At 71.5% G+C, this 47895-nt stretch carries 48 protein-coding genes and 1 tRNA gene; 34 read left to right on the top strand and 15 right to left on the bottom strand.

Going from position 1 to position 47895, the window contains the following annotated elements; translation table 11 throughout:
* The 9 genes from HCN51_RS51725 to araA all read left to right on the top strand — a co-directional run.
* Positions 1–751 (top strand): ABC transporter permease (locus HCN51_RS51725; protein ID WP_168020528.1); only part of this gene is annotated, 751 nt, incomplete at its 5' end.
* Positions 748–1731, top strand: coding sequence for a galactofuranose ABC transporter, permease protein YjfF (yjfF, locus tag HCN51_RS51720; RefSeq protein WP_168020526.1), 984 nt, complete (start codon positions 748–750; stop codon positions 1729–1731). The genes HCN51_RS51725 and yjfF, both read left to right, overlap by 4 nt.
* Positions 1732–1926: 195 nt before the next feature.
* Positions 1927–3036 carry a multiple monosaccharide ABC transporter substrate-binding protein gene (gene chvE / locus HCN51_RS51715; RefSeq protein ID WP_080047620.1) on the top strand — a complete coding sequence of 370 codons (1110 nt, stop codon included), beginning with the start codon at positions 1927–1929 and terminating at the stop codon, positions 3034–3036.
* Between the two features lie 51 nt (positions 3037–3087).
* Entirely contained in the window at positions 3088–4617 is a 1530-nt protein-coding gene (mmsA, locus tag HCN51_RS51710; RefSeq protein WP_168020524.1) for a multiple monosaccharide ABC transporter ATP-binding protein, read from the top strand.
* 5 nt (positions 4618–4622) lie between these two features.
* Positions 4623–5882, top strand: a complete 1260-nt coding sequence (gene mmsB / locus HCN51_RS51705) for a multiple monosaccharide ABC transporter permease (RefSeq protein WP_206068899.1) — start codon at positions 4623–4625, stop codon at positions 5880–5882.
* A 35-nt stretch (positions 5883–5917) separates the two neighbouring features.
* Positions 5918–6931: a LacI family DNA-binding transcriptional regulator gene (locus HCN51_RS51700; RefSeq protein ID WP_230465890.1), complete on the top strand. Its 1014-nt coding sequence runs from the start codon at positions 5918–5920 to the stop codon at positions 6929–6931.
* Positions 6932–6986: 55 nt separating this feature from the next.
* Entirely contained in the window at positions 6987–8606 is a 1620-nt protein-coding gene (araB, locus tag HCN51_RS51695; protein ID WP_168020538.1) for a ribulokinase, read from the top strand.
* Positions 8606–9262 carry an L-ribulose-5-phosphate 4-epimerase gene (locus HCN51_RS51690; RefSeq protein WP_168020515.1) on the top strand — a complete coding sequence of 219 codons (657 nt, stop codon included), beginning with the start codon at positions 8606–8608 and terminating at the stop codon, positions 9260–9262. Before araB ends, HCN51_RS51690 begins: the two co-directional genes overlap by 1 nt.
* On the top strand, positions 9259–10725 hold the full coding sequence (gene araA, locus HCN51_RS51685; protein ID WP_080046206.1) for an L-arabinose isomerase: 1467 nt from the start codon (positions 9259–9261) through the stop codon (positions 10723–10725). The genes HCN51_RS51690 and araA overlap by 4 nt, the downstream gene beginning before the upstream one ends.
* A 166-nt stretch (positions 10726–10891) precedes the next feature.
* Here the strand turns inward: araA and HCN51_RS51680 are convergent, their stop codons facing one another.
* A complete protein-coding gene (locus HCN51_RS51680) occupies positions 10892–11242 on the bottom strand; it encodes a PLD nuclease N-terminal domain-containing protein (protein WP_168020513.1) in 351 nt (116 codons plus the stop codon).
* An 82-nt stretch (positions 11243–11324) separates the two neighbouring features.
* Here HCN51_RS51680 and HCN51_RS51675 point away from each other — a divergent pair, with 82 nt between their 5' ends.
* The 3 genes from HCN51_RS51675 (at position 11325) to HCN51_RS51665 (ending at position 13838) form a co-directional block, all read left to right on the top strand.
* Positions 11325–12536, top strand: coding sequence for an FAD-binding protein (locus HCN51_RS51675; RefSeq protein WP_168020509.1), 1212 nt, complete (start codon positions 11325–11327; stop codon positions 12534–12536).
* Positions 12537–12627: 91 nt separating this feature from the next.
* A complete protein-coding gene (locus tag HCN51_RS51670; RefSeq protein WP_168020507.1) occupies positions 12628–13410 on the top strand; it encodes an LLM class flavin-dependent oxidoreductase in 783 nt (260 codons plus the stop codon).
* Between the two features lie 35 nt (positions 13411–13445).
* On the top strand, positions 13446–13838 hold the full coding sequence (locus tag HCN51_RS51665) for a DUF3224 domain-containing protein (RefSeq protein WP_168020505.1): 393 nt from the start codon (positions 13446–13448) through the stop codon (positions 13836–13838).
* Between the two features lie 12 nt (positions 13839–13850).
* Here the strand turns inward: HCN51_RS51665 and HCN51_RS51660 are convergent, their stop codons facing one another.
* Together HCN51_RS51660 and HCN51_RS51655 are read right to left on the bottom strand one after the other, a co-directional pair.
* Positions 13851–14270 carry a hemerythrin domain-containing protein gene (locus HCN51_RS51660; RefSeq protein ID WP_168020503.1) on the bottom strand — a complete coding sequence of 140 codons (420 nt, stop codon included), beginning with the start codon at positions 14268–14270 and terminating at the stop codon, positions 13851–13853.
* Positions 14267–15589: an MFS transporter gene (locus HCN51_RS51655; RefSeq protein ID WP_168020501.1), complete on the bottom strand. Its 1323-nt coding sequence runs from the start codon at positions 15587–15589 to the stop codon at positions 14267–14269. The genes HCN51_RS51660 and HCN51_RS51655 overlap by 4 nt, the downstream gene beginning before the upstream one ends.
* Before the next feature lie 22 nt (positions 15590–15611).
* Between HCN51_RS51655 and HCN51_RS51650 the strand changes: the two genes are divergently transcribed.
* Both HCN51_RS51650 and HCN51_RS51645 read left to right on the top strand, forming a co-directional pair.
* Complete coding sequence (locus tag HCN51_RS51650) at positions 15612–16250, top strand: TetR/AcrR family transcriptional regulator (RefSeq protein ID WP_168020499.1); 639 nt, start codon at positions 15612–15614, stop codon at positions 16248–16250.
* 110 nt (positions 16251–16360) lie between these two features.
* On the top strand, positions 16361–17446 hold the full coding sequence (locus HCN51_RS51645) for a 50S ribosomal protein L11 methyltransferase (protein WP_168020497.1): 1086 nt from the start codon (positions 16361–16363) through the stop codon (positions 17444–17446).
* Positions 17447–17583: 137 nt separating this feature from the next.
* Here HCN51_RS51645 and HCN51_RS51640 read toward each other — a convergent pair whose 3' ends face one another.
* Positions 17584–18555 carry a helix-turn-helix domain-containing protein gene (locus tag HCN51_RS51640; RefSeq protein ID WP_168020495.1) on the bottom strand — a complete coding sequence of 324 codons (972 nt, stop codon included), beginning with the start codon at positions 18553–18555 and terminating at the stop codon, positions 17584–17586.
* A 6-nt stretch (positions 18556–18561) separates the two neighbouring features.
* Between HCN51_RS51640 and HCN51_RS51635 the strand changes: the two genes are divergently transcribed.
* From HCN51_RS51635 to HCN51_RS51625, 3 genes are read left to right on the top strand one after another with little or no spacing between them, the layout of a single operon-like run.
* Positions 18562–19617: a type III polyketide synthase gene (locus HCN51_RS51635; RefSeq protein ID WP_168020493.1), complete on the top strand. Its 1056-nt coding sequence runs from the start codon at positions 18562–18564 to the stop codon at positions 19615–19617.
* Positions 19618–19623: 6 nt separating this feature from the next.
* The gene (locus tag HCN51_RS51630; RefSeq protein ID WP_168020491.1) at positions 19624–20127 is read left to right on the top strand and encodes an isoprenylcysteine carboxyl methyltransferase family protein; all 504 of its coding nucleotides are present in this window, start codon (positions 19624–19626) and stop codon (positions 20125–20127) included.
* A gap of 5 nt (positions 20128–20132) precedes the next feature.
* Positions 20133–20681 carry a TIGR03086 family metal-binding protein gene (locus tag HCN51_RS51625; protein ID WP_168020489.1) on the top strand — a complete coding sequence of 183 codons (549 nt, stop codon included), beginning with the start codon at positions 20133–20135 and terminating at the stop codon, positions 20679–20681.
* Here HCN51_RS51625 and HCN51_RS51620 read toward each other — a convergent pair.
* Positions 20650–22377, bottom strand: a complete 1728-nt coding sequence (locus tag HCN51_RS51620; RefSeq protein ID WP_346434113.1) for an asparagine synthase-related protein — start codon at positions 22375–22377, stop codon at positions 20650–20652. The genes HCN51_RS51625 and HCN51_RS51620 overlap by 32 nt on opposite strands.
* A 229-nt stretch (positions 22378–22606) precedes the next feature.
* On the opposite strand from HCN51_RS51620, the gene HCN51_RS51615 reads away from it, so the two are divergent.
* The 4 genes from HCN51_RS51615 to HCN51_RS51600 all read left to right on the top strand — a co-directional run bounded on the left by HCN51_RS51615 (position 22607) and on the right by HCN51_RS51600 (position 25564).
* A complete protein-coding gene (locus HCN51_RS51615; RefSeq protein ID WP_346434112.1) occupies positions 22607–24106 on the top strand; it encodes a vWA domain-containing protein in 1500 nt (499 codons plus the stop codon).
* Between the two features lie 78 nt (positions 24107–24184).
* A tRNA-Ala gene (locus HCN51_RS51610) sits at positions 24185–24257 on the top strand.
* Between the two features lie 104 nt (positions 24258–24361).
* On the top strand, positions 24362–24640 hold the full coding sequence (locus HCN51_RS51605) for a hypothetical protein (RefSeq protein WP_168020483.1): 279 nt from the start codon (positions 24362–24364) through the stop codon (positions 24638–24640).
* A gap of 9 nt (positions 24641–24649) precedes the next feature.
* Positions 24650–25564 (top strand): bifunctional helix-turn-helix transcriptional regulator/GNAT family N-acetyltransferase, encoded by a 915-nt coding sequence (locus tag HCN51_RS51600; protein ID WP_168020480.1) that lies wholly within the window; start codon positions 24650–24652, stop codon positions 25562–25564.
* Positions 25565–25684: 120 nt separating this feature from the next.
* On the opposite strand, the gene HCN51_RS51595 is transcribed toward HCN51_RS51600, so the two are convergent.
* The 3 genes from HCN51_RS51595 to HCN51_RS51585 form a co-directional block, all read right to left on the bottom strand.
* Positions 25685–26545: a pyridoxamine 5'-phosphate oxidase family protein gene (locus HCN51_RS51595; protein ID WP_168020478.1), complete on the bottom strand. Its 861-nt coding sequence runs from the start codon at positions 26543–26545 to the stop codon at positions 25685–25687.
* Complete coding sequence (locus HCN51_RS51590; protein ID WP_080046224.1) at positions 26545–26988, bottom strand: VOC family protein; 444 nt, start codon at positions 26986–26988, stop codon at positions 26545–26547. Before HCN51_RS51590 ends, HCN51_RS51595 begins: the two co-directional genes overlap by 1 nt.
* An 85-nt stretch (positions 26989–27073) precedes the next feature.
* Positions 27074–27640 (bottom strand): CGNR zinc finger domain-containing protein, encoded by a 567-nt coding sequence (locus tag HCN51_RS51585; RefSeq protein WP_168020476.1) that lies wholly within the window; start codon positions 27638–27640, stop codon positions 27074–27076.
* A gap of 99 nt (positions 27641–27739) precedes the next feature.
* On the opposite strand from HCN51_RS51585, the gene HCN51_RS51580 reads away from it, so the two are divergent.
* Positions 27740–28351 (top strand): TetR/AcrR family transcriptional regulator, encoded by a 612-nt coding sequence (locus tag HCN51_RS51580; protein ID WP_346434111.1) that lies wholly within the window; start codon positions 27740–27742, stop codon positions 28349–28351.
* Between the two features lie 11 nt (positions 28352–28362).
* Positions 28363–29793 carry an FAD-dependent monooxygenase gene (locus tag HCN51_RS51575; protein ID WP_277350294.1) on the top strand — a complete coding sequence of 477 codons (1431 nt, stop codon included), beginning with the start codon at positions 28363–28365 and terminating at the stop codon, positions 29791–29793.
* An 86-nt stretch (positions 29794–29879) separates the two neighbouring features.
* On the opposite strand, the gene HCN51_RS51570 is transcribed toward HCN51_RS51575, so the two are convergent.
* Positions 29880–30836, bottom strand: coding sequence for a GlxA family transcriptional regulator (locus HCN51_RS51570; RefSeq protein ID WP_240974126.1), 957 nt, complete (start codon positions 30834–30836; stop codon positions 29880–29882).
* A 71-nt stretch (positions 30837–30907) separates the two neighbouring features.
* On the opposite strand from HCN51_RS51570, the gene HCN51_RS51565 reads away from it, so the two are divergent.
* Both HCN51_RS51565 and HCN51_RS51560 read left to right on the top strand, forming a co-directional pair.
* Positions 30908–32173 carry an MFS transporter gene (locus tag HCN51_RS51565; RefSeq protein WP_080046228.1) on the top strand — a complete coding sequence of 422 codons (1266 nt, stop codon included), beginning with the start codon at positions 30908–30910 and terminating at the stop codon, positions 32171–32173.
* Complete coding sequence (locus HCN51_RS51560) at positions 32170–32829, top strand: peptidyl-tRNA hydrolase (protein WP_168020470.1); 660 nt, start codon at positions 32170–32172, stop codon at positions 32827–32829. Before HCN51_RS51565 ends, HCN51_RS51560 begins: the two co-directional genes overlap by 4 nt.
* A gap of 28 nt (positions 32830–32857) precedes the next feature.
* On the opposite strand, the gene HCN51_RS51555 is transcribed toward HCN51_RS51560, so the two are convergent.
* Positions 32858–33835, bottom strand: coding sequence for a DUF3616 domain-containing protein (locus HCN51_RS51555; RefSeq protein ID WP_168020468.1), 978 nt, complete (start codon positions 33833–33835; stop codon positions 32858–32860).
* Positions 33836–34005: 170 nt separating this feature from the next.
* Here HCN51_RS51555 and HCN51_RS51550 point away from each other — a divergent pair, with 170 nt between their 5' ends.
* From HCN51_RS51550 to HCN51_RS51530, 5 genes are all read left to right on the top strand, one after another.
* Positions 34006–34806 (top strand): DUF2457 domain-containing protein, encoded by an 801-nt coding sequence (locus tag HCN51_RS51550; RefSeq protein WP_168020452.1) that lies wholly within the window; start codon positions 34006–34008, stop codon positions 34804–34806.
* A 36-nt stretch (positions 34807–34842) separates the two neighbouring features.
* Entirely contained in the window at positions 34843–36795 is a 1953-nt protein-coding gene (gene ftsH / locus HCN51_RS51545; RefSeq protein ID WP_168020466.1) for an ATP-dependent zinc metalloprotease FtsH, read from the top strand.
* A 69-nt stretch (positions 36796–36864) separates the two neighbouring features.
* Positions 36865–37488 carry a DUF937 domain-containing protein gene (locus HCN51_RS51540; protein ID WP_346434110.1) on the top strand — a complete coding sequence of 208 codons (624 nt, stop codon included), beginning with the start codon at positions 36865–36867 and terminating at the stop codon, positions 37486–37488.
* A gap of 16 nt (positions 37489–37504) precedes the next feature.
* The gene (locus tag HCN51_RS51535; protein ID WP_080046233.1) at positions 37505–38086 is read left to right on the top strand and encodes a Maf family protein; all 582 of its coding nucleotides are present in this window, start codon (positions 37505–37507) and stop codon (positions 38084–38086) included.
* Positions 38087–38096: 10 nt separating this feature from the next.
* A complete protein-coding gene (locus HCN51_RS51530; RefSeq protein ID WP_168020462.1) occupies positions 38097–38831 on the top strand; it encodes an EI24 domain-containing protein in 735 nt (244 codons plus the stop codon).
* A gap of 83 nt (positions 38832–38914) precedes the next feature.
* On the opposite strand, the gene HCN51_RS51525 is transcribed toward HCN51_RS51530, so the two are convergent.
* The gene (locus HCN51_RS51525) at positions 38915–39673 is read right to left on the bottom strand and encodes an MBL fold metallo-hydrolase (RefSeq protein WP_168020460.1); all 759 of its coding nucleotides are present in this window, start codon (positions 39671–39673) and stop codon (positions 38915–38917) included.
* A 346-nt stretch (positions 39674–40019) separates the two neighbouring features.
* Positions 40020–40973: an RNA polymerase sigma-70 factor gene (locus HCN51_RS51520; RefSeq protein ID WP_346434109.1), complete on the bottom strand. Its 954-nt coding sequence runs from the start codon at positions 40971–40973 to the stop codon at positions 40020–40022.
* Positions 40974–41223: 250 nt separating this feature from the next.
* Here HCN51_RS51520 and HCN51_RS51515 point away from each other — a divergent pair, with 250 nt between their 5' ends.
* Positions 41224–41982: an SDR family NAD(P)-dependent oxidoreductase gene (locus tag HCN51_RS51515; protein ID WP_168020458.1), complete on the top strand. Its 759-nt coding sequence runs from the start codon at positions 41224–41226 to the stop codon at positions 41980–41982.
* Positions 41983–42343: 361 nt separating this feature from the next.
* Positions 42344–43390, top strand: coding sequence for a DUF4192 domain-containing protein (locus tag HCN51_RS51510; protein ID WP_206068900.1), 1047 nt, complete (start codon positions 42344–42346; stop codon positions 43388–43390).
* Between the two features lie 50 nt (positions 43391–43440).
* Here HCN51_RS51510 and HCN51_RS51505 read toward each other — a convergent pair whose 3' ends face one another.
* Positions 43441–43785, bottom strand: coding sequence for a hypothetical protein (locus HCN51_RS51505; protein WP_080046238.1), 345 nt, complete (start codon positions 43783–43785; stop codon positions 43441–43443).
* A 133-nt stretch (positions 43786–43918) separates the two neighbouring features.
* Between HCN51_RS51505 and HCN51_RS51500 the strand changes: the two genes are divergently transcribed.
* Positions 43919–44515, top strand: coding sequence for a DUF1707 and DUF4870 domain-containing protein (locus HCN51_RS51500; RefSeq protein WP_240974125.1), 597 nt, complete (start codon positions 43919–43921; stop codon positions 44513–44515).
* Positions 44516–44744: 229 nt separating this feature from the next.
* On the opposite strand, the gene HCN51_RS51495 is transcribed toward HCN51_RS51500, so the two are convergent.
* Complete coding sequence (locus tag HCN51_RS51495) at positions 44745–45740, bottom strand: winged helix-turn-helix transcriptional regulator (protein WP_168020456.1); 996 nt, start codon at positions 45738–45740, stop codon at positions 44745–44747.
* 91 nt (positions 45741–45831) lie between these two features.
* Between HCN51_RS51495 and HCN51_RS51490 the strand changes: the two genes are divergently transcribed.
* Positions 45832–47049, top strand: coding sequence for a pyridoxal phosphate-dependent aminotransferase (locus tag HCN51_RS51490; protein WP_168020454.1), 1218 nt, complete (start codon positions 45832–45834; stop codon positions 47047–47049).
* Positions 47050–47108: 59 nt separating this feature from the next.
* Here HCN51_RS51490 and HCN51_RS60805 read toward each other — a convergent pair whose 3' ends face one another.
* Positions 47109–47876 (bottom strand): septal ring lytic transglycosylase RlpA family protein, encoded by a 768-nt coding sequence (locus tag HCN51_RS60805; RefSeq protein ID WP_240974124.1) that lies wholly within the window; start codon positions 47874–47876, stop codon positions 47109–47111.
* Positions 47877–47895: the final 19 nt, after the last annotated feature.

Here is a 47895-nt window from a genome sequence, read left to right as displayed (position 1 = left end):
CAGCGTGTTCACCGCCGTGGCGCTGGCGCTCGGGCTGTGCCTGGCGCTGGGTGCCTGGAACGGGTTCCTGGTCGCCGGCATCGGCATCCAGCCGATCATCGCCACGCTCATCCTCATGGTCGCCGGGCGGGGTCTGGCCCAGCTCATCACCGACGGGCAGATCATCACCGTCAACAGCCCGGCGTACAAGGTGATCGGCGGCGGCTACTGGCTGACCGTGCCGTTCGGCATCCTCATCGTGATCGGGGTGCTGGCGATCAGCGCGTTCCTGACCCGGCGGCTGGCGCTGGGCATGCTGATCGAGTCGGTCGGCAGCAACGCCGAGGCCAGCAGGCTCGCGGGGATCAGGGCGCGCGGGATCATCATCATGGTCTACGCGTTCGCCGCCCTGTGCGCGGGCGTGGCCGGGCTCATGATCAGCTCGAACGTCTCCAGCGCCGACGGCAACAACGCCGGCCTGTGGATCGAGCTGGACGCGATCCTGGCCGTGGTGATCGGCGGCACGTCGCTGGCCGGCGGCCGGTTCTCGCTGAGCGGCACCGTGCTGGGCGCGCTCATCATCCAGACGCTGACCACGACGATCTACTCCATCGGGGTGCCCCCGGAGACGACGCTGCTGTTCAAGGCGCTCGTGGTGACCGCGGTGTGCCTCATCCAGTCGCCGTCCTTCCGGGCCAAGGTGTTCCGCGGGCGCGGCCGGGCGAAGCCGTCGAGCGCCGCCCCCGAGCAGAAGGTGAAGGTGACCGCGTGACGACGCTCACGGTCGGCCGGGCCTCGGTGCCGGCCAAGTACCTGCCCGTCCTCGTGACCGGGTGCCTGTTCGTGGCCATGTTCGTGGCCGGGGGGATCCGCTACGAGGGGTTCGCCAGCGGGCAGGTCATCCTGAACGTCTTCATCGACAACGCCTTCCTGCTGGTGGTGGCGGTGGGGATGACGTTCGTGATCCTCACCGGCGGCATCGACCTGTCGGTGGGGTCGGTGGTGGCGCTGTCGACCATGATCGCCGCGAGCCTCATGGAAGGGCCGGGGTGGCCGCCGTACCTGGTGGTGCCGCTGGTGCTGGCCATCGGGTCGGGGCTCGGGCTGGTGATGGGGTACATCGTGCACGCCTTCGACATCCAGCCGTTCATCGTGACGCTGGCGGGCATGTTCCTGGCCCGGGGGCTGTGCTACACGATCGGCACCGACTCGATCCCGATCCAGGATCCGACGTTCACCGCGTTCGCGCAGACCCGGATCGACCTGTTCGCCGATCTGTGGATCTCACCGAGCGTGGTCATCGCGGTGGTGGTCGTGGCGGTGGCGGCGTACGTGCTGCACTACACCCGCTTCGGCCGCGCGGTCTACGCGACGGGCGGCAGCGAGCAGTCGGCGTTGCTCATGGGGCTGCCCGTGGGGCGCACGAAGATCACCGTCTACACGGTGAGCGGGTTCTGCTCGGCGCTGGGCGGGGTGCTGCTGTCGTTCTACATGCTCTCCGGTTACGGCCTGCACGCGGTGGGCATGGAGCTGGACGCGATCGCCGCGGTGGTCATCGGCGGCACTCTGCTGACCGGTGGCAGCGGGTTCCTGCTGGGGACCGTGCTCGGGGTGCTCGTGCTCGGGCTGATTCAGACGATCATCAGTTTCGAAGGGACGCTGTCATCTTGGTGGACCAAGATCTTCATCGGAATGTTGCTCTTCGTCTTCATCCTGCTGCAACGCCTGTTCTCGGCCCGCTCACGCCGCTGACCTGCGTAAAAGTTACCTGAGTGTTTCTGTGAGGTTATGTCCGAGCGTTGACATAAGCTTTGTTAGCGATAACAATCAGCGGAAACGGGTGCGAACTTTGTTCTGATTCGTCACGTTCTGTGATCGAATCCCTCACTTATCACCGGCAGCCGCCGCGTCCTGCGTCTGCCGCGACCCCCATGGAAAGGGATGCTCATGAGGTTGGGACGAATCGGGGGCGTGGTGTCCGCCATCGCGCTCGCCGCGACCATGACGGCATGCGGTTCGAGCACGAAGACCGTCGACACAGAGGCCTCCGCCTCCGCCGCCGCCGGCAACGCGGGCGCCCTCATCGGCGTCACCATGCCCACCAAGTCCTCCGAGCGCTGGATCCACGACGGTGACAACGTCAAGCAGCAGCTCGAGAAGCTCGGCTACAAGGTCGACCTCCAGTACGCCGAGAACGACATCCCGACGCAGGCCAACCAGATCGAGAACCAGATCACCAAGGGAGCCAAGCTCCTGATCATCGCCTCGATCGACGGAACCGCGATCACCTCGCAGCTCCAGCAGGCCGCGGACGCGAAGATCCCGGTCATCGCCTACGACCGGCTCATCCGCAACAGCCCCAACGTCGACTACTACGCCACCTTCGACAACTTCAAGGTCGGCGTCCAGCAGGCGACCTCGCTGCTGAAGGGCCTGGGCGTCGAGGACGGCAAGAAGGGTCCGTTCAACGTCGAGCTGTTCGGCGGCTCCCCCGACGACAACAACGCCACGTTCTTCTGGAACGGCGCCATGTCGGTGCTCAAGCCGAAGATCGACGACGGCACCCTCGTGATCAAGTCGGGCCAGACCGACTTCAAGCAGGCCGCCATCCTCCGGTGGGACCCCGCCACGGCGCAGAAGCGCATGGAGGACATCATCACCAAGACCTACACCGGTAGCACCAAGGTCGACGGTGTGCTGTCCCCGTACGACGGCCTGTCGATCGGCATCCTGTCGGCGCTGAAGAGCTCCGGCTACAGCAAGCCGTACCCGATCGTCACCGGCCAGGACGCCGAGCTCCAGTCGGTCAAGTCGATCGTGGCCGACGAGCAGTACTCCACCATCTTCAAGGACACCCGCAAGCTCGCCGAGCAGACGGTCAAGATGGCCGACTCCGTGCTCAAGGGCCAGCAGCCCGAGGTGAACAACACCAAGGACTACGACAACGGCAACAAGGTCGTGCCCTCGTACCTGCTCGACCCGGTGATCGTCGACAAGTCCAACTACAAGGAAGTCATCATCGGCGGCAACTACTACACCGAGGACCAGCTCAAGTAGGGGTTCAGCCCCGGGGACGCCGTCCCCGGGGCTTTTCCTGAGCGAGGGGATATGACCGAGCACATCTTGCGGATGAGCGGGATCACCAAGACGTTCCCCGGCGTGAAGGCGCTGCAGGACGTCAACCTGTCGGTACGGCGGGGCGAGATCCACGCGATCTGCGGCGAGAACGGCGCCGGCAAGTCGACGCTGATGAAGGTGCTGTCCGGGGTCTACCCGCACGGCGACTACGAGGGCGAGATCTACTTCGAGGGCAAGCGCTGCGAGTTCGGCGGCATCCGCGACAGCGAGCACGCCGGCATCGTCATCATCCACCAGGAGCTGGCGCTGAGCCCTCAGCTGTCGATCGCGGAGAACATCTTCCTCGGCAACGAGCGCGCCAAACGCGGGATCATCGACTGGAACCGCACCAACTACGAGGCCGGCGAGCTGATGAAGCGGGTCGGCCTGCGCGAGAACCCGACGACGCCCATCTCCGACATCGGCGTGGGCAAGCAGCAGCTCGTCGAGATCGCCAAGGCCCTGTCGAAAGAGGTGAAGCTGCTCATCCTCGACGAGCCGACCGCGGCGCTCAACGACGACGACTCCGCGCACCTGCTCGACCTGCTGCGCGGGCTGCGCGACGAGGGCATCACCTGCGTGATCATCTCGCACAAGCTGAACGAGGTGACCGCGATCGCCGACTCCGTCACGATCATCCGTGACGGCCGCACGATCGAGACGCTGGACATGGTGACCGACCACGTCACCGAGGACCGCATCATCGCCGGCATGGTCGGGCGCGCCCTCGACAACCGCTACCCGCCGCACGAGTCGAAGATCGGCGAGGAGGCGCTGCGGATCGAGGACTGGACGGTCTACAGCCCCAGCCAGCCCGACCGGAAGGTCGTGGACGGGGCCGCGCTGACGCTGCGGCGCGGGGAGATCGTCGGGCTCGCGGGGCTGATGGGCGCCGGGCGTACCGAGCTGGCGATGAGCCTGTTCGGGCGCACGTACGGCGTGCACATCTCCGGCAAGGTCTTCAAGGACGGCAAGCCGGTCGAGATCCGCAACGTCCAGGACGCGATCAACCACGGCATCGCCTACGCCTCCGAGGACCGCAAGCGGTACGGCCTCAACCTCATCCAGGACATCAAGACCAACATCAGCGCCGCCGGCCTCAAGGGTCTGGCCAAGCGCGGCTGGGTGAACGACAACGAGGAGTACCGGGTCGCCGAGCAGTTCCACAAGAGCATGAACATCAAGGCCCCGAGCGTCAACAGCGTCGTGGGCCAGCTCAGTGGCGGCAACCAGCAGAAGGTCGTGCTGTCCAAGTGGATCATGACCGAGCCGGACGTGCTCATCCTCGACGAGCCGACGCGCGGCATCGACGTCGGCGCCAAGTACGAGATCTACACGATCATCAACCGCCTGGCCGACGAGGGCAAGGCGATCCTGGTGATCTCCAGTGAGTTGCCTGAGCTGCTCGGCCTGTGCGACCGCATCTACACACTCTCGGAAGGTCGCATCACCGGCGAGGTTTCCCGCCAGGAGGCCACCCAGGAAAGCCTCATGCGCCTCATGACCAAGGGACAGGAGTAGCTCTGATGAGCAGCATCACGCCTGCCGACGTGAAGGTCGGCACGAAGGGCGATGGAGGAGCGCCACGGCAGCCGGGCAAGGTGTCACTCGGCGGCATGTCGCTCAACCTGCGTTCCAGCGGCATCTACATCGCCTTCGCGGCGATCATCGTGCTGTTCTCGGTCCTGACCGACGGCGCGCTGCTCACGCCGCAGAACATCTCGAACATCATCGTCCAGAACTCCTACGTCCTGATCCTCGCGATCGGGATGATCCTGATCATCATCGCCGGGCACATCGACCTGTCGGTCGGCTCGGTGGTGGCGGTCACGGGAGCGCTGGCGGCGGTGCTCATGGTGAACATGGGCTGGCCCTGGCCCCTGGCCCTGCTGGCCACGCTGGTGGCCGGCGCGCTCATCGGGGCCTGGCAGGGCTACTGGATCGCCTACTTCGGCATCCCGGCCTTCATCGTGACCCTGGCCGGCATGCTGCTGTTCCGGGCGCTGACGATGACCGTCCTGGGCAACCAGGGCATCGGCCCGTTCCCCGACCAGGTCCGTACGCTGGCCAACGGCTTCACCGACGGCTACCTCGGCAACATCGGCCTCGGCCCGCTCGGCGGCGCCGACCTGTTCAGCCTGCTGATCGGCATCGTGGCGATCGCCGGGATGGTCACCGCCCAGCTCCGCACCAGGAACGCCCGCAAGGGCTACGGTCAGTCGGTCGAGCCGATGGCGCTGTTCTGGCTGAAGATGGCCGCGGGCGCGGCGATCATCCTGTTCCTGGTCGTCCAGCTCGCCCGGTTCAAGAACCTGCCGTGGGTGCTGGTCCTGCTGGCGATCCTCGTGCTCGGCTACTCGATGATGGCCAACCGCACGGTCTTCGGCCGGCAGATCTACGCGATCGGCGGCAACCTCCAGGCGGCCATCATGTCCGGCGTGAAGGTCAAGTCGGTCGTCTTCTGGATCTTCGTGAACATGGGCGTGCTGTCGGCCGTCGCCGGCATCATCTTCGCCGGCCGGCTCAACCAGGCGGGCCCCACCGCCGGTGACAGCTTCGAGCTCGACGCCATCGCGGCGGCCTTCATCGGCGGCGCGGCGGTGCAGGGCGGCGTCGGCAAGGTCGTGGGCGCCATCACCGGCGGTCTCATCATGGCCGTGATCAACAACGGCATGTCCCTGATCGGCTCGCCCAGCGAGCGGGTCATGCTCGTCAAGGGCATCGTGCTCCTGGCGGCCGTGGCGTTCGACGTCTGGACCAAGCGCAGGGCAGGGGCCTCCCGCTAAGTAAGATCCCTACAGCCCAGCGAAAGGAGAGACCGTTGACGACCCCCAAGCGCCGCCTGCCGGTCATGGCCGACGTGGCCAAGGAGGCGGGCGTGTCGCATCAGACGGTCTCCCGGGTGCTCAACGACCATCCCAACGTGCGGGCCGACACCCGTGCCCGGGTGGAGGCGGCGATCACCCGGCTGGGCTACCGGCGCAACCTCGTGGCCCGCGCCCTGGTCACCAAGCGGTCCAGGACCCTCGGCGTGGTCAGCTTCGACACCACGCTGTACGGTCCCGCCAGCACGATCTACGGCATCGAGCAGGCGGCCAGGACCGCGGGCTACTTCGTCAGCATCGTCAGCCTCAAGTCGATCGACGCCGACAACGTGCGCGACGCCATCGACTACCTGGCCGAGCAGGGCGTGGACGGCGTCGTGGTGGTCGCCCCGCAGCGCTCGGCCGCCCGCGCCCTGGAGAGCCTGCCCGCGGGCCTGCCCGCGGTGGCGGTCGAGGGCACGCACCGGGCCGACGTGTCGGTGGTGTGCATCGACCAGATGGAGGGCGCCAAGCTGGCCACGCGGCACCTGCTCGATCAGGGCCACGACACGGTCTGGCACGTCAGCGGCCCGCACGACTGGATGGAGACCGAGGGCCGGCTCGAAGGCTGGCGGGCCGCGCTGGAGGAGGCGGGCCGGCCGGTGCCGGAGCCGCTGGCCGGCGACTGGAGCCCGCGCGCCGGCTACGAGGCGGGCAAGAGCCTGGCCGCGATGGACGGCGTCACGGCCGTGTTCGCCGCCAACGACCAGATGGCGCTGGGGGTGCTGCGTGCCCTGTCGGAGAAGGGGGTGCGGGTGCCGCAGCAGATCAGCGTGGTCGGCTTCGACGACATCCCCGAGTCGGAGTTCTTCTCGCCGCCGCTCACCACCGTCCGCCAGGACTTCGACGTGGTGGGGCGGCACTGCATCGAGGTGCTGCTGCGGCAGATCGACCTCGGGCACGCCGCGTACGAGCGCCTGGTCGTGCGCCCCAGCTTCGTCGTGAGGTCGAGTACGGCGCCCATCCGGTAGATGATGTGCATGCCCCCGAAAACCCCTGGAGTTCAATGTGAGCGCTAACAAGTATGTGGTCGGAGTGGACTTCGGCACGCTTTCCGGGCGTGCCGTCGTCGTACGGGTGAGCGACGGCGCCGAGCTGGGCAGCGCCGTCCACGAGTACGAGCACCGCGTCATCGAGCACACGCTGCCCGGCACGGACGTCCGCCTCGGCCCCGACTGGGCGCTGCAGTCGCCGCAGGACTGGATCGACGTGATGAAGGTCGCCGTGCCGCAGGCGATCGCCGCCGCCGGCGTGCCCGCCGAGGAGATCATCGGCATCGGCACCGACTTCACCGCCTGCACCGTCCTGCCCACCACGGCCGACGGCACACCTCTGTGCTTCGAGACGCCCGCCGAGCCGCACGCCTGGCCCAAGCTGTGGAAGCACCACGCCGCCCAGCCGCACGCCGACCGCATCAACGAGCTGGCCGCGCGCCGGGGCGAGAGCTGGCTGCCGCGCTACGGCGGCAAGATCTCCTCCGAGTGGGAGTTCGCCAAGGCGCTGCAGGTGCTCGAAGAGGCCCCCGAGGTCTACGCCAGGGCCGAGCGCTGGATCGAGGCGGCCGACTGGATCATCTGGCAGCTCACCGGCGTCGAGAGCCGCAACATCTGCACCGTCGGCTACAAGGGCGTCTTCCAGGACGGCAGCTACCCGTCGGAGGAGTACCTCGCCGAGCTGAACCCCGGCTTCGCCGGCTTCGTCGGCAAGCTCGCCACCGGCACCGTCGGCGACAAGGTGGGCGAGGTGACGCTGGCGCCGCTCGGCGGCCTGGCCGGGCGCCTGACCGCCCGCGCCGCCGAATGGACCGGCATCCCCGAGGGCGCCGCCGTCGCCGTCGGCAACGTCGACGCGCACGTCACCGCCGCCGCCGCGGACGCCGTGCGCCCCGGCCAGATGGTGGCCATCATGGGCACCTCCACCTGCCACATCATGCCCAGCGACCAGCTCGCCGAGGTGCCCGGCATGTGCGGCGTCGTCCAGGACGGCATCGTGCCGGGCCTGTGGGGCTACGAGGCCGGCCAGTCCGCCGTGGGCGACATCTTCGCCTGGTTCGTCGACAACTTCGGCACCGACGGGCACGAGCGCCTGACCGAGCTCGCCGAGAAGCAGGCCGTAGGCCAGCACGGGCTCGTCGCGCTCGACTGGTTCGGCGGCAACCGCTCGGTCCTGGTCGACCACAACCTCTCCGGCGTGATCATCGGCCAGACCCTCGCCACCAAGCCCGAGGACGTCTACCGCGCGCTCATCGAGTCCACCGCGTTCGGCGCCCGCATGATCGTCGAGACGTTCGAGAAGTCCGGCGTGCCCGTCGAGGAGTTCATCGTCGCCGGCGGCCTGCTGAAGAACCGCTTCCTCATGCAGGTCTACGCCGACGTGCTGCGCCGCCCGCTGTCGATCATCGCCTCGGACCAGGGCCCCGCCCTCGGCTCGGCCATCCACGCGGCCGTCGCCGCCGGCGAATACTCCTCCATCGAGGAGGCCGCCGCCGCCATGGGCAAGCGCACCGAGAACGCGTACATGCCGGACGAGGCCCGCGCCGACGCCTACGACCGGCTCTACGCCGAGTACCGCAGGCTCCACGACTTCTTCGGAGACGGACAGATGCTGCACGCGCTGCGCGCGATCAGGAACGAGGCACAAGCGTGATGAACGACCTGCGGAAAATCGTCGCCGACCTGCACGCCGAGCTGGTCCGCTACAACCTGGTGGTCTGGACGGCCGGAAACGTCTCCGGCCGCGTCCCCGGCGAGGACCTGTTCGTCATCAAGCCCTCAGGGGTCTCCTACGACGAGCTGACGCCGGAGAACATGGTCGTGTGCGACCTCGACGGCAACCTGGTGGAAGGCGAGCACTCGCCGTCCAGCGACACCGCCGCGCACGCCTACGTCTACCGCAACATGCCCGAGGTCGGCGGCGTCGTGCACACCCACTCGACCTACGCCTCGGCCTGGGCCGCGCGCGGCGAGGCCATCCCGTGCGTGCTGACCGCGATGGCCGACGAGTTCGGCGGCGAGATCCCGGTCGGCCCGTTCGCGCTGATCGGCGACGACTCGATCGGCCAGGGCATCGTCCAGACGCTCAAGGGGCACCGCTCCAAGGCCGTCCTCATGCAGAACCACGGCGTGTTCAGCATCGGCAAGGACGCCAAGGCCGCCGTGAAGGCCGCCGTGATGTGCGAGGACGTGGCGCGTACCGTGCACGTGGCCCGCCAGCTCGGCGACCCGCTGCCCATCGCGCAGGACGACATCGACCGCCTTTACGACCGCTATCAGAACGTCTACGGACAGAGGAGCCCGCGTTGAACATCTGGTTTCTGACCGGCAGTCAGGGACTCTACGGCGAGGACACGCTGCGTCAGGTGGCCGAGCAGTCCCAGCGGATCGCCGAGCAGCTCCCCATGCCGGTCGAGTGGAAGCCCGTCCTGACCGACGCGGCCGCCATCCGGCGGATCATGCTGGAGGCCAACGCCGACGACTCGTGCGCCGGCGTGATCGCCTGGATGCACACGTTCTCCCCGGCCAAGATGTGGATCGCCGGGCTCGACGCGCTGCGCAAGCCGCTGCTGCACCTGCACACGCAGGCCAACGTCGAGCTGCCGTGGGCCACCATCGACATGGACTTCATGAACCTGAACCAGGCCGCGCACGGCGACCGCGAGTTCGGGCACATCCAGACGCGGCTCGGCGTGCCGCGCAAGACCGTGGCCGGGCACGTCAGCGACCCGGCCGTGGGCGAGCGCATCCTCGCCTGGCTGCGCGCCGCCAAGGGCCTGGCCGAGGTGCGCACCCTCAAGCTGGCCCGCTTCGGCGACAACATGCGCGACGTGGCCGTGACCGAGGGCGACAAGGTCGAGGCGCAGCTGCGCTTCGGCGTCTCCGTCAACACCTATGGCGTCAACGACCTGGTGGAGGCCGTGGACGCGGCCTCCGACGCCGACGTGACGGCGCTGGTCAAGGAGTACGCCGAGCAGTACGAGGTGGCTCCCGAGCTGCTGGGCGAGCGCAACGAGTCGCTGCGGTACGCGGCCAGGATCGAGCTGGGCCTGCGCGGCTTCCTCGAAGCGGGCGGCTTCAAGGCGTTCACCACGAACTTCGAGGACCTCGGCGGCCTGCGCCAGCTCCCCGGCCTGGCCGTGCAGCGGCTCATGGCCGACGGGTACGGCTTCGGCGGCGAGGGCGACTGGAAGACCTCCGTCCTGCTGCGCACGCTCAAGGCCATGTCTGATCATGGGGCCCCCGGCGGCACGTCCTTCATGGAGGACTACACCTACGACCTCACGCCCGGCAACGAGCTGATCCTCGGCGCCCACATGCTGGAGGTCTGCCCGTCCATCGCCGCCGGCACCCCGTCGTGCGAGATCCACCCGCTGGGCATCGGCAACCGGGAGGACCCGGTCCGGCTCGTGTTCGACGCCGAGCCCGGCCCCGGCATCGTCGTCGGCCTGGCCGACATGGGCGACCGGTTCCGGCTCGTCGCCAACGAGATCGACGTCGTCGCCCCGCCGCAGCCGCTGCCCAAGCTGCCGGTGGCGCGCGCCGTGTGGCAGCCGCGCCCCAACCTGCGCACCTCCACCGAATCGTGGCTCACCGCCGGCGCCCCGCACCACACGGTGCTGTCCAAGGCCGTCGGGCGCGAGGAGCTGGTCGACCTGGCCGAGATGCTGGGGGTGGAGCTGGTCGTCATCGACGCCGACACCACGACCGAGCGGTTCGCCAAGGAGCTGCGCTGGAACCAGGCGTACTACCGCCTGGCCCAGGGCTTCTGACCTGACACCCGCGCCGCCGTCGCCCTCCCTCCCGCCGTACTTCGGCTGAGGTCCTTCTGGAAGAGAGGAGGAGTGCTGACGCTCCTCCCGGGAGGAGGGCTGAGGCTCCTCCGGGGGAGGCGGAGCGCTCAGGTCCTTCGACGGGAGGAGGGCGGCGGCGGGTGCGTCAGGTGTCGTCGGACGGCTTGCGGGGGGCGTTCCTGCGTTGCTGCTCGGCGCGTTCGCGGCAGCGGCGCAGGAACTCCTCGTCGTCGTCGGGGTTGGTGGCGGCGAAGCGGCCGGGGCGGTCGTACTCGGGGAAGGCGCTGGGGCGCGCCTGCGCCGGGACGGCCCGCTCCGGGCGGCCGGCCACCAGCCAGGCGACGGACCCGATCAGCGGGAACAGCAGCACGATCAGCACCCAGGCGACCTTCGGCAGGTTGCGGCAGGCCACGTCGGGCGTGGTGATCACGTCGAAGAGGCAGTAGAGCCACAGGACGAGCGTGACGAGGCCGACGGCCTCGGACAGGACGAGCACGGCACACCTCCGGTCGGCGCGGCACCTGAAACTAGCGGCACCCGGGCGGGCTGACAAGGTGGGGCTGTGGGAAGGTAAGGCCGTGACGCTGACCAATTGGGCTGGAAACACCACATTCCACGCAAAAGAAGTCCATCACCCGACCTCGCTCGACGAGCTCCAGCGGCTCGTCGCGGACTCCGCGAGCGTGCGTGCCCTCGGGAGCGGGCACTCCTTCAACCACGTCGCCGACACCGACGGCGACCTCGTGGTGCTCGACCGGATGCCCGCCCAGGTGGAGATCGACAGCGCCGCGGCCAAGGTGCGGGTGGGTGCGCGCACGACGTACGCGACGCTCGCGCCGCTGCTGCACCAGGCCGGGTTCGCGCTGGCGAACCTGGCCTCGCTGCCGCACATCTCCGTCGGCGGCTCCGTCGCGACCGGCACGCACGGCTCCGGCGACGCCGTGCGCAGCCTGGCCGGCGCCGTGTCGGGGATCGAGCTCGTCACCGCCGACGGGTCGCTGCTGACGCTCGCGCGCGGCGACGAGGACTTCCCGGGCGCCGTGGTGTCGATCGGCGCCCTCGGCATCGTCACCTCGCTCACGCTCGACCTCGTACCGGCCTTCGAGCTGCGCCAATACGTCCGCGAGGGCCTGAGCCAGGACGCGATCGAGGAGCACTTCGACGAGATCATGTCCAGCGGCTACAGCGTCAGCCTGTTCACCGACTACCGCGACACCCGCGTCTGGCTGAAGTGCTCCGACGAGCTGACCGACCCCGACTGGTACGGCACCACCGCCGCCGACGGCCCCCGCCACCCGCTGCCCGCCATGCCGGCCGACAGCTGCACCGGCCAGCTCGGCGTGCCCGGCCCCTGGTACGAGCGGCTGCCGCACTTCCGCGCCGACTACCCGCCCAGCGGCGCCGGCGACGAGCTGCAGTCGGAGCTGCTGCTGCCCCGGCGGCACGCGGTCGAGGCGCTGCGCGCGCTGTTCGCGATCGGCGACCGCATCCGGCCCGTGCTGCAGATCTCCGAGGTGCGCTCGATCGCCGCCGACGACCTGTGGCTGAGCCCCTTCAACGGCCGCGAGAGCATCGGCGTGCACTTCACCTGGGTCAAGGACGTCGCCGCCGTCATGCCGGTGCTGGAGCTGGTGGAGGAGACGCTGGCACCGTTCGAGCCGATCCCGCACTGGGGCAAGCTGTTCACGCGGTGGCCGGAGTGCCCCGAGTCCTTCCGTGCGCTGGCCCGCAGGCTCGACCCCGCCGGCAAGTTCGGCAACGACTTCACCCGGCTACTGCTGGGGGAGTAGCACCCCGCCGGGCACCTGCGCCCCCGGACGTAGCGGGTCACCGGTCCGGGGGACGATGCCAGGCGCCCGTTCGTCGGCCATCGTGGGGTGCATGACCGATCACCCGTTCAGATTCGGCGCGGTCGCCGGGCAGGCCCCCGACGCCGCCGCGTGGACCGGCCTGGCCCGGCGGGCGGAGGGCCTGGGCTACTCGACCCTGCTCGTGCCCGACACGCTCGGCACGTTCTCGCCGTTCACGGCCGCCGCGGTGGCGGCCACGGCCACCACGACGCTGCGCGTCGGCACGTACGTGCTGAGCGCGCCCAACCGCACGCCGCAGGCAGTCGCGTGGGAGAGCGCCACCCTGCACCGGCTCACCGGCGGCCGGTTCGAGCTGGGGCTCGGCGCCGGGCGGCCCGGCGCCGAGGCCGACGCGGCGGCGCTCGGCGTGCGCTTCGGCACCCCGGGCGAGCGCATCGAGCGGCTGTCCGAGACGATCGACGCCGTCCAGGACGTCCGGATCCTCGTGGCCGCCTCCGGCACCAGGCTGCTGCGACTGGCCGCGCGCAAGGCCGACACGGTCGCGCTCGGCGTGCCCGCGCACTACACGGAGGAGCAGGTCGCGGCCAAGCTCGACGAGCTGTACGAGCTGGCCGGCGACCGCTTCCACGACCTGGAGCTGGCCATGAACCTGGCCTGCGCCGGCTCCGAGCCGCCCGACTGGGCGCTGAGCCGCTTCGGCCGCACCGGCACCGGCATCCTCACCGGCACGGTGACGGAGATGGCCGACACGCTGCGCCGCCGCCGCGATCATCTCGGGGTCTCGTACGTGTCGGTGAACGCCCAGTTCATGGACGCTTTCGCCCCGGTCGTGGAACGGCTCGCCGGTACCTGACGGAACCTGACAGGTACGGCTGCCAGGATGAGGCCATGACCGCCAAGGGAACCTTCGAGACCGCCGGCTGGACCCCGCAGCCGCCGTACGACGAGCGCGACGGCATCACGCTGGGGGTCGTCACCCTGACCAAGACCTTCTCCGGCGACCTGACCGGCACCAGCCTCGTCACCATGCTGGTCGCCACCACCCCGGTGGAGGAGTCCCGCTCGTACGTGGCGCTGGAGCGCATCGAGGGCACCCTGCACGGGCGGGCGGGCAGCTTCGTCGTCCAGCACGACGCCACCAGCGACAACGGCGCGCAGACGCTGCGCATCAGGGTCGTGGCCGACTCGGGCACGGACGAGCTGCGCGGCCTGCGCGGCGAGATGGCCATCGCCATCGGCCCCGACGGCGGCCACTCCTACACCTTCGACTACACGCTCTGACCGCCCCGCGGGCTAGACGCCCTCGGGAAGGGTGCGCATCCGGTTCAGGATCGGGACGAGCTGCTCCTCCTCGTAGTCCAGGTGGGCCTCCAGCTCGGTGGCGAGCCGGTCGAGCTCCGCGCCGAGCCCATCGCCGCCCGCGGCCAGGCACGTCCTGATCTCGTTCATGAGCCGGGCCACCACCTGGTGCTCCGCGCGGAGCCTGGCCAGTGCGGCGGCCAGCTCGGGGTGCTCGGTGCCGAGGTGGGGGAAGAGCGTGCCGTCCTCGCCCTCGTGGTGCAGGTGGAGGGCGTCGCAGAAGGCCAGGCAGTGCGTACGCAGGTCGGCCGCCTCCAGCCTGGACTCCCGGAGGGCGGCCAGGTCCCTGCGGAAGCCGTCGTGCAGCTTGATCAGCTCGTCACCCCAGGCGATGAGCCGCTGTCCGTCCGTCATGCCAGTTCCTTTCGGGAGAAAGTGCCGTAGAGGGCGGCGAAGAGGGTGGCCAGCAGGCCCGCCAGGGCCGCCACGCCGAAGCTCCAGCCGGCGCCGCCGCCCGCCAGCACGGCCGCTCCCACCGCGCCGGCCACGCTGCTGCCGACGATCCTGACCAGCGCGTTGATGCCGCCGGCCGCGGCCGTCCTGGCCGGCTCCACGTGCTCGACCGCCATCGTGCCGAGCGCCGCGTAGCCGAGGCCGACGCCGAGCCCGAGCACGGTCGCGGCGCCGTACAGGTCGGTGCCCGACGACCGGGACACCGCCAGCCACAGCGCCGCGGCCGTCACCAGCGCCGAGCCGGCCGCCACCAGCGCGGAGGCGGTGAAGCGGCGCATCAGCGGGCCCGCCAGCACCGAGACCACGAGCATCAGCACCGTCGTGGGCAGCAGGTAGAGCCCGACCTGCAGCACCGACGCCCCGAGCGCGCCCTGGGCCACCGCCGAGACCGTCGTGATGGCCGCGAACAGGGCGAACCCCAGCAGGAACGAGGCCACCGTCGCCCCCACCGTCCTGCGGTGCAGGAGCATGGGCAGCTCGATCAGCGGCTCGGCGGTGCGGCGGGCCGTCACCACCCACACCCCGGCCACCACCACGGCGGCGGCGAGGAGCCCGAGCGTCCACGGCGAGGCCCAGCCCCAGACGGCGCCCTTGCTGACGGCCAGCAGCAGGCAGACCAGCCACACCGTGACCAGCCCCGCCCCGGCCAGGTCGGGCCGCCCCGCGCCGCGTACGGGGGTCTCCCGCACCACCGCCGCCACCAGGGCGAAGCTCAGCGCGCCGAGCCCCGTCAGCGCCCAGAACACCGCCCGGTGGTCCCCGTCGAGCAGCCCCGCGAGGATCATCCCGCCGCCGCTGCCGACGCCGATCGTGGCGCTGAGCACGCCGATCGCGCCCGGCAGCCGGTGGGCCGGCACCAGCTCCCTGACCAGGCCCATGGCCAGCGGCAGCAGCGGCGCGGCGGCGCCCTGGAGCACCCGGCCGGCGATCAGCGGGGCCAGCGTGTCCGAGACGGCGCCGAGGGCCGAGCCGGCGACGAGCAAGGCGAGGGCGGCCAGCGAGACGAGGCGGCGGCCGTACATGTCGCCGAGGCGCGACAGCAGCGGGATCGACACCGCGCCCGACAGCAGGCCGGCGGTGAGCGCCCAGGACACGGTGCTCGGCGGGGCGCCGAGCCGCTGCTCCAGGCCGGGCAGCAGGGGCACCACCACCGTCATCTGGAGGGTCCCCACGGCGACCCCGAAGGCGAGCACCGCGACGACCGCGAAGTTTTTATACATGTATAAAAAGTAACATGACAGGATGCCGACGCGTACAGGACGACCGCCGAAGATCTCCCGGGCCGAGATCGTCACCGCCGCCGACCGGGTCATCGAGCAGGACGGCGTGGCCGGGCTGACCATGCGCCGGCTGGCCAAGGAGGTCGGCAGCACCGCCATGGCGATCTACCACCACGTCCGCGACAAGGACGAGCTGCTCCTGCTGCTCCTCGACAGCTACGCCGCCACCCTGCCCAAGCCCGAGCTGCCGCGGGAGCCGCGCGAACGGCTGGTCGCCGCCGCCGTCGCCATGCACGAGGCCCTGTCCGCGCGGCCCTGGGCCGTCGAAGTGCTCAGGGCCGACGACCTGCTGTCGGTCGGCGCCCTGTGGTATCCGGAGCACATCGTGGACGCCGCCATGCGCGCAGGGCTGAGCCCGGAGGAGGCCGTGGACGCGTACCGGATCGTCTGGCACTACACGGCCGGTGAGATCAGCGCCAGGGTGGCGGCGGGCAAGCGGCGCGAGGAAGGCGGGACCACCTACCGGGAGCGGGTGTTCGCCGACCTTGACCCCGCCGCGTTCCCCCGGCTGAGCGAGGTGGGGGAGCGGTGGGCGGAGCTGACCGCCCGCGACACCTACGCCAAGGGGGTGCGGGCGCTGGCGCAGGGGCTCCTGCCCTGAGGCGCGCGTGCACGCGTCAGGGGCTCCTGCCGTGAGACGCGTCCCGAACGGTGTTCTCACCGGAAAATCGGTGGCCGGGCGGGCGGCGACCGTGAAACGGTCGGGTCACGATGATCCGGTGGACCGAGGCGGGGCAGGAGCGCTCGGCGGCCTGGCGCTCCGCGCTGGGGGCGCCGCCGCCCAAGCGCGTCATCGTCGCCGACGACCGCATGAAGGCCGCCACCGCCTACCGCCTGGCCTGCGAGGGCACCGCGCTGCTGTGGCGCGGCGACTTCCAGAACGCCCGCCAGCTCCTGGCCGCCATGGGCCGCCGCTGCAAACCGGCCGCCCCCGGCAGCGGCTTCCACCGCCACCGCCAGGCCCAGTCGCAGCGCGCCCGCACGCTCGGCATGCTGCTCGTCCCCTACGCCGAAGGCCACGTCGTGCCGCTGCGCCGGGCGCCGGACGTGCGGGAGGCGTGCGCCGAGGTGTACGGGCCCGACGCGCCGCCCGCCGTCGGCCAGCTCCGCGAGCTGCTCGGGCTCATCGGCGCGCACGAATGGCGCACGAAAGGGGTGCACGTGCCGGCGCTCGGCGCCCGGGTGCACCCGCACCACGGCGTGTTCTCCCCCATCAGGGGCGAGTACGTCGAGCTGGTCGCCGAGGCGCCGCTGCCGGGCGACCGGCTCGCCTTCGACGTCGGCACCGGCACCGGGGTGCTCGCCGCCGTGCTCGCCCGGCGCGGCGTCCGGCACGTCGTGGCCACCGACCTCGACCCGCGGGCCGTCGAGTGCGCCGGCGACAACCTGGCGCGGCTCGGGCTCGACGAGCGGGTGGAGGTCGTGCGCGCCGACCTGTTCCCGCCGGGACGGGCGCCGCTGATCGTGTGCAACCCGCCGTGGCTGCCCGCCACGCCCGTGTCGCCGCTCGATCATGCCGTCTACGATCCGGGCGGGCGGATGTTGCGGGGGTTTCTGGACGGGCTGGGCGAGCACCTGGAGCCCGGGGGTGAGGGGTGGCTCATCCTGTCCGATCTCGCCGAGCACCTGGAGTTGCGTAGCCGGGGGGAGCTGCTGGCGGCCTTCGACGCGGCCGGGCTGCGGGTGGCGGGGCGGCTCGACGTCACCCCGCGCCATCGGCGTCCGTCCGACGAGGACGACCCGCTGCACGCGGCCCGGGCCGCCGAGGTGACCTCGCTCTGGCGTCTCACGCGCTGAGGCGCCGCCCGGCTGGGCCGTACTTCGGTGCGGGTCCTTGAGGGGGAGGGGAAGGCGGCGCATGGGGCAAGCGGCTCACGCGCGCCCGGCGTGGGCGGCGTTCAAGCGGGCGGACGAGCGGTCGGCGGGCCGGGTGGTCAGGGGCTGAAGGCTTTGCGGTAGGCCGAGGGGGAGGTGCGCATGGCGCGGGTGAAGTGGTGGCGGAAGGTCACCGGGCTCTCGAAGCCGACCGCCGCCCCGATCTCCTCCACCGGCGCCGCCGTCGACTCCAGCAACGGGAGGCTGGCCGCCACCCGCTGGGAGATCACCCAGCGCAGCGGGCTGGTGCCGGTGCGGAGCTTGAAGCGGCGGATGAACGTGCGCTCCGCCATGTGCGCCACCGAGGCCAGCTCGGCCACGGTGATCGGGGTGGCGAGGTGGTCCATGGCCCAGGCCATCGCCCTGGCCACGGCGTCGTCGTCCTCGACGGGGGTGACGGCGGCCTGGATGAACTGGGCCTGGCCGCCTTCCCGGTGCGGGGGCACGACGAGGCGGCGGGCGACGGTGTTGGCGACGCCGGGGCCATGGTCGCGGCGTACGAGGTGGATCAGCAGGTCGAGCCCCGCGGCGCTGCCGGCGCTGGTCAGCACGTCGCCGTCGTCCACGTACAGGACGGAGGGGTTGACGCGGACGGCGGGGAAGCGCTCCTGGAGGAGGGTGGCGTAGCGCCAGTGGGTGGTGGCGGGGCGGCCGTCGAGCAGGCCGGCGGCGGCCAGCGCGAACGCGCCGGAGCAGATCGACACCATGCGCGCGCCCCGCTCGTACGCCTCCCGCAGGGCCCGCACCAGCGCCGCGGAGACGGGCCCGCGGACGTCGGCCACGCCGGGGACGATCACGGTGTCGGCCGCGGCGAGCGCGTCGAGGCCGTGCCCGGCCGTCATGGTGAACCCGCCGACGACGCGCAGCGGCTCCAGGGTCTCCGCGCAGACGGTGAGGTCGTACCAGGGCAGGTCCAGCTCGGGCCGGGGCAGGCCGAACAGCTCGACGACGCATCCCAGCTCGAAAGGCGCCATCCCGTCGAAGGCCAGGACGGCGACACGGTGGGGCCTGGCGGGAGGGGGCAGCAGCATGACCGCATGTTAGCTGCGCCCTCTACGCGGCAGGAGGGATATATGCATATTTCGGGAGTACAGACCGTTTTGCCCGATCACCGCTACGAGCAGGCGGAGATCACCGAGGCGTTCTCCCGGCTGACCGACTGCGACGAGGAGCTGCTGAGGCGATTCCACCAGGCGACCGGGGTGCGGGGCCGCAACCTCGCGCTGCCGCTGGCCGACTACGCCAAGCTCGACTCCTTCGCGCGCGCCAACGACGCCTACGTCGAGCACGCGCTGGAGCTGGGCGAGCAGGCGCTGGCGGGCGCGCTGCACAAGGCGGACGTGCGCCCCGAGAAGGTCGATCACCTGCTGTTCTGCTCCACCACCGGCCTGGCCACGCCCTCGCTCGACGCCAAGCTGGCCCAGCGGATGGGCCTGCGGCCCGACGTGAAACGGGTGCCCGTGTTCGGCCTGGGCTGCGCGGCGGGCGCGGCCGGGCTGTCGCGCCTGCACGACTACCTGCGCGGCTGGCCCGACCACGTGGCGGTGCTGGTGTGCGTGGAGCTGTGCTCGCTGACGATCCAGCGCGACGACACCTCGATCGCGAACCTGGTGGCCAGCGGCCTGTTCGGCGACGGCGCGGCCGCCGTCGTCGCGACCGGCCGGGGCCCCGGGCCCGAGGTGGTCGCCACCCGCAGCCGGCTCTACCCCGGGACCGAGCACCTGATGGGCTGGGAGGTGGGCGAGCACGGCTTCCGCATCGTGCTGGACGCGGACCTGACCGGGTTCGTGGAGGAGGTGCTGGCCGCCGACATCAAGGCGTTCCTGGCCGACTACGGCCTGACGCCCGAGCAGGTCGCCACCTGGGTCTGCCACCCGGGCGGCCCGAAGGTGATCGAGAAGATCGTGGAGACGCTCGGCCTGCCGGCCAAGGCGCTCGACGTGACGTGGAGCTCGCTGCGCGAGCACGGCAACCTGTCGTCGGTCTCGGTGCTGCACGTGCTCCAGGAGACCCGGGGCCGGCCCGGCACCCCGGCCGTGCTCATGGCGCTGGGGCCGGGGTTCTCGGCCGAGCTGCTCCTGCTGCACTGGTGAGCGCCGATGGTCGCGTACGCGCTGCTCATCGGCCTGGTCGTGGCCGAACGGCTGGCGGAGCTGGTCGTGGCCAGGCGCAACCTGGCCTGGGCCAGGGCCCGAGGAGGCGTCGAGTACGGCGCGGGCCACTATCCGTGGATCGTGCTGGCCCACGTAGGGCTGCTGGCGGCGGCGCCGGCCGAGGTGTGGCTGCTCGACCGGCCGTTCGTGCCGGCGCTCGGCTGCCCCATGCTCGCCGTCGTCGTGCTGGCGCAGGGGCTGCGCTGGTGGTGCATCCGCACGCTGGGCCACCAGTGGAACACGCGGGTCGTGGTGGTGCCCGGCCTGCCGCTGGTGGACCGGGGGCCGTACCGGTGGCTGCGGCACCCCAACTACGTCGCCGTGGTCGCCGAAGGGCTCGCGCTGCCCCTCGTGCACACGGCCTGGCTGACGGCCCTGGCATTCACGATCACGAATGCGATACTTCTCGCCGTTCGGATCCGGGTGGAGAACGCGGCCCTGGCACACTAGAACGTATGAACGAGATCCTGCCACTGATGAAGGGCGCCGCCGCGCGCACCACCGAGGTCGTCCGGGCCATCGGCGACGACCAGCTCGGGCTGCCCACCCCGTGCTCCGACTTCGACGTCAAGGCGCTGCTCAACCACCTGGAGTGGGTGGCCTCCCTGTTCGAGTCGGTCGCCGCCGGAGGGCCCTTCGTGCCGCCGAAGCAGGACTACACCGGCGACTTCCCGGAGCGGGTCGAGCGCATGCTGGCCGTCTACGAGCGCCCCGAGGCGTGGGAGGGCGTCAGCGAGGCCATGCGCGGCCTGCCCAGGCCCGTCCTGGCCAACATGGCGCTGACCGACCTCGTCGCGCACGGCTGGGACCTGTCGCGGGCGACGGGCCTCGACTACGAGGTGGACGACGAGACCGCCACCACGCTGGTGGCGTTCTGCGCGCAGATGGCGCCGATGGGGCGCGAGCGCGGCGCGTTCGGCGCCGAGGTCCCGGTGCCGGACGACGCGCCGGCGCTCGACCGCTTCCTCGGGATCATCGGCCGGGATCCGGCCTGGAAACCGTGATCGGCGGCAGGTCCTCGGGCGCCTTGCCGGGATACAGGCCGGTCAGCAGGGTGCTCACCGTGTAGAGGTGCCAGGCCAGGGCCGGTTTCCGCACGACGGGGTCGGCGAAGAGCGCGCGCACCTCGTCCGGCTCGACGATCGGGGCCAGGGCGTCGAGGCTGCCGAGCACCTGCCGGCGCAGCACGTCCGTGAGGGCGGGGCCGGGGCTGGTGCGCCAGCTCCACCCGCCTCCGGTCTTCGTGGTGGGCAGGTGCGGGGGAGGGCCGGGCAGGCGGGTGCGGGCGGGCCAGGGGAAGCGGCGCCGCTTCGCCGGGGTGCTCTCGGTGCTCTGGACGAAACGCCATTGCTTTCCCTCGATCGGCACGTCCCGCAATTCCGGGGCCAGACGCAATATCAGCGTATAAATGACCTCTTCGGAGAGCCGCCAGCTCTGGTCCAGGCTCAGCGCCGCCCGCACCACGCGATTGTCGAGGAACGGCCGCACGGGGTCGCCGCGCCGCAGCGAGCCCGCGCGGGCGCTGGCCTGCCAGCGCCCCACCTTGTACCAGATGTAGAGGTGGTCCAGCGTCTCCAGCCGGTTCTCGCGCGCCAGCCACGGCCTGGCCAGCTCGCGCGCGTGCTCGTTGGCCTCGGCGGTGAACAGCTTGGCGTCCTTGGTGAACGTGGTCTCGATGCGCCGCCGCAGCGCCTGGTCGCCGAGGTCGGTCTGGAGCAGGTTCAGGCTGCCCGCGCGCAGCGTCTCGCCGCTCTGGCCGGACATGGTGGGCTTGCCGGAGTACGGCAGGTAGCTCACGATCGTCTCGTACGCCGAGGTCATGCCCTCGCACGTGCGCAGCGTCTCCCAGGCGCGGCCGAGCGGATGCTCCACCAGCACCGCGTCCTTCGCGGCGGTCTGCGGCGGGGCGATGACCGTGTGCTCGACCCCGAGCCGCTCCGCGATCATCCGGGCGATGATCACGTCGGGGTGCGTGTCCAGCCCGTTCGTCGTCGTCCTGAACGGCACCCGCGCCGCGTGCAGCAGCGCCGCCAGGATGCGGGTGTCGCGGCCGCCGGTCAGCGCCAGGTTCACCGGCTCGCCCAGGTCGCGCAGCGGCGCCACGGTCGCCAGCAGCGCCTCGGCCAGCTCGCCGACCGCCGCCCGCTTGTGCCGCGCCGACGTGGGCGCCGGCGCCGCCTGCGGCAGCGGGGTCTCGGTGACGGTACGCACGCCGTCCCGCACCACGAGGCGCGAGCTGGGCCGCAGCGCCGACACCCCCTTGTACGGCGTCTCGTCCGACAGGAAGAACCCCTGCCTGACCATCGACTGCAGGGCGAGCACGTCGAAGTCGACCCGCTCGTCCGGCCGGCCCATCAGATGCACGAGCAGGGCCCGGCTGCCGACGATGTGCAGCTCCGGCGTCTCGGCGTGGAAGACGGGGCAGACCCGGTTGATCGCGGTGCTCGCGCCCAGCTCGCCGTCGCGCGCGAACCAGGCCGAGAAGCAGCCGCCCACGGAGTCGTCCGGCAGCGCCGTCACCTCGGACGGGTCGGCCAGGTGGCCGTTGAGCCCGATGACGCGGCCGCCGTGCTCGGTGATGAGCGGGGGCTGGCGCGCGTCGTCGGGCTCGTTGGTCCAGGCGAGCAGCGAGACGCCCCGGCCGTGCCATTCCCGGCCCCGGATGACGTCGGGAGGCACGGGAAAGGCCCATTCGATCACGGAACGGGCTCTATTCAGAATCGCCGGGGAAATGTCCTGTCGCTTTGCGGCCAGCCCCAAATAGACGCGCATCGCACCAGGGATACCTCATTTTCCCCATATGTCACAACTGATCACGTATCGATCGCGGTTTGCGCTCGCTTGCGTCACCTGCCCGGCCGTCCTGGAGCGGATTCCGTCGTACGGCATGGAGGTGGTTGAGATGAAATTTCGCCCTTTGGCGGTTGGGGTGGGCCTTATCGCCCTCCTGGGTCTGACCGCGTGCGGCGGTGGCGCCGAGCAGGCCGGCAGCGGCCAGTCGGCCCCCGTGGGAACCGGCGCGCCACTGAAGCCGGTCGTACCCGACGAGGGTGAGGCCGAAGCCGGAACGGAAGCCCGTCCGGAGGCGTCGGCATCGGCCCGGGAGAACGGCGAGGACGGCGAGAAGGACACGACGACCGCGCAGATCTCCACGTTCGCCCTCGACGTGGACACCGCCTCGTACGGCTACGCCCGCCGTACGCTCCAGGAGGGCCGCTGGCCCGCGCCCGGGGAGATCCGCCCCGAGGAGTGGGTGAACGCCTTCCGCCAGGACTACGCCCAGCCGTCCGGCGACGGGTTCACCGTGCACGTGGACGGCGCCCGGCTGCCGCAGCGCGACGAGGCCGTGCTGCGCGTCGGCCTGCAGACCCGCGCCTCCGACTCCGCCGAGCGGCGGCCGGCGAACCTGACGTTCGTCGTGGACGTGTCGGGCTCGATGGCCGAGGCCGGCCGGCTCGACCTGGTCAAGTCCAGCCTGCTGAAGCTGCTCGACCAACTCGCCCCCGGCGACCAGGTCTCGATCGTCTCCTTCAGCGACCAGGCGCAGGTGCTGGCCTCCATGACCCCGCTGACGGCCAGGAACGAGCTGCGGGCGGCGGTCGAGCGGCTGTCCATCGCCGGCGGCACGAACCTGGAGGCCGGGGTGCTCACCGGCTACGGGGAGGCCGTCAAGGCGTTCCGTCCCGCCGCCACCAACCGCGTCATCCTGCTGTCGGACGGCCTGGCCAACCAGGGCTCGACCGAGTGGCAGACCATCTCGGACCAGGTCAAGGAGCAGGCCGCCAAGCAGCTCACGCTGCTCACCGTCGGCGTCGGCCGCGACTACGGCGACGAGCTGATGGAGCGGCTGGCCGACACCGGCGACGGCATGGCCGTGTACGTCAGCGGCGAGGAGGAGGCCACCCGGCTCTTCACCACCCAGCTCCCCGCCACCCTCGACCTGCGCGCCCGCGACGCCAAGGCCCAGGTCGTCTTCAACCCGGCCGTCGTGGACAGCTACCGGCTCATCGGCTACGAGAACCGCGCCCTGAGCACGGATGAGTTCCGCGACGACAGCCGCGACGGCGGCGAGATCGGCCCCGGCCACTCCGTCACCGCCCTGTACGCGCTGAAGCTCAAGCCGGGCGCCGACGGCCAGCTCGCCCAGGCCACGGTGCGCTGGCTCGACCCCGACACCAGGACCGCCTCGGAAAGCGGCAAGTCGCTCGACTCGGGCGAGCTGGCCGGCTCCATATGGGACAAGGCGCCGGTGCGGCTGCAGGTGGACGTCGTGGTGGCGGCGTTCGCGACGTACCTGCGGGACCGGCAGGCGTTCGGCCTGGACCTGCGGACGCTCGGCGAGCACGCCGGCCGGCTGGCGGCCGCCTCCGAGGACCCCATGGTCACGGAGCTGGTCACGCTCATCGATCGGGCCAAGGCGGTCGGCTGACCGTCGCGCTCGGCGCCTGCCCCTCGGTGACGTGTACTCGGGTGGTCCTGAAGTCGGATACACTTTTACACGCAACGAGGGGCTATAGCGCAGTTGGTAGCGCGCCTCCATGGCATGGAGGAGGTCTGGGGTTCGAATCCCCATAGCTCCACCCCGTTGACGAGATCCCGTCCGATCGGCTTGATCGGGCGGGATTTTCGCGTTTTCGAGGGCGCAACCCGCGCGCTATCGAACTGGAGTTCGTATCATGGAGCAATGAGCCCTGTCGAACTGCCTGAGATCTGGCGCCCGCCGCTCGTGGAGACGGTTCCCGACGGCACGGCGCGTTACCTGCTGGCCTGGAGCGACGACGCGCAGGGGTCGCGGTGGGGATACCTGCTGTGGCCGCCCCGCACGCTGGAGGCGCACGGCGGCGTGCGGCACGAGGCGAGCGCCCGCTGGGTGCACTGGGCGGAGATCCGCCCAGTAGACGGCGAGGACTACACGACGGTTCCGATCGCCGACCCCCTGGTGGGCCCGGGAATGTCTGACTAGGGTCAGAGGATGGACGGTACGGCGATCGCGCGGGTGCGCCGCTTCCAGCGCACCGTGACGCAACGCATCGGAGCGCTCGAAGACGCCTTCATGGGCCGCGACCGGCCGCTCGGGCAGGCCCGGGTGCTGTGGGAGATCGGCCGCGACGGCGCCGAGATCCGCGCGCTGCGGGCCCGGCTGGAGCTCGACTCCGGCTACCTCAGCAGGCTGCTGCGCGCCCTGGAGGCCGACGGCCTGGTCGTGGTCGAGGCGGGCGGGGCCGACGGGCGGGTGCGCACGGCCCGCCTCACCCCCGCCGGTGCGGCCGAGCGGGCGGAGCTCGACCGGCGCTCCGACGAGGCGGCCGCCGCGCTGCTCAGACCGCTTTCGGCCGGGCAGCGCGAGCGGCTGGTGGCCGCGATGTCGGAGGTCGAGCGGCTGCTGGCCGCCTCCATGGTGGAGGTCGCCGCCCTCGACCCCCGGCAGCCCGCCGCCCGCCACTGCCTGACGGCCTACGTCGCCGAGCTGGGGCGGCGCTTCGAGGGCGGCTTCGACCCGGCGCGCAGCCTCCCGGCCGCCGACGACGAGCTGCGCCCGCCCGCCGGGCTGCTGCTCGTCGCCACCCTGCACGCCGAGCCCGTGGGCTGCGTGGCGCTGAAGCTCCACCGGGAGACGGCGGAGATCAAGCGCATGTGGGTCGATCCGTCGGCGCGGGGCCTCGGGCTGGGGCGGCGGCTGCTCGCCGAGGCGGAGTCGCGGGCGGCCGGGGAGGGCGTGCGGACGCTGCGCCTGGAGACCAACCGGGCGCTCACCGAGGCCGTCGCCCTCTACCGGTCCTCCGGCTACTCGGAGGTGCCGGCGTTCAACGACGAGCCCTACGCGCACCACTGGTTCGAGAAGCACCTCCCCGGCCCCGCCGATCACCCCACGCGGGCCAGCCGGTAGGCGCCACCCTCCTCCCGCGGCAGCCGCGGCCCGGCCGCCCTCACGAGGTCGGGCTGCTTGAGCGTCACGCCCGTCACGGGGTCGTGCACGATCGAGGCGCCGGAGGGTGGAGCGGGACCCTCACACGGGCGGGTTGAAGCGGTGGTAGCCGGGCGCGGTCCATCCGGCCGGCAGGGTGTCGGCGAGGTGGACGTACGCGTCGATCTCGAACCGCACCACGCGCGGCTCGCTCCACTCCACCCGCGCCCGTCCGGTGAGCTGCAGGGTCTCGCCGCGCTCCCAGTCGGGGAAGAGCAGCCCGGCGGCCGGGTCGAGCTCCAGGTTGCCGAGCGTCATGTACATGCCGTTGCCCTGGTAGTCGGGAAACTCCAGCGTGCGCGGCCCGGTGACGCGGACGAAGCCGGGGTTGCCGCCCCGGTGCGACACGTCCGCGCCGTGACCCTCGGCGCGGGTGGCGATGAAGAACGTGTCGGCCGCGGCGATCCAGTCGCGGTGCCGCTCCTCCAGCGTGGTGCCGTGGCCGAGGCCGGCGGGGGTGCCCGGGGCCGTGGTGGGCTCGCGGGTCTGGATGTACTTGGGGCAGTTGGCGTAGACCTGCTCCGTCCAGACGACGAGGGACTGCCCGGCCTGTACGGCGGTGCCGTTCACGCGCATCCTGCGCCGCGTGTGCGGCTCGATGGCCAGCAGCCCGATGTCGCGCTCCGCCGCGAACAGCCCGTGCAGCGGGTCGTCGGCGGCGGGCAGCGCGCGCAGCACGACGGTGCGGTCATCCTCGGCCTCGGCGAACCCGGCGGGCCCGGTGAGCACGCCCGCCCACAGCCGCCCGTGGTCGTCGGCGGCGCCGGCCACGATCATGCGCTGGTCGCGCAGGAACGCGGCCGCCGCGGCCGGGATCTCGGGCCGGGTGCGCGAGCTGCCGTGCTCGGCCAGCCGCACCCCGGTGCGCCGTTGCACGGCGACTTCGCCCGGGTGGCTCTTCATTAGAAGAACCCGCAGGTGGGGGCGCCGGTGGTGGGCGCGGGCCGGTCACCGGCGCCGTCGGGAGCGAAGATCTCCAGCCGGATGCCGTCGGGGTCCTCGAAGAACACGCCGCCCGACGAGGCGCCCTCGCCGTGCGGCACCACGCCGTCGTGGTAGAGGGGCGCGCCGAGCTCCCTGATCACCTGCTCGGCCCGCCGGACCGCGTCGAGGTCGGCCACCTGGAACGACAGGTGGTGCAGCCCCGGCAGGGCGGTGGCGAAGCGGCCCTCGCTCTGCTGCCAGAGCGTCAGCACCAGCGTGCCGTCCTGGGCCAGGAACGCGTAGCGCCGCCCGTCCTGCTGCGACTCGCCCGCCACCGCGAACCCGAAGACGCGCCGGTAGAACTCCTTGGACGCCTCGAGGTCGGTGACGTTGAGCCCGATGTGCCCGGTCTGAAAGGACATCCCATACTCCTCTAACGGATGCGCGGCTGATTTGCCGTTAGAAGCACTATAACGGCAAATCAGATGCTTTGGCGTTAGAAGGGGGTCATTTCTTGTGCTCCCGGTAGTGCCTGGCCGCTCGGGCGCGGTTCCCGCAGGCCGTCGAGCACCACTCCTGACGTGGGTGTTCCTTGACGTAATAGAGCACGCAACGGGGTGCCTGGCAGGTGCGCAACAAGGCCCGATCGGGGCTCGCCAGGAACTCGACGGCCGCCGTGGCGAGCCGGCCGCGCAACCGGGCGGACTCGCCGGCGGGCGACACGGTGACGAGGGCGGGCTCGCCGTCCCAGGAGAGCTGCGGAGCCGTGGGCGCCGCCAGGGCCGTGGAGTTGACCAGCGCCAGCGCCTCCTCGAACGGGGGCAGCTCGGCCGCGTCCGCCCGGCTCGGCGGGCCGGGCGCCACGGCCCTGGCGAACAGGGCACGGACCGCCTGGCGCAGGCGCACGGTCTCCTGCCGCAGCTCCTCCGAGGCGGTGAAGGACGCGTCGAGCCCCAGCTCCGCCGCGTGCTCGCGAGCCCAGGCCGTCATCCCCTCGACGTCGGACAGGTTGTCGACCAGGCCGGAGCGGGCGGCTCTGACCGTGCTGACGAAATCAAGGCTCAGGAACGACATCTCCCCAATCTAACGCCTGCTTGGAGCGCGGGCCGTTAGACAAAAGGTGCGTGATCCGAAAGTTTGCCGATCACGCAAAAATCTTCTAGATTCGGCGGCGTGACCGGACTGCGAGAGCGCAAGAAGCAGGCCACGCGCGAGGCCCTGATGACGGCCGCGCTGCGGCTGGCCCTGGAGCGCGGCCTGGACAACGTCCGGGTCGAGGACATCGCGGCCGAGGCCGGCGTCTCGCCCCGCACGTACAACAACTACTTCTCCAGCAAGTACGAGGCGATCACCGCCCGCCACACCGACCGCGTCCGCGCGTCCGTCGCGGCGCTGCGCGCCCGGCCCGCCGGCGAGCCCTTCTGGGACGCGCTGACCGAGGCCATGGTGCAGCCGTGGGCGCGGCACGCCGGCACCACCGACCAGGCGCCGCCGCCCGAGCTGCTGGCCGGCATCCGCATGCTCAGCGAGGAGCCCGCGCTGCGGGCCGAGTCGCTGAAGGTGGCCTTCGCCGCCGACGGCGAGCTGGCCGCGGCCATCGCCGAGCGCGTCGGCGCCGACCCCGCCCGCGACCTGTACCCCAGCCTGGTCGCGGTCACCGTGACCGCGGCCGTGCAGGCGGGCGTCGCGCACTGGCTGCGCGCCGACCCGCCCGTCCCGCTCGTGCCGGTGCTGCGCGACTGCCTGCGCGCGCTGGCCACCGGGCTGCCCGCCCCCACCGAATGAGGAGACCCCGCATGGACATCGTGATCGCCGGTGGCGGCCCCAACGGGCTCATGCTGGCCTGCGAGCTGAGCCTGGCGGGAGTCAGGCCCGTCGTGGTCGAGCGCCTGCCGCAGCGCAGCGACCAGCCCAAGGCCAACGGCATCGTCGGCCAGGTCGTACGCCTCCTGCGCCGGCGCGGCCTGGCCGAGCAGGAGGCCCCCATGCCCGCGTTCGTGTTCGGCGCGATGCCGCTGCACCTGGCCGGGCTCGACGACAACCCGCTGCACGGCATGGGCATCAAGCAGCCCGAGCTGGAGGCGCTGCTGGAGCGGCGGGCCCTGGAGCTGGGCGTGGAGATCAGGCGCGGGCACGAGCTGACCGGCCTCGCCCAGGACGCCGACGGGGTGACGCTGGAGGTGGCGGGCCCCGGCGGACCTTATGAGCTGCGCACCCGCTACCTCGTCGGCTGCGACGGCGCGCACAGCAAGGTGCGGAAGCTGAGCGGGATCGGCTTCCCCGGCACGCACGCCGCCGACGTCGTCAGCCGCACCGCCCACGTCACCATCCCCGGCGCGGTGGCCGGGCGGATCGAGCTGGAGGTGCCGGGGGCGGGCACGTTCGTGCTCTACGCCTGGCACAGGACCGAGCGCGGGGCGTACGCGATCCTGCCGGCGGAGCCCGGCGTGTTCACGGTGGCGGCGATGGAGTGGGACTCCGCGCCGCCCGGCGACGACGTGCCCATGACCGTGGCCGAGCTGCGCGCGAGCCTGGCCCGCGTGATCGGCACCGACCTGCCGCTGGCGGAGCCGGCCGGCCCGGGGCCGCACCTGCTGCGGCGGCTCAACGGCCGCAACACCCGCGTGGCCGACCGCTACCGCGAGGGCAGGGTGTTCGTGGCCGGCGACGCCGCGCACGTGCACTCCGCCATGGGCGCGCCCGGCCTCAACCTGGGCCTCCAGGACGCCGCGAACCTGGCCTGGAAGCTGGCCGCCGAGGTGCGCGGCTGGGCGCCGCCCGGGCTGCTCGACACGTACGACGCCGAGCGCCGGCCCGCCGCCGAGCGGGTCGCCCTGCACACCCAGGCCCAGCTCGCGCTGACCGCGCCGGGGCCCGAGGTGACGGCGCTGCGGGAGGTGTTCGGCGAGCTGCTGGGCGACCCGCCCGCCCGGCGGCGCATCGCCTCCCTGCTGGCCGGCTCCGACGTGGTCTATCCGATGCCCGCGCCGCCGCATCCGCTGGTCGGCCGGTTCCTGCCCGACGTGCCTGAGCAGGCCGGGGCGCGGCCCGTGCTGCTCGGCGCGACCGGCGGTCTGCGCGTGCGTCACGGGCGCGTGGACGTCGTGCCCTGCGACCGTCCCGAGGCGGTGCTGGTGCGGCCCGACGGGTACGTGGCCTGGGCGGGCACCCCCGACGAGACGCTGGAGCAGGCGCTGAAGACCTGGTTCGCCGAGTCACTGGCCTGAGCCGGAGCGCCTGGAGCGCGCGAGGGAAGGTGCGGCTAGAGCACGCCACGGAAAGGTGCGGTCAGAGCGCGCGGCGGAAGGTGCGGCTAGAGCGCGCGCCGGAAGGTGCGGCGGTAGGCCAGCGGCGAGACGCCGACGGCGGTGTGCAGGTGCTGGCGCAGCGACACCGCCGTGCCGAACCCGGCCCGCCTGGCCACCTCCTCCACCCCCAGGTCCGTCGTCTCCAGCAGGTGCCTGGCGTGCTGCACGCGCTGGCCGTTGAGCCACTTCGCCGGGCTCTGGCCGGTCTCCTCGCGAAAGCGCCTGGTGAACGTGCGCACGCTCATCCTCGCGTGCTCGGCCAGCGCGGCCAGGTCGAGCGGGGCGTCGAGGTGGGCGAGCATCCAGTCGCGGGTGGCCGCCGTGCCGCCGCGCTCGCCCAGGGGGAGGGGCCGGTCGATGTACTGGGCCTGGCCGCCCTCCCGCCAGGGCGGCATGACGCAGCGCCGGGCCACCCGGTTGGCCACCTCGCTGCCGTGGTCGCGCCTGATCACGTGCAGGCACAGGTCCAGGCCCGCCGCCACGCCGGCCGAGGTCAGCACGTCGCCGTCGTCCACGAACAACACGTCGGGGTCCAGCCTGACCTTCGGGAAGAGCTCGGCGAAGCGGGCCGCCTCGCGCCAGTGCGTGGTGGCCGGGCGGCCGTCGAGCAGGCCCGCCGCCGCCAGCACGAACGCGCCCGTGCAGATCGACATCGTCCTGGGCCGCCCCTGGAGGGCGGCGAGCAGGGTGTCGGTGATCGTGCCGTCCTTCATGGCCCGGCCCGCGTGGATGCCGGGCACGAGGACGGTGTCGGCCGTGTCGAGCACGTCGAGGTCGTGGTCGGGCTGCACGCTGTAGCCCGCGCCGCACCGTACGGGCCGGCGGCCTTCCGAGCAGGTCACCACCTCGTACAGCTTCTCGCCCGACGCCGTCTCCGCCGCCCAGAACACCTGGCCGGGGACGCCGAGGTCGAGGGTGGCGAAGTGGTTGAGCACCACGACGGCGACGCGATGGGGTCTCATGGCCGGATTCTTACACATATTGGCTTTCCGGCCACTCGTGACCCCGTAAGGGGATAAATCAGGATTGGCGCATGACTGTGAGCACCACCCCCTCCACCCGGCGCGGGCTGCACCGCGCCTGGTACGTCGCGGCCGTCGCGTTCGTGGCGATCCTGGGATCGGCCGGCTTCCGCGCCACCCCCGGCGTGCTGATCACGCCGCTGCAGGAGGAGTTCGGCTGGTCGGCCGGCACGATCTCGCTGGCCATCTCCGTCAACCTGGTGCTCTACGGCCTGACCGCCCCCTTCGCCGCCGCCCTCATGGACCGCTTCGGCATGCGCCGGGTGGTCGCCGTCGCGCTGCTGCTGATCGCGGCGGGCAGCGGCCTGACCGTGTTCATGAGCGCGAGCTGGCAGCTCCTGCTCTGCTGGGGCGTGCTGGTCGGGCTCGGCACCGGCTCGATGGCGCTGGTGTTCGCGGCGACGGTGGTGGACCGCTGGTTCGTCCGCCACCGCGGACTCGTCACCGGCGTGCTCACCGCCGCGGGGGCCACCGGGCAGCTCGTGTTCCTGCCGGTGCTCGCCCAGCTCGCGCACGGCCCCGGGTGGCGCTTCGCCTCGCTGACCGTGGCCGCGGCGGCGCTGGCGGTGGTGCCGTTCGTGTGGTGGCTGCTGCGCGACCGTCCCGAGGACGTCGGCACGACGGCGCTCGGCGCGGACCCGGCCGCCCCGCGTCCCGAGCCGGCGAGGACCAACGCGGCGCTGCGGGCCGTCACCGTGCTCGCGTCCGCGGCCCGCACGCGGCCGTTCTGGCTGCTCGCGGGCGGCTTCGCGATCTGCGGCGCCAGCACGAACGGCCTGGTCAGCACCCACTTCATCCCCGCCGCCCACGACCACGGCATGGCCGAGCCGGTCGCCGCCGGCCTGCTGGCGATCATCGGCATCTTCGACATCGCGGGCACGGTCGCCTCGGGCTGGCTCAGCGACAAGGTCGACCCCAAGGTGCTGCTCGGCGTCTACTACGGCCTGCGCGGGCTGTCGCTCATGGTGCTGCCCGGCCTGTTCGCGGCCACGACCGAGCCCAGCATGCTGGTCTTCATCATCTTCTACGGCCTGGACTGGGTCGCCACCGTGCCGCCCACGGTCGCCCTGTGCCGGCGCATCTACGGGGCCGACGGCGCCGTGGTGTTCGGCTGGGTGTTCGGCTCCCACCAGGTCGGCGCCGCGATCGCGGCCGTCGGCGCCGGGCTCACCCGCGACCACCTCGGCGCCTACGACCTCGCCTGGTACGCGGCGGGCGCCCTGTGCCTCCTCGCCGCCGGCATGTCCCTGGCCATCGGGCATGCTGGTAGGCGATGAACACCGAGCTGTATGTCCTGCCCCTGGTCGTGCGGATCGAGCGGGCGGCCCCTCCCGAGCGCACCGACGCCCTGGAGGCGGCCGCCATGGCCGTGCTGAGCCTGCTCGACGACCCGGGCGAGTTCGCCGCCGAGGTGCACGCCTGGGAGTCCACCGGGAAGATCCGCAAGGTCGTGCGCCGGGCCAGGGGCGCCGAGTGGCGCCGGGCCGTCGCGCTGCCCGGCCGTACGATCGAGCACCGCACCGCCGAGGTGCGCGTGCACCCGCCCGTGCCGCTCGACGACTGGCCGCGCGACCTGGCCCGGCTGCAGGTGTCCGGCACCGAGCTGACCGACACCGCCGCGCCCGGGCCCGCCGGGCCGCCCGTCCTGTGGGCCAACCCGGCGCTGGAGATGTCGGCGGGCAAGGCCATGGCGCAGGCCGGGCACGCCGCCCAGCTCGCCTGGTGGGCCAGCGACGCGGGGGAGCGGGCCGCCTGGCGCGAGCGCGGCCTTTCCGCGTCCGTACGGACGGCGGCCACGCCGGCGGAGTTCGGGGCCATGGTGGCGGCCGGGCTGCCCGTGGTGCGGGACGCCGGGTTCACCGAGATCGAGCCGGGCTCGTGCACGTTCGTGGCCGACGCCCCCTGGCTCGCCGGCCGCGTCGCCCGGCCCTAGATCCTGAAGCCGGCCGCGTCGCCCGTTCCTAAGGCTCCTGGATCGTGAACACGTCCGCGAGCACGCCGCCCGCCGGGGTGATCCTGGCGGGCGACGGGCTGTCGTAGACGACCATGAGCCGGTCGTCGGCCAGCCGCACCATGCCCTCGGGGTGGTCGCAGCCCACGCCGTACGGCAGCTCCAGCACGGTCTCCAGCTCGTCGGCCGGGACGACGCCCGCCCGCTTGCCGCGCGGGCGCCAGCGCACGACGCGTACCGGGCCGTCGAGGTCCATGGTGGGCCCGGCCAGGAGCAGCAGCGCGTTCCCGTCGGGGCACATGTCGCGCACGCCGAGGCCGCTCAGGTTCAGGAAGTGCTTGCGGTACGGCTCGCTCAGCCGCAGGCGCCCCTTGCCCGCGTCCTCGACCCGCAGCTCCAGCACCACCGCCCAGCCGCGCAGCACGGGGCCGCGCAGGCCGAGGTAGACGCGGTCGGGGGTGACCGCGATGCCCTCGATGTCGAGCCCGTTGTCCTTGCCGGGCAGGGCCAGGAACGGCGCGAGGTGCGGGTCGTCGCGCAGGTGCTCGGTGAGGTTGCGGGAGCCCGACATGACCGCGCCGCGTTGAGGTAATTCGGTGCGGGGGTCGAGCGGCAGGCGGGCCAGGATGAAGCGGTTCTCCTCCCTGATCACCGAGGCGAGCCGTTCGGGGCCGCGCTCCGGGTCCTTCGCCCTGACCTTCCTGCGCTTCAGGCTGTGCGAGCCGACCAGCCAGAGGTAGCCGTTCGCCCGGGCCAGGCCCTCGATGTCCGCCTCGTCGCGCGGCCCGGCGGGCAGGTCGATGTAGTCGGCGAGCTGGAACGTGCGCTGGTCGCCGTAGTGGTCGCCGGTCCACGTGAGGTGCTCGAAGGAGGCGGTCTCGTCGCCGGCCACCCACAGGCCGGTGGAGCTCTGCCGGATCGCCGAGAGGTTCGTGTGCGTCTGGGACGCTCGAGAGGCGTGGTCGAAACGCAGCTCAACCTGTTCCACCCCGCCATGATTGCACTTCGGTAGCTTCAGGGGCGCAATGGCGGGATTTGTCGTACGCTCCCGTCGTGCTCCAAGGGGAAGATGAGATCAAGGGTTCCCGAGTGAGAACCGCCGCAAGGCGTGGGATCCCGGTTTCTCCGCCCAAACGCTCCCGCATCGGCGATCTGCGCATGCGGGTGGTGTACCGGGGGCTGGCCGTGGCCGCCGCCGTCGCAGCGGTCGTCGCCGTGGCGGTGGTCGTGGTGCTCCCGCCGGAGCCGGACGAGGTCGCCGCGGGGCCGGTAACCGCGCCGCCGGCCGCGCCCTCCTCGTCCGGCTCCGCACCTTCTTCTGCACCGGCCGCCACACCTTCCTCCGCACCGGCCGCCACTCCCGCGGCCGCGTCCACCTCCGCCCCGCGCGAGACGCCGTCGCCCGGTGCCTCGCTGGCGCCCGGTTACACGGCCATGGAGGCCCTGTACGCCGACCCGCGTGTCCCCAGGCTGACGCGCGGCGTGAAGCGCATGCCCCTGCGCTCCCCGGGCAAGCGCTTCGTCAAGGACACCCGTACCGGACTGGCCGTGCCCAAACTCCCGCGCCCGTGGAAGGTGTACCGCGCGGCCCCGTTCACCACCAGGCAGGCGCTGCCGAAGCGGCGCGGCGCGAGCCCGCGCGGCATGTTCGTAACCTGCCCGCTGCCGATCATGGAGCAGAAGTCGCCCCGCGACACAGCCCTGCTGGCCGCCCGCTGGACGCTCAACCACCACCCCAAGGGCTCGCGCATCACGTGGATCGCCTCGCAGCCGGTCAAGCGCGGCTGGCTGCTCGTCTACCGCGTCGCCTACGGCAAGCGCAGCTCCCGTGCCGCCGTGGTGGTGATGGACGGGGGAACAAGCAAACCGGGTCTTGCGTTCGTAACAGTGCCTGACTCGCAGCGCAAGCAGTGGCGCGATATCGGCCGCGTGGCCTCAGGGGTGCGTGTTCTAGGCTAGAAGATCATGAATGCGGCGATAATGGGGAGTGACGCCGTGGAACGCTCTGGACCGCCGCAGGCCCCGAACAAGGGCAAGGGCAAGCCGCCCTGGCGCTCTGAGGGTCTGCCGGGCACGCCCGGAGGCAAGCCCAAGATCAACTGGTGGCGTTTCGTCGTCACCCTGCTCGTCGTCTACGCCGGCTTCTTCGTCGTCTCGTCCTTCGTCGACAGCGGCTCGGTCGAGACGATCTCCTACACCGAGTTCACCAAGCAGGTGAACGCCAAGAACGTCAAGGACATCTACGCCCAAGGCCTGTCGGTCGAGGGTGATCTGCGGGCTTCGGCGAAGAACCCCGAGAGCGGCGAGGCGTACACGAAGTTCGCCACCGAGATCCCGGCCTTCGCCAACACCGACCAGCTCGACCAGCAGCTCGCCACCGGCCAGGTCGAGATCACCTCGCAGCCCATCACCCGGGGCTTCTTCTCCAACCTCCTGCTGTCGCTGCTCCCCGTGCTGCTGCTGGCCGGCCTGTGGATCTGGATCATGCGGCGCGGCGCCAGCATGATGGGCGGCGGCCTGGGCGGGCTCGGCAAATCGAAGGCGGCCAAGCCGGTCGAGGCCGGGAAGGTGCGCGTCACGTTCGACGACGTCGCCGGCATCGACGAGGTCGAGAACGAGCTCGTCGAGATCGTCGACTACCTCAAGGACCCCGGCAAATACCGCAAGCTGGGCGCGAAGCTGCCCAAGGGCGTGCTGCTCGCCGGGCCTCCCGGCACCGGCAAGACGCTGCTGGCCAGGGCGGTCGCGGGCGAGGCCAAGGTGCCGTACTTCTCGGCCAGCGCCTCCGAGTTCATCGAGATGATCGTCGGCGTGGGCGCCTCGCGCGTGCGTGACCTGTTCGAGGAGGCGCGCAAGGTGGCGCCGTCGATCGTGTTCATCGACGAGATCGACGCCATCGGGCGGGCCCGCGGCGGCGCGGGCGGCATCGGCGGCCACGACGAGCGCGAGCAGACGCTCAACCAGATCCTCACCGAGATGGACGGCTTCTCCGGGGCCGAGGGCGTGATCGTCATCGGGGCCACCAACCGGCCCGAGATCCTCGACCCGGCGCTGCTGCGTCCCGGGCGCTTCGACCGTACGGTGCAGGTGGGCCTGCCCGACGCGGCGGGGCGCGCGGCGATCCTGGCCGTGCACACGCGCGGCGTGCCGCTCGACGCCGAGGTCAGCCCCGACCGCATCGCCAAGACCACGCCCGGCATGACCGGCGCCGACCTGGCGAACCTGGTCAACGAGGCCGCCCTGCTCGCCGCCAAGCGCGGCAAGGACAAGGTGACGAGCGGCGACTTCGCCGACGCGCTGGAGAAGCTGCAGCTCGGCGCGGCGCGCAGCATCGTCATGCCGGAGGAGGAGCGCACCCGCACCGCCTTCCACGAGGCCGGTCACGCGCTGCTCGGCATGCTCCAGCCGGGCGCCGACCCGGTCAGGAAGATCTCGATCATCCCGCGCGGCCGGGCGCTCGGCGTCACGCTGTCCACGCCCGACACCGACCGCTACGCCTACGACGAGCAGTACCTGCGCGGGCGCATCACCGGCGCGCTCGGCGGCATGGCGGCCGAGCAGGTCGTGTACGGCGTCATCACCACCGGCGCCGAGAACGACCTGGAGCAGGTCACCATGATCGCCCGTGGCATGGTGGGCCGCTGGGGCATGTCGGAGAAGGTCGGCCCGCTGACCATCCTGCCCAACGACGGCCAGCCCCCGCAGGCCTCGCCCGTCACGCTCGCCATGGTGGACGAGGAGGCGCGGCGGATCGTGGACGAATGCTACGAGCGCGCGGTGCGCATCCTCACCGAAAACCGCGACAAGCTGGACGCGATCGTGGCGGCTCTGCTGGAGCACGAGACGCTCGACGAGGCCGGTGCGTACGCGGCGGCGGGACTGCCCAGGCCGGCCGAGGACCGCCCGGCGGCGGCCGCTCCCGTCCCTGCTCACTTTTCCGATAATTAGGACAAAACGGACGTTGCTTCGAGCCCGGCGAGGGCAGGTCACCCGAGACAGACTGATCGGGGGACCGTCGTGACACTTAATGACGAGCTTCTCGCCGGACTCGGAGACCAAGGAGTGGAGCAGATCGCCGGCATGCTCGGCACGGACACGCTGACCGCCCGCAAGGTCATCGAAGCCGTGACCGGCACCATCGTCGGCGGCATGGCCCGCAACGCCACCCATCCCGACGGCGCCGACGCCCTGCGCGGAGCGCTCGACGACCACATGGACGCCGACCCGTTCAACGGCGACGTGGCCTCGCTGACCCGCGACGGGCACAGCATCCTCAGCCACGTGCTGGGCGGGCAGGGCACCGAGCAGGCCGCGGCCCAGCTCTCACAGCTCGCCGGCGTCAACTCCGCGACCATCATGAAGCTGCTGCCACTGATCGCACCCATGATCATGTCGCTGCTGGCCAACCGGGCGGCCCGCCACGACATGGACGCCGGCGCCGTCGCCGACGACCTCAACCGCGAGGAGTCCGCCATCCCCGGCGCGCTAGGGGAACTCCTCGGGAGCCTGCTGGGCGGCATCTTCGGCGGCGCGGCCGTGCCCCGGCAGGCCGGCCCGTACGACCCGTACCACGACCCGCTACGGGAACCTCTGCGCAGCGAGCACGAGGTGGCCCCGGGCAGGGCGAACCCCGACTGGTGACCGGTAGGCTAGGCCAGTGATCGTCTTGGCCTCTGCTTCCCCCGCCCGCCTCGCCCTCCTGCGCAGCGCAGGTCTCGACCCGAAGGTGATCGTCAGCGGGGTCGACGAAGACGCCTACTCCGCCCACTCACCGGCCGCGCTCAGCAAGGTACTCGCCACGGCCAAGGCGGAGGCGGTCGCGGGCGGGCTCGAAGAGGGGCTGGTCATCGGCTGCGACTCCATCCTCGAGCTCGACGGCCGCCCCTACGGCAAGCCCGCGAGCCGCGAGGAGGTGCTGGAGCGCTGGCGCCTGCTGCGCGGCCGCACCGGCCGCCTCGTCACCGGCCACTGCGTGATCGACGTGGCCGCCGGGCGCCAGGTCGCCGAGGTCGCCACCACCGTCGTGCGCTTCGGCCAGCCCTCCGAGGAGGAGATCGCCGCCTACGCCGCCACCGACGAGCCGCTCGGCCTGGCCGGCGCGTTCAGCATCGAGGGGCGCGGCGGCTGGTTCGTCGAGGGCATCGAGGGCGACCACGGCAACGTCCTCGGCCTGTCGCTGCCGCTCCTGCGCGACCTGTTCGCCGAGCTGGGCTACGCGGTCACCTCGTTCTGGCGCTAGCCTGCCGGGCATGCGATCAGTGCGCGACTTCACGGCCGGTGTGGGCTTCTTCTTCCAGGGGTTCGGGTGGGTCGCCAGGCACCCCCGGTGGTGGCTGTTCGGGCTGATCCCGGCGCTGATCGCCTTCGTGCTGTACGTGGCCGCGCTGGTCTTCCTCGGCACGAACGCCTCCGCCGTGGCCGAGTTCCTGACCCCGTTCGCCGACTCGTGGAGCTGGCGGGAGCTGTTCAGGACGCTCGTGGGCATCGCGTTGTTCATCGGCGGGCTGGTGCTGGCGGTGCTCACCTTCGCCGCCATCACGCTGGCCATCGGGGAGCCGTTCTACGAGAAGCTGTCGGCGGCGGTGGACGTGCTGGACAGCGAGCAGGAGCAGCCGTGGTGGCGGACGTTGCCGCGCTCGATCCGCGACAGCCTGGTGACCCTCTTCTACGTGTTGCTCTTCACCGTTCCGCTGTTCTTCCTGGGGTTCGTGCCGGTGGTCGGGCAGACGGTGGTGCCCGTGCTCGGCGCCCTCGTGTCCGGATTTTTCCTGACAGTGGAGCTCACGACGCTCGCCCTCGAACGGCGCGGCCTGGCCCGCAAGCAGCGCTTCGCCCTGCTGCGGGGCAACAAGGCCAGCGCGCTGGGGTTCGGGGTGGCGGTGTTCCTGCTGTTCCTGGTGCCGTTCGTGGCGGTCATCGCGATGCCGGCGGCGGTGGCGGGCGCCGCCCTCCTCGTACGAACCCGCCTCGCCCCCGTTTCCTGACCCGCGCGCGGCCTCGCGCCGGGCCCCCGTTGCCTGGACCCGCGCGCGGCTTCGCGCCGGGCCCCTTCCGGCCCTTCTTGAACTCAGCCCAGGTCGAGGCGGTCGGCCAGGCCCGCGGCGGTGAAGGCCCGCACCACATCGTCACGGCCCTCGGTGAAATGCGCCCAGCTGTCGCAATGGGCGGGCACCACCCGGCGCGCACCGAGGATCTTCGCGGCCTCGGCCGCCTGGGCACTGTCCAGCACCAGCAACGCACCGCCGAACGCCGGCCTGCGGGGCGCCCCGGCGAACAACACGGCGGTGTCGACCGGGCCGAAACGCTCGGCGACCTGCGCCACGAGCTCCAGTGAGGCGTTGTCGCCGCTGACGTACACGGTGGGCAGGTCGTCGGCGGTCAGCACGAACCCGATCACCTCACCCATCACCGCCTCGACGGCCCGCGCCTCCGAGGGCTCGCCGGGGCCGTGCATCGCGGGCGCACCCGTCACGGTCACCGTCCCGCCGCCCGGCCGGTCCAGCTTCACCTGCTCCCACGGCGCGAGGGCCTGCGCGTTCCCGCCCAGCCTCGCCGCCCCGCCACGGGTGGTCAGCGTGAGCGGCACGTCAGCCAGCAACGCCCGCCCGGAATGGTCGAGGTTGTCGGGGTGCTGGTCGTGGGAGAGCAGGACCGCGTCGATCGGGCCGAGCTCGGCCGGCGTGATCTTCGAGGGGGCGGTCTTGGTCAGGGGCGTGCCCGGGGTGGGGTAGTCGCTCGGGGGGTCGAAGGTGGGGTCGGTCAGGAGGCGCAGGCCGCCGTACTCGATGAGGGCGGTGGGCCCGCCGAAGACCTGAACGGGAATCATTAGGCGGTCACCTCGCGGATAGAGCTTCGAATCGTCGGTGATGAACGGTACTCGGGCTCCCGCGCATACCCTGCCCCAGCCCCAGCGTTTCTCCCATGCCGCGGGGCCGAGAGTCGCCTTCCCCCTTCGCGGACACCTGCCTCCGCGGTCACGTGCGCGCCCGCCCTGGCGCCCACGCGACAGGCCACCCGCCCAGCCGCCCGCCCTGGTCGCGATGGCCCGCACGCCAGCCGCCTCTCCACTGTGGTGGGACGCCACGCGCGGCCCGCACGGCGTGCAGACGCACTCAGCCCGGGGGAGGCGGTCACCTCCGCCCAGACTCGTCATCCTTCAGGTCAGTCGTCCTTCAGGTCAGTCGTCCTTCATCACCGGACCGGGGGAGGTGGCGGGCGCGGTTCGTCTCGCGGACGACCGCCCACGCGTCCGCGACCGGCCCCAGATGCCCGAGCTTGTCGGGATTGATGACGGCGCGGATCGTCTGGACCTGCCCGTCGAGGATGTCGAGCACCAGGATGTTGATCACCTTGCCGTCCCGGTCACGGAAGATCGCGCCCGGCTGGCCGTTCATCTCGTGCGGCTCCACGACGCCGCCGATCCGTACGAACGGGGTGATGAGGGAGGCCAGCACCCGGGCCACGTTCTCGGCGCCGAACACGCCCTCGCCCCACAGCGGCGCCTTGCCCCCGCTGTCCCCGGACATCCGCACGTCGGCGGCGAGCAGCTCCCGCAGCCCGTCCACGTCCCCTTCGCGGAAGGCGTCGAAGAAGCGCCCGGCGAGCTCCTCCCGTTCCCGGCGATCCGTCTCGAAGCGGGCGCGTCCCGAGTCCATGTGGCGCCGCGCCCGCACCGCGAGCTGCCGGCACGCCGCCTCGGAACGTCCCACCGCCGACGCCACCTCCCCGAAGCCGAACCCGAACACCTCCCGCAGCACGAACACCGCGCGTTCGAGCGGGCTGAGCCGCTCCAGCAGCAACAGGGCCGCCATCGAGACGGAGTCGGCCAGCTCCGCGGACCGCTCGGGATCCTCGTACGGGTCGGCCAGCAGCGGCTCGGGGAACCACTGCCCGGCATACTCCTCGCGCCGCACCCGCGCCGACCGCAGCACGTCGATCGCGATCCGCGACACGGTCGCCGCCAGGAACGCCTTGACCGACGCCGGCTCCGCCGAGGAGCCCTCGAAGCGCAACCAGGTCTCCTGAACGGCGTCCTCGGCCTCGCTCACGCTTCCCAGGATCCGGTAGGCGATCGAGAACAGCAGCGGCCGCAACTCCTCGAACTCCTCCGCCCGCCGGTTACTCACGCCCTCCTCCCCATCCCCGCCCGGCCACTCCCCACGAACACCCGCATGACGACCACCCTCACCTTCCGACGCACGACGCCCGTGCCTGCCTGGCTGTCCCCTCCCGAGACGAGACAGCCCACCCATCCGTGACATCCACGCTTCCTGGCCGGGGCGGCGAGCTCCGCGATAGAGGGCCCACCCATGTCACAGAACGACCCCGCTGTCTCGTCCCGAGGCAGACAGACCCTCTCTGACAGGAGCTTTGATCGTGAACAAGCACCACCGAGTGGCCTTGATCAGCGGCGCGAACAAGGGCATCGGCCGCGCCACCGCCGAACAACTCGCCGCACTCGGCATGACGGTCCTGATCGGCGCCAGGGACCCGCACCGCGGCGAGGAGACCGCCGCCGCGATCCGGGCGGAGGGCGGCGACGCCCACCCGGTCACCTTGGACGTGACCGACCCGGCCACCATCGAGGCGGCGGCAAGCTGGATCGGCGAGCGCTTCGGCCACCTCGACGTGCTGGTCAACAACGCCGCCATCACCGGCTCCGGCCAGGTCTCCCCCCAGGACGCCGTGGATCAGATCCCCAGCACGGTGGACCTGGACATGGTGCGGGCGGTGTTCGAGACCAACGTCTTCGGCGCGATCGCCCTGACCAACGCCCTGCTCCCGCTGCTGCGCCGCTCACCCGCGCCCCGCATCGTCAACGTCAGCAGCGGCGGCGGCTCCCTGACCATCATGAGCAACCCGGAAGGCCCGATGACGGCCCTGCCCGCGTCGGCCGCGTACTCGCCTTCCAAGACCGCCCTGAACGCCCTGACCGTCCAGTACGCCAACGAACTGCGCAAGGACGGCATCCTCGTCAACGCCGCCGCCCCCGGCTACGTGGCCACGGACATCAACAACCACAGCGGCGTCCTGACCCCGGCCCAGGGCGCCACGGTGGTGGTCCACCTGGCCACGCTCCCCGCGGACGGCCCAACGGCCGGCTTCTTCGACGCGAACGGCCCCATGCCCTGGTGACGCCCCCAGGCCAAGGGGTTATCCACAACCCCTTGGCCTCAACTCACCCTCATCCACAGAACCACCGCAACGCCATTCCGCCCCTCCAAAGCCCGGCACCCTGTGGGCCATGACGAGCAACCGCCCCACCCCCGCTCCCCACCACCCCCGCACCACCTCCAACCCCACTCCGAAACCCCGAGCGGCGTCCGCCCCTGCCCCGAGACCGATCCCGCCGGCACTATCCCCGCCCTCGGCAACCACCTCCTCGACCTCCTCCACGCCCTCGGCCCCCTCGATCCCTTCCAACTCCTCGGCCCCCTCCACCCCAGAGCCTTGCTCCAACCCGGAGCCTTGCTTCACGCCGGAGCCGTGTCTCACCCTGACCAGTCCCACCGACGTCCTGGCCGCCGTGCCTTACCTGGTGGGCTTCCACCCCAACGCCAGCCTCATCGTCGTGGGCCTGGCACGAGGCCAGGCGAAGATGGTGGCCAGATGGAGCCTGCCGTTCCCGCCGGGCACGCTGGACGCGATGTCCCTCATGTTCGACCGCAAGGGCATCACGGAGATCGTCGTCGTCGGCTACGGTCCAGGCGATCTGGTCACCCCGGCGGTCGACGAGGCCAGACGCCTGGCGGCCAGGCACGGGGTCCACGTGGGCGAGGCGCTGCGGGCACATGAGGGCCGCTACTGGTCGTACATCTGTGACCTGACGACATGCTGTCCAGCGGAGGGCACCCCGTACGACCTGACGACCAGCCAGATCGCCGCCGAGGCCACGGTCCGCGGCTTGGTGGCCCTCCCCAACCGGGAGGCCCTGGAACGCACCCTGGCCCCGGTCACCGGCCCCGTGCGGATGGCGATGCGCCGAGCCACAGCGGAGGCGATCGCCGACTTCCAGCGCCGCATCATGTCCGCCACGGACCTGACCGAGTTCGCCGAGCAGTTCATCGCGGAAGCCCTGTCCAGGGTCCGCTCAGCCCTGGAAATCCATTCCGCCGGCGGCCGCCTCACCGACACGGAAGCGGCGAAACTGGGCCTGGACCTGGCGATCATGCGCGTCCGCGACGAGGCATGGACGTTGATGGACGATTCCCACGCCCTGCTCTGGAAAGACCTCACCCGCAGGCTGGAGCCGCGCTTCACCCCACCGGCGGCATCACTGCTGGCGATGGCGTCCTGGCGTTCGGGCAACAGCGTCCAGGCCACCATCGCCCTCGAACGCGCCCTGACCACCGACCCCTCCTACTCGATGGCCAACCTCCTCATGCACGCCCTCCAAAACCTCCTCTCCCCGACGCTCCTCCAAGATCGCCTCCCCACCCCCGCCGAACTCGACGAAACCATGGGCACGGTCTCCGCCCAATGGCTTCTCCCCTTGATCAACCTCCTCGACGAGGAAGACGACCTACCCCCACTCCTCGAATGACAAGCCGGCCCACCTTCCACGGCCACGCTGGTGTCGGGGTCTCAAAGGGGTCAGAGGTTGCCTTCTTCCTTCCTGCGACGCTCGTTGTACGCGCGCATCCGGGGCGGGTACCCGGTGAGCTGCACGTCGTACACGGGCAGGGCAAGGTCGCGGGCGACCTTGTGGATGACGGCGGGGGAGCCGACCCTGCGCCTGGTCCATTCGCCGTCGTCGGCCACCGCCACGGCCGTCGTGTCGGTGGCGAAGGTCTCTGGCTCGACGTAAAACTCGACACCACGCCGTGACCGAGCGAAGGCGATGAGCGCCTCGATGTCGGCGTCTGTCGCCTCACGGTCGAACTTCGCGATCTTGCGGCCGCGCAGTCGACGAATGCCGTAGCGGTCTCGCCATCTCATGAATCCTTTTTATACCGTCTGGAGGCGTCGCGTCGGGGATGATCTAGGGGACGAATCCGGGATTCTCCCGATGGCACCCTCGGGAGGCAGGGAGCAGTATGAGAGGTGACCGTTCGATTCTCTGAGGAGAGGCATGGCGATTATGGCTGGGGTACCGAAAACCCCTGGGCCGGGACAGGTGCCGCCAGCTCATCTGCGCGTCACCCACCAGGACCGAGAGAACGTGGTCGAGCACGTCAAGGCCGCGTACGCGGAAGGCCGCTTCGACAAGCTCGAATTCGACGACCGGCTGGAGCGTGCCATGACGGCGCGCACGCACGGCGATCTCGTGCCCATCATGAACGAGCTGTACGGCCCGGAGGCCGTGCCCAAGGCGGTCGCGTTCCCGCATGCGTCGTCGTCCGTGACGGTTCCGGCCGAGAGCAACGAACGGCTCGGCGCGGCTCTCGCTCACGGTTTGCCGCTCGTCGGTTTCCCGATTCTCGGGCCGCTGCTCCTGCTCCTCACCGGCGGAAAGACGTCGGCCTACATTCGCAAGCACGCGCTGGAGGCGCTCAACTTCCAGATCACCGTCGTCGGGGCGTCGGTATTGTTGCCGCTGACCGTCATCGGTGTGGTGCTGCTGCCGTTCATCTGGGTCGCGGCCGTAATCCTGTCCATCGTGGGCGGCGTCGCGGCGCTGACCGAGGGGAATTTCCGTTACCCGCTGACAATTCGCCTGGTGAAGTGACCGCGGAGCGAGTGGCGCACCAAGTTCGTTTTCGCGCCGCGGCTGATTACTCGTCGGTCTCCTGACGGACGGGCTCGCTGGTGGCCGGGATGACCGGTTCGGCCTGAGGGATGGCCGGCTCATGGCCGAGGTAGCCGCTGAGGGGTGGGGTCGCTGACGGGGGTTGGCCGAGGAGGCCGACTTGGCCTCAGGAGTGGGGGTCCCTGATGGCGTCGGTGACCGATTCGGGCTATTGAAGAACGGGATGGCTGGCGGTCGGGGGCGCCGGCTCCTTGCCGGTGAGTGCGTCGGCGAGGGGGCCGGTGCCGGTGATCGTCAGCTTGCCGGCGCGGTACGCCTCCGCCGGCGTGATCGTCCCCTGGACCAGTGCGAGGCACGTTTCGCTGGTCATCGTCAGCCGGAGGTCGGGCTTGTCGGCTGCTCCGTCGGCGTAGCTGGTCGTGGTCAGGCGGGGATCGCGCCCGTCGGCTGCTCCGTCCCTGTAGCCGGTCGGGCCATGGTGGCGCCCGTCGGGTGCTCCGTCCCTGTGGCTGGTCCTGGTCGGGCCATGGTCGGGTCCGTGGGCTGCGACGTCAGAGTGGCTGGTCGGCTGCTGGAGGCCGGGCCCGTCAGCGTGGCTGGTCGTCGTCTGCTGGAGGTCGGGCCCGTCAGCGTGACTGGTCGTCGGCTGCTGGAGATCGAGCCTGTCGGCGGTTGCGTCAGCGTGGCGGGCCGTCGTCAGGCGGGGGTCGGAGTTGTCGGGGGCTGCCGCGCCGCCATCCGAGGGTGGGGCGGGGAGGTGGAAGTGGAAGGTGCCCTCGTCCAGGCGGACCTCCACCACGCCAGCGTGGCCGCGCGCATGCCGGCGTAGCCGTTCCGTCAGGGGGAGGGCGAACCAGTGGGCGCGCATCGCGTCCGTGGGGCGGCGGGGGGTGAGCTCGGGGGCGCCCCAGATGGACAGGGCGGTCAGGACGGGGAGCAGGGAGTGGCCGCGGGGGGTCAGGGTGTAGACCGTGGCGGCGCCGGGGGGCGGGAGTTTGCGACGGGTGAGGACGGCGTCCTGCTCCAGATCCTTGAGGCGGGCGGCGAGCATGTCGGTGCTGATGCCCGGCAGGTCGGCGTGCAGGTCGGTGTAGCGGCGCGGCCCGGCCAGCAGCTCGCGCACGATGAGCAGGGCCCATCGGTCGCCGATGACGTCGAGGGCGCGGGCGGCCGCGCAGAAGTGGTCGTAGCTTCGCCGTGGCATGTCGCCACCTTAAAGGTTGGACTTTCCAAGTAGCTACTTGGTAGAACCAAGTGACCTTTTCGGCGATGCGGCCCCGCGATGGAGAGCACCCATGGAGTTCCGGCAGTCCAGCAAACTGAACGGCGTCTGCTACGAGATCCGCGGGCCGGTGATCGAGCACGCCAACGCCCTGGAGGAGGCGGGGCACAGCGTGCTGCGCCTGAACACGGGCAACCCGGCGCTGTTCGGGTTCCAGGCGCCCGACGAGATCCTCCAGGACATGATCAGGAACCTGCCGCGCGCCCACGGCTACACCGACTCGCGCGGCATCCTGCCCGCCCGCCGGGCCGTCGCCCAGTACTACGAGCAGCGCGGGATCGAGCACGTCGGGGTCGACGACGTCTATCTCGGCAACGGCGTCTCCGAACTGGTCTCCATGGCGGTGCAGGCGCTGGTGGACGACGGGGACGAGATCCTCATCCCGACGCCGGACTTCCCGCTGTGGACGGCCGTCACCAAGCTGGCGGGCGGCAAGGCCGTGCACTACGTGTGCGACGAGGCCGCCGACTGGTACCCCGACCTCGACGACATGGCGGCCAAGGTCACCGACCGCACCAGGGGCGTCGTCATCATCAACCCGAACAACCCCACCGGCGCCGTCTACCCGAGGGAACTGCTGGAGGGCATTCTCGACCTGGCGCGGCGGCACGGGCTGATGGTCTTCGCCGACGAGGTCTACGACAAGATCCTGTACGACGACGCGGTGCACCACCATGTCGCCGCCCTCGCTCCGGACCTGGTGTGCCTGACCTTCTCCGGGTTGTCCAAGTCGTATCGCGTGGCCGGTTTCCGGGCCGGCTGGCTGGCGGTCACCGGCCCCCGGCAGCACGCCGAGAACTACCTCGAAGGTCTCACCATGCTGGCCTCGATGCGCCTGTGCGCCAACGCCCCCGGCCAGCACGCCATCCAGGCCGCGCTCGGCGGGCGGCAGTCCATCGAGGACCTGGTGCTGCCGGGCGGCCGGCTGGAGGAGCAGCGTACGCGCGCCTGGGAGCGGCTCAACGAGATCCCGGGGGTCTCGTGCGTCAAGCCGCGCGGCGCCGTGTACGCCTTCCCCCGGCTGGACCCGGAGGTGCACAAGATCGTCGATGACGAGAAGTTCGTGCTGGACCTGCTGCTGCGGGAGAAGATCCAGGTCGTCCAGGGCACCGGCTTCAACTGGCCGTACCCCGATCACTTCCGGATCCTGACCCTGCCGCACGCCGACGAGCTCGACGCGGCGATCAGCCGCATTGGCCGTTTCCTCGACGGTTATCGCCAGGAGGTCTGAAGATCACCGTCCTGTACGGCAAGCCGTATCGGTCGTCATGCCACCAGGAGGCTCGAAGGCTAGCGGCCCAGGACCTCGTACTTGACCCGCATGACGCCCGCGCCGATGTTGCCGATGGCGGCGAAGGCGGCCCTGGACAGGTCGAGGCAGCGGCCCCCGACGTACGGTCCGCGGTCGTTGATGCGGACCGTGACCGACTCGCCGTTGTTCGGGTTGGTGACGCGGACCTTGCTGCCCAGCGGGAGCGTCTTGTGGGCGGCGGTCATGGCGGCGGGGTTGAAGCGCTCGCCGCTGGCGGTCATCTGGGGCTCGCCGTAGTACGAGGCGCCGCAGTTTCCGGTGGACAGGACGCGGTACTTCGGGCGGGTGGTCCTCGCCTTGGCCGTCCTGGTCTTGACCTTGGACTCGGCGACCGCGGAGGGGGTCGAGGCGGCGGATGATGACGCGGCGGCGGGCGGTGACGCCTCGGCGGTCGAAGGGGTCTTGGAGGGGGCGGGGCCCGAGGACTTGGAGGGAGCCGGGGTCGAGAGGTTCGGCTGGGCGGCGGCCCCGGGTGGTCTGGGGGCGGGGGAGGAGGACGGCTTCGGGGCGGGCGGGGTGAGAGCCGCCGTCCTGGTGGAGGAGTCGTCGTTGCCGATGGCGGCCCACGCGGTGGTGGAGGCGGCGGCGAGGACCGCGGCGCTGACGGCGACGGTACCCCAGCGGCGCTTGGCCGCCGACGGCCTGCGGGCCTGATGAGACGGCTTGCGGTCCTCGGATGTCGGCTTGCGGTCCTGCGGGGACGGCTTGTGATCCTGGCTGGACGGCTTGCGAGAGTGCTGGCCCAAGGTAAACCACGGTCCTAGA

Source organism: Nonomuraea composti (genome assembly GCF_012034275.1).
Classification (GTDB): Bacteria; Actinomycetota; Actinomycetes; order Streptosporangiales; family Streptosporangiaceae; genus Nonomuraea; species Nonomuraea composti.
The sequence above is the reverse complement of the archived record's forward strand: the minus strand, read 5'-3'. Positions and strand labels throughout refer to the sequence as shown.

Bases quoted from the DNA above. Each gene is read 5' to 3' on its own strand.
- chvE (WP_080047620.1), top strand. From the start codon at position 1,927: ATGAGGTTGGGACGAATCGGGGGCGTGGTGTCCGCCATCGCGCTCGCC.
- mmsA (WP_168020524.1), top strand. From the start codon at position 3,088: ATGACCGAGCACATCTTGCGGATGAGCGGGATCACCAAGACGTTCCCC.
- mmsB (WP_206068899.1), top strand. From the start codon at position 4,623: ATGAGCAGCATCACGCCTGCCGACGTGAAGGTCGGCACGAAGGGCGAT.
- HCN51_RS51690 (WP_168020515.1), top strand. From the start codon at position 8,606: ATGAACGACCTGCGGAAAATCGTCGCCGACCTGCACGCCGAGCTGGTC.
- HCN51_RS51670 (WP_168020507.1), top strand. From the start codon at position 12,628: ATGACCGATCACCCGTTCAGATTCGGCGCGGTCGCCGGGCAGGCCCCC.
- HCN51_RS51665 (WP_168020505.1), top strand. From the start codon at position 13,446: ATGACCGCCAAGGGAACCTTCGAGACCGCCGGCTGGACCCCGCAGCCG.
- HCN51_RS51660 (WP_168020503.1), bottom strand. From the start codon at position 14,270: ATGACGGACGGACAGCGGCTCATCGCCTGGGGTGACGAGCTGATCAAG.
- HCN51_RS51655 (WP_168020501.1), bottom strand. From the start codon at position 15,589: ATGTATAAAAACTTCGCGGTCGTCGCGGTGCTCGCCTTCGGGGTCGCC.
- HCN51_RS51650 (WP_168020499.1), top strand. From the start codon at position 15,612: ATGCCGACGCGTACAGGACGACCGCCGAAGATCTCCCGGGCCGAGATC.
- HCN51_RS51645 (WP_168020497.1), top strand. From the start codon at position 16,361: ATGATCCGGTGGACCGAGGCGGGGCAGGAGCGCTCGGCGGCCTGGCGC.
- HCN51_RS51640 (WP_168020495.1), bottom strand. From the start codon at position 18,555: ATGCTGCTGCCCCCTCCCGCCAGGCCCCACCGTGTCGCCGTCCTGGCC.
- HCN51_RS51635 (WP_168020493.1), top strand. From the start codon at position 18,562: ATGTTAGCTGCGCCCTCTACGCGGCAGGAGGGATATATGCATATTTCG.
- HCN51_RS51630 (WP_168020491.1), top strand. From the start codon at position 19,624: ATGGTCGCGTACGCGCTGCTCATCGGCCTGGTCGTGGCCGAACGGCTG.
- HCN51_RS51625 (WP_168020489.1), top strand. From the start codon at position 20,133: ATGAACGAGATCCTGCCACTGATGAAGGGCGCCGCCGCGCGCACCACC.
- HCN51_RS51605 (WP_168020483.1), top strand. From the start codon at position 24,362: ATGAGCCCTGTCGAACTGCCTGAGATCTGGCGCCCGCCGCTCGTGGAG.
- HCN51_RS51600 (WP_168020480.1), top strand. From the start codon at position 24,650: ATGGACGGTACGGCGATCGCGCGGGTGCGCCGCTTCCAGCGCACCGTG.
- HCN51_RS51595 (WP_168020478.1), bottom strand. From the start codon at position 26,545: ATGAAGAGCCACCCGGGCGAAGTCGCCGTGCAACGGCGCACCGGGGTG.
- HCN51_RS51590 (WP_080046224.1), bottom strand. From the start codon at position 26,988: ATGTCCTTTCAGACCGGGCACATCGGGCTCAACGTCACCGACCTCGAG.
- HCN51_RS51585 (WP_168020476.1), bottom strand. From the start codon at position 27,640: ATGTCGTTCCTGAGCCTTGATTTCGTCAGCACGGTCAGAGCCGCCCGC.
- HCN51_RS51575 (WP_277350294.1), top strand. From the start codon at position 28,363: ATGGACATCGTGATCGCCGGTGGCGGCCCCAACGGGCTCATGCTGGCC.
- HCN51_RS51570 (WP_240974126.1), bottom strand. From the start codon at position 30,836: ATGAGACCCCATCGCGTCGCCGTCGTGGTGCTCAACCACTTCGCCACC.
- HCN51_RS51565 (WP_080046228.1), top strand. From the start codon at position 30,908: ATGACTGTGAGCACCACCCCCTCCACCCGGCGCGGGCTGCACCGCGCC.
- HCN51_RS51560 (WP_168020470.1), top strand. From the start codon at position 32,170: ATGAACACCGAGCTGTATGTCCTGCCCCTGGTCGTGCGGATCGAGCGG.
- HCN51_RS51550 (WP_168020452.1), top strand. From the start codon at position 34,006: ATGCGGGTGGTGTACCGGGGGCTGGCCGTGGCCGCCGCCGTCGCAGCG.
- HCN51_RS51530 (WP_168020462.1), top strand. From the start codon at position 38,097: ATGCGATCAGTGCGCGACTTCACGGCCGGTGTGGGCTTCTTCTTCCAG.
- HCN51_RS51525 (WP_168020460.1), bottom strand. From the start codon at position 39,673: ATGATTCCCGTTCAGGTCTTCGGCGGGCCCACCGCCCTCATCGAGTAC.
- HCN51_RS51505 (WP_080046238.1), bottom strand. From the start codon at position 43,785: ATGAGATGGCGAGACCGCTACGGCATTCGTCGACTGCGCGGCCGCAAG.
- HCN51_RS51500 (WP_240974125.1), top strand. From the start codon at position 43,919: ATGGCGATTATGGCTGGGGTACCGAAAACCCCTGGGCCGGGACAGGTG.
- HCN51_RS51495 (WP_168020456.1), bottom strand. From the start codon at position 45,740: ATGCCACGGCGAAGCTACGACCACTTCTGCGCGGCCGCCCGCGCCCTC.
- HCN51_RS51490 (WP_168020454.1), top strand. From the start codon at position 45,832: ATGGAGTTCCGGCAGTCCAGCAAACTGAACGGCGTCTGCTACGAGATC.